Origin of the sequence: Desulfosporosinus sp. FKB (genome assembly GCF_002196705.1) — a bacterium.
Taxonomy (GTDB): Bacteria; Bacillota; Desulfitobacteriia; order Desulfitobacteriales; family Desulfitobacteriaceae; genus Desulfosporosinus.
In genome coordinates, this window is the sequence record NZ_NADJ01000036.1 from 115,344 (window position 1) to 173,014 (window position 57,671).

Annotated in this window: 63 protein-coding genes (2 of these 63 cut by a window edge); 4 read left to right on the plus strand and 59 right to left on the minus strand. The window is 44.4% G+C overall.

Going from position 1 to position 57,671, the window contains the following annotated elements:
* The 3 genes from uvrA to B5Y67_RS14480 form a co-directional block, all read right to left on the minus strand.
* Positions 1–727: the 5' end (the start) of an excinuclease ABC subunit UvrA gene (uvrA, locus tag B5Y67_RS14470; protein WP_088227143.1), read on the minus strand. The gene continues 2,129 nt to the left of window position 1, outside the view; the window shows 727 of its 2,856 coding nt (coding positions 1–727); the start codon lies at positions 725–727; the stop codon falls past the left edge of the window.
* A 49-nt stretch (positions 728–776) separates the two neighbouring features.
* Positions 777–2,825, minus strand: a complete 2,049-nt coding sequence (gene uvrB, locus B5Y67_RS14475; RefSeq protein ID WP_088227144.1) for an excinuclease ABC subunit UvrB — start codon at positions 2,823–2,825, stop codon at positions 777–779.
* 446 nt (positions 2,826–3,271) lie between these two features.
* Positions 3,272–4,666: a substrate-binding domain-containing protein gene (locus tag B5Y67_RS14480; RefSeq protein ID WP_088227145.1), complete on the minus strand. Its 1,395-nt coding sequence runs from the start codon at positions 4,664–4,666 to the stop codon at positions 3,272–3,274.
* A gap of 106 nt (positions 4,667–4,772) precedes the next feature.
* Here B5Y67_RS14480 and B5Y67_RS14485 point away from each other — a divergent pair, with 106 nt between their 5' ends.
* Positions 4,773–5,615, plus strand: coding sequence for an HDOD domain-containing protein (locus tag B5Y67_RS14485; RefSeq protein ID WP_088227146.1), 843 nt, complete (start codon positions 4,773–4,775; stop codon positions 5,613–5,615).
* 4 nt (positions 5,616–5,619) lie between these two features.
* On the opposite strand, the gene B5Y67_RS14490 is transcribed toward B5Y67_RS14485, so the two are convergent.
* The 5 genes from B5Y67_RS14490 to ftsE all read right to left on the minus strand — a co-directional run bounded on the left by B5Y67_RS14490 (position 5,620) and on the right by ftsE (position 10,925).
* On the minus strand, positions 5,620–6,666 hold the full coding sequence (locus tag B5Y67_RS14490) for a hypothetical protein (protein WP_088227147.1): 1,047 nt from the start codon (positions 6,664–6,666) through the stop codon (positions 5,620–5,622).
* A 206-nt stretch (positions 6,667–6,872) separates the two neighbouring features.
* On the minus strand, positions 6,873–8,054 hold the full coding sequence (locus tag B5Y67_RS14495) for a S41 family peptidase (RefSeq protein ID WP_088227148.1): 1,182 nt from the start codon (positions 8,052–8,054) through the stop codon (positions 6,873–6,875).
* Positions 8,055–8,126: 72 nt separating this feature from the next.
* On the minus strand, positions 8,127–9,272 hold the full coding sequence (locus B5Y67_RS14500; protein ID WP_088227149.1) for a M23 family metallopeptidase: 1,146 nt from the start codon (positions 9,270–9,272) through the stop codon (positions 8,127–8,129).
* An 86-nt stretch (positions 9,273–9,358) separates the two neighbouring features.
* Entirely contained in the window at positions 9,359–10,249 is an 891-nt protein-coding gene (ftsX, locus tag B5Y67_RS14505; protein ID WP_088227150.1) for a permease-like cell division protein FtsX, read from the minus strand.
* Positions 10,239–10,925: a cell division ATP-binding protein FtsE gene (ftsE, locus tag B5Y67_RS14510; RefSeq protein ID WP_088227151.1), complete on the minus strand. Its 687-nt coding sequence runs from the start codon at positions 10,923–10,925 to the stop codon at positions 10,239–10,241. Before ftsE ends, ftsX begins: the two co-directional genes overlap by 11 nt.
* A gap of 231 nt (positions 10,926–11,156) precedes the next feature.
* On the opposite strand from ftsE, the gene B5Y67_RS14515 reads away from it, so the two are divergent.
* Positions 11,157–11,531 (plus strand): GntR family transcriptional regulator, encoded by a 375-nt coding sequence (locus B5Y67_RS14515; RefSeq protein ID WP_088227152.1) that lies wholly within the window; start codon positions 11,157–11,159, stop codon positions 11,529–11,531.
* Between the two features lie 49 nt (positions 11,532–11,580).
* Positions 11,581–12,327: an ABC transporter ATP-binding protein gene (locus B5Y67_RS14520; protein WP_088227153.1), complete on the plus strand. Its 747-nt coding sequence runs from the start codon at positions 11,581–11,583 to the stop codon at positions 12,325–12,327.
* Between the two features lie 138 nt (positions 12,328–12,465).
* On the opposite strand, the gene B5Y67_RS14525 is transcribed toward B5Y67_RS14520, so the two are convergent.
* The 14 genes from B5Y67_RS14525 to fabZ all read right to left on the minus strand — a co-directional run bounded on the left by B5Y67_RS14525 (position 12,466) and on the right by fabZ (position 26,214).
* On the minus strand, positions 12,466–13,404 hold the full coding sequence (locus tag B5Y67_RS14525) for a transketolase C-terminal domain-containing protein (RefSeq protein ID WP_088227154.1): 939 nt from the start codon (positions 13,402–13,404) through the stop codon (positions 12,466–12,468).
* Positions 13,394–14,227, minus strand: coding sequence for a transketolase (locus B5Y67_RS14530; RefSeq protein ID WP_088227155.1), 834 nt, complete (start codon positions 14,225–14,227; stop codon positions 13,394–13,396). The genes B5Y67_RS14525 and B5Y67_RS14530 overlap by 11 nt, the downstream gene beginning before the upstream one ends.
* A 79-nt stretch (positions 14,228–14,306) precedes the next feature.
* Positions 14,307–15,411 (minus strand): peptide chain release factor 2 gene (prfB, locus tag B5Y67_RS14535; RefSeq protein ID WP_140419102.1). Its coding sequence is split into 2 segments (ribosomal slippage): positions 14,307–15,341 and positions 15,343–15,411, totalling 1,104 coding nucleotides; the frame shifts between segments, so codons are not numbered across the junction.
* A 49-nt stretch (positions 15,412–15,460) separates the two neighbouring features.
* Complete coding sequence (gene secA, locus B5Y67_RS14540) at positions 15,461–17,974, minus strand: preprotein translocase subunit SecA (RefSeq protein ID WP_088227156.1); 2,514 nt, start codon at positions 17,972–17,974, stop codon at positions 15,461–15,463.
* A gap of 157 nt (positions 17,975–18,131) precedes the next feature.
* On the minus strand, positions 18,132–18,659 hold the full coding sequence (gene raiA / locus B5Y67_RS14545; RefSeq protein WP_088227157.1) for a ribosome-associated translation inhibitor RaiA: 528 nt from the start codon (positions 18,657–18,659) through the stop codon (positions 18,132–18,134).
* A gap of 153 nt (positions 18,660–18,812) precedes the next feature.
* On the minus strand, positions 18,813–19,010 hold the full coding sequence (locus tag B5Y67_RS14550) for a cold-shock protein (RefSeq protein ID WP_088227158.1): 198 nt from the start codon (positions 19,008–19,010) through the stop codon (positions 18,813–18,815).
* A gap of 274 nt (positions 19,011–19,284) precedes the next feature.
* Complete coding sequence (locus tag B5Y67_RS14555) at positions 19,285–20,004, minus strand: amino acid ABC transporter ATP-binding protein (RefSeq protein WP_088227159.1); 720 nt, start codon at positions 20,002–20,004, stop codon at positions 19,285–19,287.
* Complete coding sequence (locus tag B5Y67_RS14560; protein WP_088227160.1) at positions 19,991–20,668, minus strand: amino acid ABC transporter permease; 678 nt, start codon at positions 20,666–20,668, stop codon at positions 19,991–19,993. The genes B5Y67_RS14555 and B5Y67_RS14560 overlap by 14 nt, the downstream gene beginning before the upstream one ends.
* Before the next feature lie 317 nt (positions 20,669–20,985).
* Positions 20,986–21,783, minus strand: a complete 798-nt coding sequence (locus B5Y67_RS14565; RefSeq protein ID WP_088227161.1) for a basic amino acid ABC transporter substrate-binding protein — start codon at positions 21,781–21,783, stop codon at positions 20,986–20,988.
* Between the two features lie 510 nt (positions 21,784–22,293).
* Positions 22,294–22,596: a zinc-ribbon domain containing protein gene (locus tag B5Y67_RS14570; protein WP_014829426.1), complete on the minus strand. Its 303-nt coding sequence runs from the start codon at positions 22,594–22,596 to the stop codon at positions 22,294–22,296.
* Between the two features lie 64 nt (positions 22,597–22,660).
* Positions 22,661–23,401 (minus strand): ComF family protein, encoded by a 741-nt coding sequence (locus tag B5Y67_RS14575; protein ID WP_088227162.1) that lies wholly within the window; start codon positions 23,399–23,401, stop codon positions 22,661–22,663.
* Positions 23,394–25,139: a DEAD/DEAH box helicase family protein gene (locus B5Y67_RS14580; RefSeq protein ID WP_088227163.1), complete on the minus strand. Its 1,746-nt coding sequence runs from the start codon at positions 25,137–25,139 to the stop codon at positions 23,394–23,396. Before B5Y67_RS14580 ends, B5Y67_RS14575 begins: the two co-directional genes overlap by 8 nt.
* Before the next feature lie 33 nt (positions 25,140–25,172).
* Positions 25,173–25,544: a hypothetical protein gene (locus B5Y67_RS14585; RefSeq protein ID WP_088227164.1), complete on the minus strand. Its 372-nt coding sequence runs from the start codon at positions 25,542–25,544 to the stop codon at positions 25,173–25,175.
* A gap of 241 nt (positions 25,545–25,785) precedes the next feature.
* Positions 25,786–26,214 (minus strand): 3-hydroxyacyl-ACP dehydratase FabZ, encoded by a 429-nt coding sequence (gene fabZ / locus B5Y67_RS14590; RefSeq protein WP_088227165.1) that lies wholly within the window; start codon positions 26,212–26,214, stop codon positions 25,786–25,788.
* 165 nt (positions 26,215–26,379) lie between these two features.
* Here fabZ and B5Y67_RS14595 point away from each other — a divergent pair, with 165 nt between their 5' ends.
* A complete protein-coding gene (locus B5Y67_RS14595) occupies positions 26,380–27,483 on the plus strand; it encodes a glycosyltransferase family 4 protein (protein WP_088227253.1) in 1,104 nt (367 codons plus the stop codon).
* On the opposite strand, the gene B5Y67_RS14600 is transcribed toward B5Y67_RS14595, so the two are convergent.
* From B5Y67_RS14600 to B5Y67_RS14780, 37 genes are all read right to left on the minus strand, one after another.
* Positions 27,460–28,182 carry a WecB/TagA/CpsF family glycosyltransferase gene (locus tag B5Y67_RS14600; protein WP_088227166.1) on the minus strand — a complete coding sequence of 241 codons (723 nt, stop codon included), beginning with the start codon at positions 28,180–28,182 and terminating at the stop codon, positions 27,460–27,462. The two genes, B5Y67_RS14595 and B5Y67_RS14600, sit on opposite strands and share 24 nt — an antisense overlap.
* Before the next feature lie 174 nt (positions 28,183–28,356).
* Entirely contained in the window at positions 28,357–29,337 is a 981-nt protein-coding gene (mreB, locus tag B5Y67_RS14605) for a rod shape-determining protein MreB (RefSeq protein WP_088227254.1), read from the minus strand.
* Positions 29,338–29,527: 190 nt separating this feature from the next.
* On the minus strand, positions 29,528–29,776 hold the full coding sequence (gene spoIIID / locus B5Y67_RS14610; RefSeq protein WP_009619498.1) for a sporulation transcriptional regulator SpoIIID: 249 nt from the start codon (positions 29,774–29,776) through the stop codon (positions 29,528–29,530).
* 134 nt (positions 29,777–29,910) lie between these two features.
* The gene (locus tag B5Y67_RS14615) at positions 29,911–30,552 is read right to left on the minus strand and encodes a M23 family metallopeptidase (protein ID WP_242975983.1); all 642 of its coding nucleotides are present in this window, start codon (positions 30,550–30,552) and stop codon (positions 29,911–29,913) included.
* 127 nt (positions 30,553–30,679) lie between these two features.
* A complete protein-coding gene (spoIID, locus tag B5Y67_RS14620) occupies positions 30,680–31,609 on the minus strand; it encodes a stage II sporulation protein D (RefSeq protein ID WP_088227168.1) in 930 nt (309 codons plus the stop codon).
* A 157-nt stretch (positions 31,610–31,766) separates the two neighbouring features.
* Positions 31,767–33,017 carry a UDP-N-acetylglucosamine 1-carboxyvinyltransferase gene (gene murA / locus B5Y67_RS14625; RefSeq protein ID WP_088227169.1) on the minus strand — a complete coding sequence of 417 codons (1,251 nt, stop codon included), beginning with the start codon at positions 33,015–33,017 and terminating at the stop codon, positions 31,767–31,769.
* Positions 33,018–33,127: 110 nt separating this feature from the next.
* Positions 33,128–33,784, minus strand: coding sequence for a YwmB family TATA-box binding protein (locus tag B5Y67_RS14630; RefSeq protein ID WP_088227170.1), 657 nt, complete (start codon positions 33,782–33,784; stop codon positions 33,128–33,130).
* Between the two features lie 346 nt (positions 33,785–34,130).
* Positions 34,131–34,538 (minus strand): F0F1 ATP synthase subunit epsilon, encoded by a 408-nt coding sequence (locus B5Y67_RS14635; RefSeq protein ID WP_088227171.1) that lies wholly within the window; start codon positions 34,536–34,538, stop codon positions 34,131–34,133.
* Between the two features lie 3 nt (positions 34,539–34,541).
* Positions 34,542–35,939 carry a F0F1 ATP synthase subunit beta gene (atpD, locus tag B5Y67_RS14640; RefSeq protein WP_047808899.1) on the minus strand — a complete coding sequence of 466 codons (1,398 nt, stop codon included), beginning with the start codon at positions 35,937–35,939 and terminating at the stop codon, positions 34,542–34,544.
* A 36-nt stretch (positions 35,940–35,975) separates the two neighbouring features.
* Positions 35,976–36,818 (minus strand): ATP synthase F1 subunit gamma, encoded by an 843-nt coding sequence (atpG, locus tag B5Y67_RS14645; RefSeq protein ID WP_088227172.1) that lies wholly within the window; start codon positions 36,816–36,818, stop codon positions 35,976–35,978.
* A gap of 24 nt (positions 36,819–36,842) precedes the next feature.
* Entirely contained in the window at positions 36,843–38,351 is a 1,509-nt protein-coding gene (gene atpA, locus B5Y67_RS14650) for a F0F1 ATP synthase subunit alpha (RefSeq protein WP_088227173.1), read from the minus strand.
* A 4-nt stretch (positions 38,352–38,355) separates the two neighbouring features.
* Entirely contained in the window at positions 38,356–38,922 is a 567-nt protein-coding gene (locus B5Y67_RS14655; RefSeq protein WP_088227174.1) for a F0F1 ATP synthase subunit delta, read from the minus strand.
* On the minus strand, positions 38,919–39,416 hold the full coding sequence (atpF, locus tag B5Y67_RS14660; RefSeq protein ID WP_047808903.1) for a F0F1 ATP synthase subunit B: 498 nt from the start codon (positions 39,414–39,416) through the stop codon (positions 38,919–38,921). The genes B5Y67_RS14655 and atpF overlap by 4 nt, the downstream gene beginning before the upstream one ends.
* 112 nt (positions 39,417–39,528) lie before the next feature.
* Positions 39,529–39,762 carry a F0F1 ATP synthase subunit C gene (atpE, locus tag B5Y67_RS14665; RefSeq protein ID WP_014829445.1) on the minus strand — a complete coding sequence of 78 codons (234 nt, stop codon included), beginning with the start codon at positions 39,760–39,762 and terminating at the stop codon, positions 39,529–39,531.
* Between the two features lie 108 nt (positions 39,763–39,870).
* The gene (atpB, locus tag B5Y67_RS14670) at positions 39,871–40,629 is read right to left on the minus strand and encodes a F0F1 ATP synthase subunit A (protein ID WP_088227175.1); all 759 of its coding nucleotides are present in this window, start codon (positions 40,627–40,629) and stop codon (positions 39,871–39,873) included.
* Positions 40,622–40,990, minus strand: coding sequence for a hypothetical protein (locus B5Y67_RS14675; RefSeq protein ID WP_088227176.1), 369 nt, complete (start codon positions 40,988–40,990; stop codon positions 40,622–40,624). Before B5Y67_RS14675 ends, atpB begins: the two co-directional genes overlap by 8 nt.
* Complete coding sequence (locus tag B5Y67_RS14680) at positions 40,980–41,204, minus strand: AtpZ/AtpI family protein (protein ID WP_088227177.1); 225 nt, start codon at positions 41,202–41,204, stop codon at positions 40,980–40,982. Before B5Y67_RS14680 ends, B5Y67_RS14675 begins: the two co-directional genes overlap by 11 nt.
* Before the next feature lie 226 nt (positions 41,205–41,430).
* The gene (gene wecB, locus B5Y67_RS14685) at positions 41,431–42,552 is read right to left on the minus strand and encodes a UDP-N-acetylglucosamine 2-epimerase (non-hydrolyzing) (RefSeq protein ID WP_282432783.1); all 1,122 of its coding nucleotides are present in this window, start codon (positions 42,550–42,552) and stop codon (positions 41,431–41,433) included.
* Positions 42,553–42,610: 58 nt separating this feature from the next.
* Positions 42,611–43,081, minus strand: coding sequence for a cytidine/deoxycytidylate deaminase family protein (locus B5Y67_RS14690; RefSeq protein ID WP_088227178.1), 471 nt, complete (start codon positions 43,079–43,081; stop codon positions 42,611–42,613).
* On the minus strand, positions 43,081–43,710 hold the full coding sequence (upp, locus tag B5Y67_RS14695) for a uracil phosphoribosyltransferase (protein ID WP_088188717.1): 630 nt from the start codon (positions 43,708–43,710) through the stop codon (positions 43,081–43,083). Before upp ends, B5Y67_RS14690 begins: the two co-directional genes overlap by 1 nt.
* Positions 43,711–43,726: 16 nt before the next feature.
* A complete protein-coding gene (glyA, locus tag B5Y67_RS14700) occupies positions 43,727–44,983 on the minus strand; it encodes a serine hydroxymethyltransferase (RefSeq protein ID WP_088227179.1) in 1,257 nt (418 codons plus the stop codon).
* A 65-nt stretch (positions 44,984–45,048) separates the two neighbouring features.
* Positions 45,049–45,609, minus strand: a complete 561-nt coding sequence (locus tag B5Y67_RS14705; protein ID WP_088227180.1) for a TIGR01440 family protein — start codon at positions 45,607–45,609, stop codon at positions 45,049–45,051.
* Positions 45,610–45,639: 30 nt separating this feature from the next.
* Entirely contained in the window at positions 45,640–46,089 is a 450-nt protein-coding gene (gene rpiB, locus B5Y67_RS14710; protein WP_088227181.1) for a ribose 5-phosphate isomerase B, read from the minus strand.
* A 144-nt stretch (positions 46,090–46,233) separates the two neighbouring features.
* A complete protein-coding gene (locus tag B5Y67_RS14715) occupies positions 46,234–46,686 on the minus strand; it encodes a low molecular weight protein arginine phosphatase (protein WP_088227182.1) in 453 nt (150 codons plus the stop codon).
* Between the two features lie 12 nt (positions 46,687–46,698).
* Positions 46,699–47,283: a manganese efflux pump MntP family protein gene (locus B5Y67_RS14720; protein WP_088227183.1), complete on the minus strand. Its 585-nt coding sequence runs from the start codon at positions 47,281–47,283 to the stop codon at positions 46,699–46,701.
* Between the two features lie 66 nt (positions 47,284–47,349).
* The gene (locus B5Y67_RS14725) at positions 47,350–48,396 is read right to left on the minus strand and encodes an L-threonylcarbamoyladenylate synthase (RefSeq protein ID WP_088227184.1); all 1,047 of its coding nucleotides are present in this window, start codon (positions 48,394–48,396) and stop codon (positions 47,350–47,352) included.
* Positions 48,397–48,402: 6 nt separating this feature from the next.
* Positions 48,403–49,245 (minus strand): peptide chain release factor N(5)-glutamine methyltransferase, encoded by an 843-nt coding sequence (prmC, locus tag B5Y67_RS14730; RefSeq protein WP_088227256.1) that lies wholly within the window; start codon positions 49,243–49,245, stop codon positions 48,403–48,405.
* A 30-nt stretch (positions 49,246–49,275) separates the two neighbouring features.
* A complete protein-coding gene (gene prfA / locus B5Y67_RS14735) occupies positions 49,276–50,346 on the minus strand; it encodes a peptide chain release factor 1 (RefSeq protein WP_088227185.1) in 1,071 nt (356 codons plus the stop codon).
* 18 nt (positions 50,347–50,364) lie between these two features.
* A complete protein-coding gene (locus B5Y67_RS14740) occupies positions 50,365–51,252 on the minus strand; it encodes a DUF1385 domain-containing protein (RefSeq protein ID WP_088227186.1) in 888 nt (295 codons plus the stop codon).
* A 181-nt stretch (positions 51,253–51,433) separates the two neighbouring features.
* Positions 51,434–51,631, minus strand: coding sequence for a 50S ribosomal protein L31 (gene rpmE, locus B5Y67_RS14745; protein ID WP_014829461.1), 198 nt, complete (start codon positions 51,629–51,631; stop codon positions 51,434–51,436).
* A gap of 174 nt (positions 51,632–51,805) precedes the next feature.
* Positions 51,806–52,486, minus strand: coding sequence for a M23 family metallopeptidase (locus tag B5Y67_RS14750; RefSeq protein ID WP_088227187.1), 681 nt, complete (start codon positions 52,484–52,486; stop codon positions 51,806–51,808).
* Positions 52,487–52,558: 72 nt separating this feature from the next.
* The gene (gene glpX / locus B5Y67_RS14755; protein WP_088227188.1) at positions 52,559–53,545 is read right to left on the minus strand and encodes a class II fructose-bisphosphatase; all 987 of its coding nucleotides are present in this window, start codon (positions 53,543–53,545) and stop codon (positions 52,559–52,561) included.
* 273 nt (positions 53,546–53,818) lie between these two features.
* Positions 53,819–54,463: a fructose-6-phosphate aldolase gene (gene fsa / locus B5Y67_RS14760; RefSeq protein ID WP_088227189.1), complete on the minus strand. Its 645-nt coding sequence runs from the start codon at positions 54,461–54,463 to the stop codon at positions 53,819–53,821.
* A gap of 81 nt (positions 54,464–54,544) precedes the next feature.
* A complete protein-coding gene (locus B5Y67_RS14765; RefSeq protein ID WP_088227190.1) occupies positions 54,545–55,231 on the minus strand; it encodes a hypothetical protein in 687 nt (228 codons plus the stop codon).
* 230 nt (positions 55,232–55,461) lie between these two features.
* Positions 55,462–55,824: a response regulator gene (locus B5Y67_RS14770; protein ID WP_088227191.1), complete on the minus strand. Its 363-nt coding sequence runs from the start codon at positions 55,822–55,824 to the stop codon at positions 55,462–55,464.
* A gap of 19 nt (positions 55,825–55,843) precedes the next feature.
* Complete coding sequence (gene alr, locus B5Y67_RS14775) at positions 55,844–57,055, minus strand: alanine racemase (protein WP_088227192.1); 1,212 nt, start codon at positions 57,053–57,055, stop codon at positions 55,844–55,846.
* Between the two features lie 4 nt (positions 57,056–57,059).
* On the minus strand, positions 57,060–57,671 hold the 3' portion of the coding sequence (locus B5Y67_RS14780) for a peptidoglycan bridge formation glycyltransferase FemA/FemB family protein (RefSeq protein WP_088227193.1). The gene runs 471 nt beyond the window's last position; 612 of the gene's 1,083 nt are visible here — the last part of the coding sequence; its start codon lies off the right edge, out of view; it ends in the stop codon at positions 57,060–57,062.

Below are 57,671 nucleotides of genomic sequence, written 5' to 3' on the forward strand. Positions count from 1 at the left end.
CGTTACCCTCTGTGACATCGATAATAACATTTCCTTCTCCAAGCTTAAGTGCCGTCTCTAAAGAATCCGCTAAGCGCTCAGCACTCTCGGGTTTAAGAATTATTCTGTCGATCACAACTTCAAGAGAATGTTTTTTGTTTTTCACTAATTTAATTTCTTCACTCAGGTCATGAATTTCGCCATCAACTCGGACTCGCACATATCCGGCCTTGCGGGCCTCCTCGAAAACTTTAAGATGTTCTCCTTTTTTCCCTTTGACCAGAGGAGCCAAAACTTGAAGTTTTGTACGCTCCGGCAGCTCCAAAATCTGATCTACCATTTGTTGAACAGTTTGCTGTGTAATTTCACGTCCGCATTTTGGACAATGAGGGTGACCTATGCGAGCAAATAACAAACGCAAATAATCCGAAACTTCCGTTGCCGTTCCTACCGTTGAACGAGGATTTCGATTCGTTGTTTTCTGATCGATGGAAATTGCCGGAGAAAGTCCCTCGATGGAATCGACATCCGGCTTGTCCATTTGCCCTAAGAATTGCCGTGCATAGGCAGAAAGGGATTCAACATATCTCCGCTGGCCTTCAGCATAGATCGTATCAAAAGCCAGTGATGATTTTCCGGAACCAGACAAGCCGGTAATTACGACCAGTTTGTCCCGAGGGATATCAATATTAATATTCTTCAAATTATGAGCGCGCGCTCCACGCACACGCAAGTATTCCTGGCTCATGATTAGCCTCCTAAATTGTATATACGGGACAAGAGATCCACTCCCTTGTCTAACTTGTTTTCTTTCTCTTTTTATTATTACTTTTAGCTCGGCTGTAACGGCTTCCGCTTCCACGCTGCTGGCTTGTCATTTTAAACTTATTCTCTTCACCTTTTAATTCTATCAAGGCATCACGTATTTCTGCGGCTCGTTCAAAATCTAAATTTTGAGCAGCGAGACGCATTTCCTGCTCTAAGCTTGCAATAAGAGCAGCCAACTCTTCAGGCGGAAGCTGTGATCCGTATGCTTTTTTTGTTTCAGCCACTTTTGTTGCTTCCGGCGCATCATGAATTATCTTGTGAATCGTTTGCGGGATGATCCCCATCTTCTCATTATAAGCCATTTGAATTGCCCGGCGTCGATTTGTCTCGTCGAGGGCCACTTGCATCGAATGGGTTATCTTATCTCCATACATGATGACCTTTCCTTGGGCATTGCGCGCAGCACGGCCAATGGTCTGGATCAATGAACGATCAGATCTAAGGAAGCCTTCTTTGTCGGCATCAAGAATGGCTACCAAGGAAACTTCAGGCAGATCCAGTCCTTCCCTCAGGAGATTGATGCCAACGACAACGTCAATCATACCCAGGCGCAGCTCGCGCAGGATTTCAACACGTTCTAAGGTCTTAATATCAGAATGAAGGTATTTTACCTTTATTTCCAGGTTTTTTAAATAATCGGTCAGATCTTCAGCCATCTTTTTGGTTAGCGTGGTAATTAGGACTCTTTCACTGCGAGCAATTCTCTCACGAATTTCTCCCAATAAATCGTCAATCTGACCTTGCGTCGGACGGACCACCACTTCCGGATCCAGGAGACCCGTTGGACGGATAATTTGTTCAACAACTGTCGGGCAGTGAGCTAATTCATAAGAACCCGGCGTGGCGCTGACAAAGACCGTTTGGTTAATTTTCCTTTCGAACTCAGCAAAAGTTAAGGGACGATTATCTAAAGCGGAGGGAAGTCTAAAGCCAAAATCTACGAGCGTCGTCTTCCGCGAGCGGTCTCCTTCATACATTCCCCTCACCTGAGGGATCGAAACGTGAGATTCATCGACAAAAAGCAAGAAGTCGTCCGGGAAATAGTGGAGCAAGGTATAAGGCGTCTCCCCTGGTTCACGGAACGTTAAATGGCGGGAGTAATTTTCAATCCCGTTGCAAAAGCCCATTTCTCTGAGCATTTCCAAATCATACCGTGTTCTCTGTTCAAGCCGTTGGGCCTCCAGGAGTTTATTTTGAGATTGCAAAACCTGCAGACGATCAGCTAATTCGAGTTCAATATTCTCCGCAGCCTTCATGACTTTTTCTTGAGCCGTTACATAGTGAGAATTAGGGAAAATTGCGACATGGTTTCTTTCGCCCAAAATCTCCCCCGTTAACACATTGATTTCGTAAATGTGTTCAATTTCATCACCGAACATCTCAACCCGAAGAACTTTTTCACTAGATGATGCCGGGTAAATTTCCACAACGTCACCGCGCACACGGAAAGTTCCCCGAGTAAAAGCAATGTCATTGCGGTCATATTGAATCGAAATCAATTTGCGTAGAATATCATTGCGGTCAATAACTTGTCCCTGTCGCAAAGAAAGCACCAGGTCACGATACTCCTCAGGTGAACCCAAACCATAAATACAGGAAACACTGGCAACAACCAGAACATCCCGACGCTCGAAAAGCGCGGCCGTAGCGGAGTGCCGCAATTTTTCTATCTCGTCGTTAATTGAAGCATCCTTCTCAATAAAGGTATCGCTGGAGGGAACGTAGGCCTCCGGCTGATAATAATCGTAGTAACTTACAAAATACTCTACGGCATTTTCGGGAAAATACTCTTTGAATTCACTGTAGAGCTGAGCCGCCAGTGTTTTATTATGGGCCAGAACGAGGGTCGGCCTTTGGACTTTCGTGATAATGTTTGCCATAGTAAAGGTCTTACCCGAGCCGGTGACCCCAAGCAAAGTCTGGAAACGCCGTCCTTCCTTCACGCCGGCTGCCAAAGAATCGACGGCTTGGGGTTGATCCCCCGAAGATTGGTATGGAGCATGCAAATGAAATTCCATCCTTCGATCCCCTTTATAAAAGCAAGATAATTACAATAAGATAATTCTTACTTACGAATTGGCAAGTTAGTACTTAACTTAATGATGAAGCATATAATTATAATTTTTCTAAGTTTATTTTACCTCTAAGGGGATGTATATTCAACAATTCAGGCCCCCGTAACTTAAACCACCAATAAAGCCTTATTATTCCAAATCTTTACGAAGCCCCCCTCCAACATTGATACCCTTATTTTACTACATGGGGAACAAATTTGGAACTGGTGTTCTGGCAATATTTTGAGACAGCATTCATCTCACTACCTATAGAGGATGGGAGTCTTCTCGCTGCACAATGACAAAAGCCCCTCCTTTTAGTAAATAGTTTTTCACTTTTAAACCGTCTACTAAAAGGGGAGCTAACCAATATGTTCTCCCTGGCTTATTTTTTTGTGTGTGTGTTTCTGTCAACCTCCGCTTCCGCTGTCTCCGCCGCTGCCTTTATCTTGAGATGACTGATCTCCCTGGGCTTGCGACGAACTTTGTGAGGATTGAGCTTTTTGTTCTTGCTGCAACATTTCCGGAGGCACTGTTTTTACTTGTTCGTTTGTTGTTTTTTCAGTCCCTATAACTTTTCCCTGTCCATCTAAATACTCTCGTGTAGTTTCCGTCTTAACCGTTTCCGTAACTTTTTTAACCCCTGGAGGAACATTTCCTGTATTTTGCCCTTGATTATCGCTGCCGCCGGACCCTTGCTGATCCCCTCCCTGGTCTTGGCTGCCTCCTTGATTCTTGCTGTCTCCCTGTGTTTTGCTCTGGCTCTGTGGTTTAGCTTTGGCAGTCTGCTGTTTTTGATCTTGTTGTGCACTCTGCATTGTTTTAACATAACTCTTTTGAATAACAGCCAGATTTTCTGGAGTCACCGTTTTAACCTGAACTATCTTGGCAGGAATTTCTCCTTGTTCACTGGTAATAGAATCACTGATATCAAGAGGCTCCTTGTTAAGAATTTTTTGAGCCCACTGAAAGGCGTTAGCGCCTTGGAGATAGGGGTTGGTATCCACATCGCTCATCTGACTTCCGCCCGCCATCCGTTCCAGAGAAGGGATAGTTGCCTGTCCTCCAATCAGTAAAACCTTCTTATCCAATTGCAATTGTTTTAAAGCATCGGCGGCAACCTCCTCCAATTTTGCCGTATGGGCCAAAACAGCCTGAACTTTGCCAGGATTTTTTTGCAAATAATCCGCCAGGCTTTGCTTCGCTGTTGATTCCGATCCCGGAGGACTGGCAAACGTTTGCAGGGATATTTTGGGGTACTTGCTAAGCACCGATTTATTCCCGGCCAGAAGTTCTTGTGAACCTGTCTCGCTGGGGTCACCCTGCAAAATAACGACTTGTCCCTCTGAAACTTTGCTTACCAGGGATTGAGCCATAAGTTCACCCGTTTTTTCTTGATCCGGCGTCACTATTCCCGTAAGATTAATGCCGGCCGGTACTTGACTAAGAGCCAGGACCGGTACTTTATCTGTCTGAGCATTTTTCAGAAGATTGGCGTTTCCTGCCTGATAAATTAATACTTTAGCCCCATCTAAGGCAGAATTGTCTCCGGATGTGCTGGAATCAAGATAGTTGACTTTAATGTCCTCTTTCTTGGCCAAATCATCAATACCTTTTGTAATCAGTAATTTATTAGGATCATTATCATTTAACGAAACTGCTATAGTTGAAGTTTTCGATGTGCCGGCTGAAGAAGTTTTGTTTTTGTTGCCTAAAAGGGCTTGAAGACCACAGCCACTTGTGGTTAAACTAAGACATAAACAAAAACTAAAAAAACTAACTAGGGTTCGTTTTCTTTTTGTCATGGAAACGCTCCTTTCGAACTCCTAATTTTGTCGTTAGTCTTCCCTTGTCCTCTAAAAAAATGCAGTTTGTTCGACCGCTGGTCACTATCTTAAAGGAGGGCTGAAATTGCCTGTCAAATTGGAACATATTCTTAATCGTGTTAATGCTCTTCCTCCTCTGCCTACTGCTGCCGTACGAATCGTTACCTTAACAAAAAATCCTTCAACTACAGTAAAAGAACTGGAAGCTGTTATTGGGCAGGACCCCGCTCTTGCTGCCGGAATGCTAAAACAGGCCAACTCTGCCTACTATGGCTACGCCCGCCGTATCTCCTCATTGCAAGAAGCCATTGTTATGTTAGGTTTTCAGTCAATACAAGGATTGGCCATGGCCTCAGCCGTAGCCCCAATGCTTAAAGCCGGTCTCATCGGCTACGAAATTGAACAAGAAGGTCTCTGGAAACATTCCATGCTCACAGCTATGGCGGCAAAGCGATTGTGTCAATATTTAAAACTGCCTTTTACTGAAGTTGCCTTTACTACCGGCTTGCTTCATGACATTGGGAAATTAGTTATTTCCATCTATATTCAGGAAGTTAATACCGTTTTGCTTAAGAAAGTTCAAGAAGCCGCCCTTTCTTATGTTGAACTTGAAGAAAAAGTTATTGGCTATGACCATGCAACGGTCGGCGGATACTTAGCCATCAACTGGAACCTGCCGGAAGATCTCGTGGAAGGAATCTCCTGTCATCATTCTCCCTTAAAGGCCCAAAACTACATCGATTTAGCATCAGTCATCCATATTGCCAATGGCCTGGCGAGCTTACTCGGTACCGGCGGTGGTGTGGACAGCTTCTTCAACCCCCTGCAGCAAGAAATTCTAGACCGCTTTAACCTCAAGGAAAAAGATCTAGAACGTCTTATTGCGGAAGTTGGCGAGTACCTGGTTGATCCTTCTATTTTTGGCTAGACAGTCAGACCCGCTTTAAATCCCCCATTAATTTTAGGTCTCCCAAAATGTTATTGAGTATGGTTTCCCTGTAACCATCGAGCCTTTCAAAATCTACGGTTTCGGTATAATAGGCTTTAAGCCGTGATCTGTGGGTTTGCCAAGCCGCTAATGTTTCAATAAGTTTTTCCCCAAAAGGCCGTTCTAAACCCTGGTCGGATAAGTTATCCGGATTACCTTGCCAAATAGCTAAATGACGTTCCGGAAATACAATTCCTATGACTTCATCTGGATTAAGAGGATGTAAGACAATTTCAATTAATTGTCCAAGCTGCTGGGCTTCACTTAAAACCCAATCTAAGGCATCTAACGTTTCGTCTCCTTCAAGACATATCTGATCGAAGTCCATGAGAAAATAAGGTGCAAGATTAAGCCAGCCTTCTGTCGTCAAACCATGTAAAAAATATGGATTAATACTGCTCTTTTGCAGTAGTTTCACAGCATTCTCTGCCAGCGGCCAAGGACCGGTATTTTCTTTCTTAACCTTTAAGCGAGCGGAATTACCCAAAATCCAAGACATATCTTCACCTTTATGCTTTCTTGCCGCACTTCTCTCAATTAAAGAACTTAATTCAACCGCCAATTCCTCTTCGACGCTCTGTTGAAGCAGCTGGAGTTGAGTTTCAAGCTTTAGAATATGTAACCGCTGCTTCTCAAGCTTTTGCTCATCGCAAAAATGGTTGAAGTCTATGAACGTTTCCACTACTCCCGGCGCACGCCAGCGCAGCGGTGAGATTTCCATCATATCCAGCATCACCAGTCCCAGGCGCGGCACAATAAAACCTGCCATGGAATCGGGGTCTCGAGCTGAACGCATAAAATCAATCTCGTATCCGCGATCTAATAATTCCAAACCAATTACTTTAATTAGGGTCGATTTACCTGTTCCGGCCCCCCCTAATAGTACATAGACTCTTTGCCAATTAGGCATCATATTGGGCAGCAGGGAAATATACCCTCGTGTCGTTATTCCTTCACCAAAGTAATGTCTCACCCCTGTTTTATTTCCCATCCTCAACCAACCCCCGTTGTTTTTTATATCAGCGTAGTCTATGCAATTGGGACTGCGGGGGTGAATTCATTGATAAAAAACGAGGCTGCGCAAACATGCCGGTTTGCTGCAGCCTCGTTTAGTTTAGTTTAATTTTATTCAGTCGTAAGACTCCCGCTCCTAACAAGTGGGAATGGTTCCCGATGTTCAGCTTTACCTGAACGAGATCACTTTAATTTTCCTTGTAACGTTTGAACCGCTTTTAAAAGCTGAGGATCAAAATTAGTATCTGTCGGCGAAAGAGTGGCCTGCTGGCCTTTACTCAGTTCTGCCTTCACGTCGGGCTCAATTCCAATTTTATGGATGGAGATCTTTTTAGGAGTGAGATATTTCGCTGTCGTTAGTTTAACGCTCGTCCCTGCATCAAGAGGAAAAATTGTTTGAACTATCCCTTTGCCGAAAGTTTTCACGCCTACTAACGTTCCAGTCTTATCGTCTTTAATGGCACCAGAGACAATCTCTGCAGCTGAAGCACTCTCTTCATTGACAAGGACGACTAAGGGCATTCCTAAATACGTCCCGGCAGCCATTTTAGTATCCACGTTCCCTTGTTTATCGACTATATACACCACAGGACCTGATGGAACAAAATAACTCGCAACCTGAACTGCAGCATTAAGCTCGCCGCCATGATTATATCTCAGATCCAAGATGATTCCTTTGTATTTTTTAATATTCATCGTGTTTAATGTGTCTTTCAATTCATCACCGGTATCTGAGGCAAACTGGGTGATATTAATATAAGCCATATCGGGATGCCCCGGCAATGTTTCTCCATCGACGGTGGGGACAGTAATATCTTCCCTCGTCAAGCTCACCGTATAATTTTTGTTTGTGCTCGCTCGATATAAGCCTAAGACAACGTTTGTTCCGGGGTCACCGCGCATCAAGTTCACGGCTTTATCCTGGTCCATTCCCGTTGTATCGGTGTTATTAATTTTATTCACAACATCCCCCGGCAGAATTCCCGCTTTACTTGCCGGGGAATTTTTGATAGGACGCAAAACCACAAGTTTTTTGGGGTCCTTGAGACTTAGTACGATACCCACGCCACCAAACTTACCTTCAAGTACTTGAAACAGTTCCTGATTCTCCTGAGCATTCATATAGGTAGAATAGGGATCCCCTAAAATGTCAACAATTCCCTTCGTAGCTCCCTCAACCAATTGAGCATTCGAAACATTCTCCAGATAATCGCTGTGAATAAGTTGTACAACATGAACCAAACGCCCGATATTATCGACGTTGGCGATCACAATTCCGCCTACGGTGGCGGTTACCAACACACAAACTATAAGTAAGACAACGCCAATAGGTTTTAATGTTCTTTTCAAATTCCACTCCTGCACTCAAAGTCAAACCCTTTCCTCAAGTCTTGCTCTATTATATGCTTATCCCCCTGCAGAAATACTGCTTATCCCTTAGTGGGGAAAAAATTGCAGCGGATCCGTTGGGTTTCCACTAACTCTTACCTCAAAATGCAAATGCGGACCAGTGCTCCAGCCAGTGGAACCAACGTAGCCAATCACTTGATTCGCTTCCACGGTTTGCCCTTCGGTAACATTCAGTCTTGATTGGTGTCCATAAAGTGAGGAAATCCCGTGGCCATGATCGATGATGACCATGTTGCCATAGGCCACATTCCAACCGGCCATGATAACTACCCCACTTCCAGCAGCGTGAATCTCGGTACCCATGGGAGCCATTATATCCGTCCCCGTATGTAAGCTTTGCTGGTGGGTAATAGGATGAGTCCGCCAACCATAAGGATCACTGATCTCATAATGCCCCGGCAAGGGCCAAGTTGAGATAGTACCGTCTCCTTTGTTTTTTCCGGCTTGTGCGGCCTGGAGTTTGCGAATCTTATCATTGAGGGCATTTGCCTCAGTTTGCAGGCGTTCTACTTCGTCATAAGATGCTTGTACTGCTTTCTGATTTTCCGCCAAGGCTGTTTGCTGCTGAGCTTTTTTGCCATCAAGATCCTCTTTGGCCTTTGCCGCCTGAACTTGCAGCTGAGCCGCTTGATCCCTCTTTTTTTGCAATTCTTGTGTCTTTTGAGTAATTTTTTCTTTTTGATCCTTAATGTCTGTTAATAACTTGTGATCATTGGCTATCAATTTATTGAAATATTCCAGTCGCGTTATAAAGTCACCCAGATTGGCGGACTGAAAGAGCAGTTCAAAATAGCTAATTTGCCCATTCTCATAAATCCCTCTTGCTCGTTTCCCGAGGGCGACTCTGCGATCGTCTAACTCTTGTTGTTTCTGTTCCAATTCTTGCTGTGCAGCCTGAACTTGCGTTTGGGCCTGGGTAAAAGCAAGCTGCTTTTGTGCCAGCAGCGACTGAGCATCAGAAATTTGGGTATCCAACTGAGCAAGCTGAGCTTTCAATTTATCTGCAGAATAGGTCAATTGGTGTAATTGGTTCTGCGCTTGATTCTTTTGACTGGAGATTGATTGCTGCTGTTCTACTGCGTCGTTAAGCTCACTGGCCTGAGAGGACACCCTTGAGGTCATAAGCAGCACAAGACATAGTGTCACGATTAGGCTCACTTTTTTCTTGAACATACACTCCCCCCTGAGACTCACAGATTCAAAAACGTGCCAAGGAATGCGTTATTACGCATCATCCTTAGCACACAACTCATTTTCGGTCAGGAATGCAGGAATTTCTGCAAAGAAACCCCGCTGCCAACAGCACCCATAGCCATACCGGCAAGTAAAAGCCCTCCCAATACTTGACGAAAGAGGACAATATTGCGCACAACCGGCAAAAAGGTAAGGGTTGACTGAACATACATCGTTATCCAATTGTAGCCCATTCCGACAGTCAGCGCTGCCAGCCCGCCTCCCAGAAGGCCTAAGGTCAGTCCTTCAATAAGAAACGGCCAGCGTATAAATCCATTGCTCGCCCCCACTAATTTCATGATCTGAATCTCCCGGCGTTTGGAAAAAACATTCATTTTAACATTAATAGAAATAAGCACCACCGACGCAACAGTAAAGGCACCAACAACACCAAAGCCGATCCACCTCAGCCATTTGGTAAATTGCAAAAGCTTATCCACATATCCTTGTCCATAACGAACAATATCAATTTCCGGTAAGGCCTGGATGGCAGAGGCAAGGTTTTCAACATCTTGAGGATTGGTTGCTTTAATCGTTAACTTATCCGGGAAAGGATTGGTCCCTCCCAGATCTGTCACAAGATTACTTTGCGAACCTCCCATAGTTTTCCCGAAATTAGCCAGGGCTTGTTCCTTGGTTACAATAGTCACAGAAGAAACTCCCGTCATTCCTTGAATTCGACTCTGAAGAGTCTGAACTTGGTCCGCGGTTGCATCGTCTTTGACAAAGGCAGCAATTTCAAGCTGAGATTCAAAAGATTGGGCCACATTGGTAGCGTTGGCTAAAAAGAAGATGGAAAAACCTAAGATAATGAGGGACACCATAACCGTCAGAACGGAGGCAATACTTAGCCAAGGATTTCGTTTCATGGAATGGCCGGTTTCACGCAGAATATAGCGAGGAAAATTAAACGTCATAACCGTATCCTCCCATTTCCTCATCTCGTGCAACTCGACCATTTTCAATAGCAATGACTCGTTTTTGCATTTTATTAACGATAGCCCGAGCATGAGTAGCCATAACGACCGTTGTTCCACGTTTGTTAATGTTAAAAAGCAAGTCCATAATCCCCCATGCAGTCTCAGGATCAAGATTCCCTGTCGGCTCATCCGCCACTAATAAAGCAGGGTTGTTAATTATAGCCCGTGCCACACAAACACGCTGCTGTTCCCCGCCTGACAACTCAGTGGGAAAGGCATTTTCCTTACCCGCCAGTCCAACAAGTTCCAACATATTGCTGGTACGGGTTCGAACCTCTTTCCTAGAGACACCAATTACCTCAAGGGCAAAGGCCACATTTTCCTGAACAGTTTTATTGGGCAATAATTTAAAATCCTGGAAGATTACCCCAATGCTGCGCCGCAGATAGGGAACTTCCCTTTCTTTCATCCGAACTAAATTTTTTCCGTTGATTTGAACCTGTCCCCGAGTCGGAGTTTCATCACGGTAGAACAATTTTATCAGAGTCGATTTGCCGGCTCCGCTTGGACCTACCAAAAATACAAACTCCCCTTTGTCAATTTTTAGATTGACATCTACGAGGGCTCTGGCACCATTCGGATAAATCTTGGATACATTTCTTAACTGAATCATACAGTCCTCCTTGATTTTCGTGAGCCGCGCCCTTTTACCATAACTATTATTTATTCGACACCCCTCGCGATTTTCCTGTTCGTAAATTTAGCCAATTTCTTTTTAGATCTCAAGATTTTGTTAAACCTTTCTTACGACACCCTTGACAATTCTGCACATACTGTATATATTGTCTATATACAGCATGTGCAGTCTGAACACTTTATCTTGGAAGGAAGTGAATGCCTGGCTATGAACATCATTATTTCTAATTCTTCTCCAGAGCCTATCTACCAACAAATCGTTAACCAATTAAAACGTCTTATTCTCAACGGAGAACTCTCCGAAGCCGAAGCGCTCCCTTCCATTCGCTCTCTGGCGAAGGAATTGCAAATTAGTGTCATTACTTCTAAGAGGGCCTATGAAGACTTGGAAAGAGATGGGTATATAGAAACTGTCCCTGGAAAAGGTTCTTTTGTAGCAGCTCAGAACAAAGAACTCTTACGGGAAAAACGCTTACGTGTTGTGGAGGAAAAGGTTTCCGAAGCTATTGCAGTGGCCAAAATCGCCGGCTTAAGCCAACAAGAACTTCTGGAAATGTTTACGTTGCTTTATGAAGACAACTAAACCTTGCCCACAAGGATCCGCAAATTGTATTTTCTAAGGAGGAAACGGTATGACTTCAACAGATACTATCCTTTCGGTGCGGAATTTGACAAAACGTTTTCAAGATTTTACCTTACAATCGGTCAGTTTTAATTTGCCCCGCGGCTATGTCATGGGATTCATCGGTCCTAATGGCTCCGGTAAAACTACGACTCTTAAGCTGATTATGAATTTGATGCGTAAAGACAGCGGAGAGATTAATGTTTTCGGTCTGGAGCATCAAACCCAAGCCCGAGAGATTAGAGAGCGAATTGGCTTTGTCTTCGATGAAAACCACTACTATGATGAACTAACCCTGCGGGACATGAGTAGAATTGTTGCTCCTTTTTATAAGTACTGGGATCCTAAGGTATTTGCCCACTATTTAAAGGACTTCGACCTCAATCCTAAACAGAAGATCAAGCAGCTGTCCAAAGGAATGAAAATGAAGTTCTCCCTTGCTGTTGCTCTCTCCCATCAAGCAGATCTCTTAATTATGGATGAACCAACGGCAGGCCTGGATCCGCTGATTCGCTCTGAACTGTTGGAAATCCTGACCGCTCTGCTCCAAGACGAGCGAAAATCGGTCTTCTTCTCAACCCACATCACCTCTGACCTTGATAAGATTGCCGATTTTGTGACCTTTCTAAACAATGGGCAAATTGTTTTAAGTTCGCCTAAGGATGACATTTTAGATAATTACGGAATTGTTAAAGGAGCACAAGAACTGCTAACCCCTGAAACAAAACGTCTATTTGTTGGTCTAAAAACAATGTGAACCATGGCTCCGCTCTCCTACGCAATCTTCGTGGGCTTTACCGCCTCTCCATACAATGAATACAAAAAATATCCCGTGGGGAACAAAACTTAGAGTTTTGTTCCCCACGGGATTATTTATAGTCCGATAGATTTAAGTTTATTTTTTCGCCAGAGCTTCGCGAACGGCTTTCACGAGACCTTCTTTTCCCAATCCATATTTCTCAAGAAGTTCGTAAGGGCGTCCGGACTCTCCAAAGGAATCCTTGAGGCCGACCCGTACCATGGGTGTCGGCAGCTTTTCTCCCAAAATCTCGGCAATGGCACTGCCCAAACCGCCGATAATGTTGTGCTCTTCTGCAGTTACAACGGCTCTTGTCTCTTTAGCCACACGCAGGATTGTCTCTTCGTCAAGAGGTTTTACTGAAGAAACATTAACAACACTGACGCTGATCCCTTCACCGGCTAATAGTTCAGCAGCTTCCAGCGCGGCAGCTACCATCAGGCCGTTGGCCATAATAGCAACATCGGTTCCTTCTTTGAGAACCTTTGCCTTCCCGATTTCAAAGTGATAGTCCTCACCAAAGAGCACAGGCACTTCTAAGCGTCCCATGCGAATGTAAACAGGACCTTCGTACTCTGCAGCCGCCAAAACCATCTGGCGAGTTTCTTCCCCGTCTGCAGGTACCAGAACCACCATATTCGGGAGCGCACGCATAATGGCCACATCTTCTATAGCTTGATGTGAGCCGCCGTCTTCACCGACAGAGATCCCTGCATGAGTTGCAGCAATCTTAACATTCAGTTTCGGATAGGCAATAGAATTGCGAATCTGCTCAAATGCCCTGCCGGTAGCAAAAATAGCGAAACTACTAGCAAAAGGGACTTTTCCGGCGGCAGCTAAACCTGCTGCCGTTCCCAACAAATTCCCTTCAGCGATGCCCATATTAAAGAAACGTTCAGGATAGTTCTTGCCAAATTCCGCAGTCTTCGTCGACTTCGACAAATCCGCATCTAAAACAACGACATTAGGATTTTCTTTCCCCAGGATAAGAAGAGCTTTGCCGTATGCGTCTCGTGTTGCAACTTTATTCGCCAAGGGATAGTCCCTCCTCTCGTAATTCCTTGAGGGCCTGTTCAGCCTGTTCGGCATTCGGTGCACTGCCGTGCCAACCTACTTGGTTTTCCATAAAGGAAACCCCCTTGCCCTTTACTGTTTTAGCGATGAGAATTGTTGGTTTTCCTTTAACCTGTTTCGCTTCAGCAAAGGCCTTTTCTAAAGCCTCAATATCGTGCCCATCAACTTCAATCACATGCCAGCAAAATGCGCGCCATTTGTCTGCCAAAGGTGCTGATGACATGACACTATCTGTTGGTCCGTCAATTTGCAAGCCGTTATAATCTAAGATAGCTGTAAGATTATCCAGTTTATAATGTGCCGCAGCCATCGCCGCTTCCCAAACCTGTCCTTCAGCCACTTCTCCGTCACCGAGCAATACGTAAACTTGATAGTCTTTCTTATCAAGCTTCCCGGCCAAAGCCATGCCATTGGCTACGGAAAGGCCTTGTCCCAGAGAGCCTGAAGACATATCGACACCAGGTGTCCTTTTCATATCGGGATGTCCTTGGAGCATTCGACCCGTTTGTCGCAGGCCCAGAAGTTCATCCTTGGGAAAATAGCCTTTTTCAGCAAGAGCAGCATAGAGAACTGGGGCGGCATGTCCTTTGGAAAGAACAAAACGATCTCGATCAGCCCAATTCGGGTTTTGTGGATTTATTCTCATTTCTTTAAAGTAAAGAGTTGTCACAATATCGGCAGCCGATAGACTTCCCCCGGGATGTCCCGCCTTTGCGGGCACCAGCATGGAAATAATATCTTGCCGAATGAGATTCGCTTTGCGTTTTAAATCAACAGTGCTCAAGAGATTCCCTCCTTTAGATCCTTTTTCCGAGTGAGGTTTTCCTTTCAATACTCATACCAAGATGATTTTACCGCTAAAATTAACGGACTGTTTTCGTTTTTTGCAAGTACGCTGCAATAAAAGAGTCAAGTTCACCGTCCATCACGGCAGACACGTTTCCGGTTTCAACATTCGTGCGATGGTCTTTCACCATACTGTAGGGATGAAAGACATAGGAGCGAATTTGACTTCCCCAAGCAATCTCTTGTTGTTCACCCCGAAGTTCTGAGATCTCATTTTCTTGTTCTTTGCGTTTTAGCTCCAGCAACTTAGCCTGCAAAACCCTCATAGCGGCGGCTCGATTTTGAATCTGGGAACGTTCACTTTGGCATTGAACAACAACTCCAGTTGGCAAGTGAGTAATCCGAATAGCCGAATCAGTCTTGTTCACGTGCTGACCTCCCGCTCCTCCCGAGCGGTAAGTGTCCACCCTCAAATCTTCTGGATCAATTGTAATTTCGCTGTCATCAGCAACTTCCGGAATAACATCAACGGACGCAAAGGAAGTATGACGACGACCCGATGCATCAAAGGGGGAAATCCGTACCAGTCGATGGACTCCCTTTTCCGACTTAGCGTATCCATAAGCATTTTCACCGCTAAAAGACAGCGTGGCACTTTTTATACCCGCTTCCTCACCGGGTAAGAAATCCAAAGTTTCCACTTTAAATCCGTGTTGTTCTCCCCATCTGGTATACATTCGACAGAGCATTTGTACCCAGTCCTGAGCCTCAGTGCCCCCCGCGCCGGCATGAAGCGTGACAATGGCATTATTCCTGTCATAGGGCCCAGACAAAAGAAGTTCCAGTTCCAAGGCTTCAAATTTAGTTAACAGTGCTTTAACTCCCTGCTCGACGTCCGGCTCAAGAGTTACATCATCTTCTTCTATCGCTAACTGCCAAAGAGTTTCCGTTTCTTCCAGATCCTTTTTTAACTCCTCATAGAGTTTAACCTTTCCCTGGTGAAACGCTAAGTCTTGCATAATCCTTTGAGCGAGAACAGGATCATCCCATAAATCCGGGCGATGAAATTCAGTCTCCAGAGCACTTATCTTTTCTATTCTTTGGGGGACGTCAAAGGGAAACCCTCAAATCTGCCAAGCGTGCATTTAAAGTTTCCAGATCCTTTTTCCAATCAGAAAGCACTGTCAATTCACCCTTCCAAACCTATTTTTAAAAGCATAACCTTTTGGTTCTATTTTGATTTCACGTTGTCTTCTGCTCCACAGCACTTCTTATACTTTTTCCCGCTTCCACAAGGACAGAGATCATTCCGACCAATCTGATCCCCTGTATGCACCGGGGCGCTCGGTTCTCCTTCATAGCGGTTCTCGGTGATGTTTCGAGGCTGCTCTGAAGTTTCTTCCCGAACTTGAGGAGTCACTCGGAGAACATAACGAATAATATCATCTTGAATAGAATCGATCATAGCCTGGAACATTTCAAATCCTTCACGCCGATATTCAACTAAAGGATCTTTTTGTCCGTAGGCTCGCAGCCCAATTCCTTCACGCAGCATGTCCATAGCGTCAAGATGATCCATCCATTTGCTGTCTACCACTTGCAGCATAACTGCACGTTCAATTTCCCGCATTAGTTCTGAACCAAACTCGTCTTCCCGTTTTTGATACAGTTCTTTCGCTTTTTCCAATAAGAATTCTTCAACTTCTTCATTGGAAAGGTCTCCTAACTTTTCAGGGTCCACATGGGTCCCCGGCAAATAGAAGTTTTCTACATAACCAACTAAACCTTCCAAATCCCATTCTTCCGGGAAAGGACTTTCCCCACTAAACATAGCAATGCTGTCTTTAACGGTTTTTTCAAGCATCTCGAGAATATTATCTTTGAGATTTTCGCCCATTAATACAGCACGACGCTGAGCATAAATAACCTCACGTTGTTGATTCATGACATCATCATAATCAAGGACGTGTTTCCGAATATCAAAGTTGCGATTCTCGACGCGGCGCTGAGCAGACTCTATGGAGCGGGAAATCATACGGGAAGCAATCGGCACAGAATCGTCCATTCCCAATTTATCCATAATCCCCATAATATTTTCCGCGCCAAACATCCGCATTAAATCGTCTTCCAGAGAAATAAAGAACTGTGTTGAACCCGGGTCTCCCTGACGTCCTGCCCGGCCTCGCAATTGATTATCAATCCGACGGGATTCATGTCGTTCTGTACCAATAATGTGCAGTCCCCCGAGTTCGTCGACACCCTCGCCGAGGATAATATCGGTTCCACGGCCAGCCATATTCGTCGCGATTGTAACCATGCCGAGCTGCCCTGCCTGGGCGACAATCTCAGCCTCTTTTTCGTGATATTTGGCGTTGAGGACTTGATGGGGAATTCCTCGCCGCTCTAACATAGCACTAAGATGTTCAGATTTTTCCACAGAAACTGTTCCGACAAGAACAGGCTGGCCCTTAGAATGACGTTCAATAATGCTTTCCACAACCGCTAAGAATTTACCTTTTTCCGTCCGATAGATGACATCTGACTCATCTTTCCTGATCGCAGGCTTATTGGTGGGGATTTCTACAACATCAAGTTTATAGATTTTTCGGAACTCCGGTTCCTCGGTCATAGCTGTTCCCGTCATACCGGAAAGTTTTTTAAACATCCTAAAGTAATTTTGAAAGGTAATTGTCGCTAAGGTTTGTGACTCTTTTTCGACTTTTACGCCTTCTTTGGCCTCGATAGCTTGGTGCAGCCCTTCACTGTAACGACGGCCAAACATTAACCGTCCGGTAAATTCGTCGACAATGATAACTTCACCATCTTTTACTACATAGTCGCGATCACGTTTAAAAAGAGTATGGGCTTTTAAGGCCTGATTAACGTGATGGGCTAACTCTGTATGGATATCTTCATAGAGATTTTCCACGCCCAACATACTCTCGACGCGGCTTACCCCTTGTTCTGTCAGAGTGACAACACGCTCTTTTTCCACGACCTTGTAATCTTCTTCCGTCTTTAAACGGGGAATAATCATAGCAACCCTAAAATATAATTCCGTTGGCTTGTCCGCTTCACCGGAAATAATTAAAGGAGTCCTGGCTTCGTCAATGAGAATTGAGTCCACTTCGTCAACGATGGCATAATTGAGTTCCCGTTGAACAAGGCTATCCGGACGTGTAACCATATTGTCCCGCAAATAGTCAAAGCCGAATTCATTGTTAGTTCCATAGGTAATATCCGCAGCATAACTGGTGCGACGCTCCTCATAGCTTAGGCCATGAACGATAAGACCTACATTTAGACCCAGAAAACGGTGAATTTGTCCCATCCATTCACTATCGCGGCGGGCCAAATAATCATTAACGGTTACGACATGGACACCTTGTCCAGTCAGTGCATTCAAATAGGAGGGCAATGTCGCTACAAGAGTTTTTCCTTCCCCAGTACGCATCTCGGCAATCCGGCCATCATGTAAAACCATACCTCCGATAAGCTGCACGTCATAGTGACGTTGTCCAATAACCCGGCGACTGGCTTCACGAACAACGGCAAAGGCTTCCGGCAATAAGCTATCCAAACTTTCCCCTTGATCTAAGCGTTCTTTGAATTCAATAGTCTTCCCTTTCAGTTCATCATCACTCAAGGCTTGGATCTTCGGTTCAAGGCTGTTAATCACATCAACACGTTTTTGGTACTTCCTGATTTCCCGGGCATTATCATCAAATAAATTTAAAAGCCCCATTATATCCACCCTTCTTCAATCTTGTGTCTTCATAATTTTAACATTCCAGACAGCCCTCTGCAACTGAAGCAGGGGATTTGTCAATGGGATAATTTTCCTTCACATTAAAAGGCCCGCAAAAGCGGGCCTGCGCTTGAAGCATAATTATTTTGACACCTTAAAATTGGGGCTGAAGCAAACCATAATCCCCATTATTACGCAGATATACTACATTCATTTCTTGCGTTTCGGAATTCGTAAATACAAAGAAGGTGTGTCCAATGAGGTTCATTTGCATAATAGCCTCCTCGACGGACATGGGTTTCACAGGGAATTTCTTATGCCGCACAACTTCCTCACGCAGTTCCTCGACGGTTGAAGCCGGCTGCACATCATGATCTTTCATAACTTTTGAGCGCATGCGCTTATTAATTCTTGTCCGGTATTTATCAATTTGGCGTTCCAGCTTTTCTACAACCATATCAATTGAAGAATACATATCTTCAGTTTCTTCTTCACCGCGAAGAATCATTCCATGAATCGGTGCAGTTACCTCAACACGATGGCGGTCTCTCTCAACAAGTAATGTTACTTGTACATCCATAAACTCATCCGAAAATTTTTCAAGTTTTCCTACCCGTTTTGTAACATATTCTTTCAATGCGTCTGTTAGTTCAATATGTTTACCACGAATAATGATATTCATATTTCAACCCCCTTTATAGCTGGTATATGTAACATTCCCGATTTCTTGAAAAAATCCTGCTGATTTTTAACTTTCCCCAAGATATTTTTGTTTAAACCTAAAGAGAGAATCGTTTCAAAAAACGATTCTTTCTTCAGGCAGTCTAAACCCTTCTCAGCGAACCATTACATTAGAAGCCTGTTCCCCTCGCGGGCCTTGAACAATATCAAACTCTACATTTTGGCCTTCCTCGAGGGTACGAAAGCCTTCTCCGACAACCGATTGAAAATGGACAAAGACATCCTGTCCATTTTCCTGCTCGATGAAGCCATAGCCCTTCTGTTTGTTAAACCATTTGACTTTACCTACCACAAAAAATACACCTTCCTTGATTATTATAGCTCAAAGGATAATTCCTTGAACCAATACTTACCTTTAGGAGGATAACCAAGTTTGGGGAAGTCTAAACGTTAGCGGGACTTGTATGACACATCGTTCCGTGTCAGGGGCGTGTCAGGGGGACGGTCCTTGTGACACGCGGAGGTTGCGTGTCGCCAGGACCGTCCCCCTGACACGCGCGGAGTTATCATCAGACACAGAAAAGCGCGCCTTTAGCTTATAGCCTCGGCGCGCTTAAAAAGGTCCTTTATAATATCTTGCTCAAAAATGCCTGTGTTCTAGCATTCTTAGGATTTGAGAACACCTCATTGGGTTCTCCTTCTTCCATGATAATTCCCTCATCCATAAAAATCACTCGATCCCCGACCTCACGAGCAAAGCCCATCTCATGGGTTACCGCCACCATAGTCATACCTTCCCGAGCCAGGTCTTTCATAACTGCGAGAACTTCACCAACCATCTCTGGATCTAAGGCCGATGTTGTCTCGTCAAAGAGCATGACTTTCGGTTTCATGGCCAATGCCCGGGCGATGGCTACCCGTTGCTGTTGTCCGCCTGAGAGGTGATCCGGATATTCGTGGGCTTTGTCGGAAAGCCCAACTTTGGCAAGAAGCTCCATGGCAACTTTTTCAGCTTCCGCTTTATTCATATTTCTTACGATTACCGGAGCCAAGGTTATATTCTGAATAGCTGTCATATGCGGAAACAAATTGAAGCGTTGGAAAACCATTCCGACTTCGCGGCGAATGGCATTAACATTTACCTCAGAATTAAGAGGGATGCCGTCAATAATTATTTCTCCTTTAGTTGGCTCTTCCAACTTATTGAGGCAGCGCAAAAAGGTGCTTTTTCCGGAGCCGCTGGGTCCGATCACCACGACAACCTCTTTTTCACGAATATGGCAGTCAATCCCTTTAAGCACTTCCAGCTTTCCATAGGATTTATGCAAATTCTTAACGTATATCATTTTTGCCCAGCCTCCTCTCCATATACGCAACCCACCGGGAAATTAATTGAGTCATTACTAAATAGTACAATGCAGCTGCAATATACATGGGTATCGGTTGGAAGGTTCGCCCTGCAATAATTTTGGAACTGTAAAAAAGCTCTTCAATAGCAATAATCGACAATAAGGATGAATCTTTCAGTAAGGCAATGAACTCATTTCCTAATGGCGGGATGACACGCTTGAAGGCTTGCGGAAGAATAACATGGCGCATGGCCTGAGAATGTGTCATACCTAAGGAACGAGCAGCCTCGGTTTGTCCCCGGTCAATTGATTGAATCCCTGCCCTGAAAATCTCCGCAATATATGCTCCTGAATTAAGCCCCATGGCAACAATACCTGCAATATATTGATAGTTGTCAGGAAGCTCCTGCCAATGGAGAAGTTTAGGTATTAAAAAATAAACTAAAAAGATTTGAACCAATAAAGGAGTGCCTCGAAAAAAATCTATATACGTAATAGCAGCTCCGCGCAAAATTGTTATTTTCGACAGCCGTCCTAAGGCCATAATAAGTCCAATCACAACCCCAATGGCCACTGCACCGGCTGTTAACTCCAGTGTAAGTAGAGCCGCACGATTTAAGACAGGGATGCTTTCAATGGCTGCATTCCAGTTCAATCCCACGAAAAATCCTCCTCATTTTCATTTTGTTTAAACAAACCAATAACGGGTAACAGAAATTTATAATTTCCGTGATCGCTGTCTAAAATTATACCTATTAGCTTAAATTTATACAAGCTTAAATACCCACATAAACCATGAATACAATTTTACACCACAAAAAATTAATTTTGGATGGATCATTTAGATGCAAAAGAGAAGGCATTAAGTTACCTTCTCTTTTACTAATTTATTTATTTTTCAAAGATGTTTTTCCTGGCATAACTTTCATTCTGGAATTTTAAAGAACGAAATCATTCGCCTTATTTAAATTCTTAGCTCTATAATTTGGGAGCATCTTTCTTAAACCATTTTTTGTAAAGATCGCCGTATGTTCCATTATCTATCAGCTTTTTCAAGGAAGCATTGACCTTAGTGGACAATTCTGTATCTCCTTGCTTCATAGCAATTCCATAATACTCGGGATCAACGTTTGCCGGAACCGATACAATTTGAGCCGTCGGATTTTGAGCTTGGAACCACAGAACAACCGGTGAATCTGCAACAACAGCATCTACCCCGCCATTGAGCAAGTCGTTAAGAGCGTCGGGAGTAGTATCATATTTTTTAGGGGTAATTCCTTTAGCTTCACAATCAAATTGGCCGGTAGTATTAAGTTGAACCCCGACTTTTTTCCCTTTTAAATCTTCAAGAGTTTTAAAGTTTGAACCTTTTTTCATAGCGATATACTGCATAGATTTAAAGTACTTGTCACTAAAGGTTACGCTCTTCTCACGATCAGGGGTAATTGTCATGGCAGAAATGACGGCATTGTACTTACCAGCTTGCAAAGCAGTGATCAAACCATCAAAGGAACATGTTTCAATACTGACTTTGTATCCAATATCTTTTCCGATAGCTTGAATAAGTTCCATATCAAATCCAGTTGGTTGTTGTTTGTCATCCATAAATTCGAAGGGCGCATAGGTGATATCAGAACCGACTTTCAGAACCTTCTCGCTGGACGACGATGCTGGAGTTGAAGTTGATGAGGTACTTGTGCTTCCGCATCCTGCGAGAGCAAATAAACTGAGACTAAGCAATCCCGCCAAAATCACACGAAACTTTGGTTTGAACATTTTAATTTTCCTCCCTTTTAACGCACTGTCCTTGAATAGATCCTAAAATGAGGTATCCATTCAGGCAGCTTATCCTTGTGGTTACAATTATACATATAGGTGCATAATCATTCAATACCTATTTTTTTCCTTCTTTAATTTCCTTTGTCCAAATTATTCGAAGCAAAGTCTGGAAACCGCTCCCACTTTAAATACTTGTTTTAAAGATAATACTATTCAATGCAGTTTTTAACTCTATTCTTGTGACTGAAGAAATTTTCTTGATAAAAAAATAGCTGCTTACCTTCGAATTTATGAAAAGAATGGCTCTTATAAAAGTTATCCCTTGAAAGTTACACACAACCAATTGTGGATAATGTGGATAAGTGTCAAAAATGCGCTTTTTCTCCCAGAAACGTTGTGGGTAACTTTGTCGATGAAAATATGTCCAGGCATATAAGAAGAAAAGCATTGGCCGACATAGTCAACCAATGCTTGTTAAATCTCAATTAATCAATATAATGCTTTAAATTAATATTGTTCACGAGCTGGACGATGGTGTTGATAGCACTCGCGGCAATATACCGGGCGATCAGATGTCGGTTGGAAAGGAACTTGTGTTTCCACTCCGCAATCCGCACAAACTACAGTAAACATTTCACGTGATCTGCCCTCTTGTGCATTACGACTGGCTTTACGTGCGTTACGGCACTCGCGGCAACGTTGTGGTTCATTTTCGAACCCTTTTTCAGCGTAGAATTCTTGTTCTCCGGCGGTGAAAATGAATGTTGCTCCGCAGTCCTTACATACTAGTTCTTTGTCTTCAAAGGCCATGAAAGATATTCCCCTTACGTAAAAAAATGTAACAGGCTCTGCCCATCCACTTGTTATTATAACTCTAATCAAACCCGGGCACAAGTACTTTTTCGAAGCCGGCAGCCAAACACAAACCATAAACCTCTTTTGCTCCGCCTTTATACAGAACTTCTGCCACAGCATCTAAGGTTGATCCTGTGGTTGTGACGTCATCGATAAGCCATACACTGCGTCCCTGAAAAAGCTCTTTGCTCTGCAAAGCAAAAGCATTTTTTAAGTTCTGCAGCCGTTCCTGGCGGGAGAGGGAAACTTGAGGCGGCGTTGCTTTAACCCGTTTAACTCCTTGAAGAATCGGCAGTCCTAGCTCCCAATGTATTAGTGATGCAATAAGCTCGGCCTGGTTAAATCCCCGCTCCGCCAAGCGTGTTGAATGCATCGGCACTGCCAAAATGCCGTCAACAGGAGGCAGCTCTCTAATGGCCCAATCCGCTAACGGCCGACTGATCTGCATCATGCGCATGGGGTTTGCCCCAAATTTGACGTTTTGGATAAATTCTTTTAAGCAGCCAGTATAATGCCCCCAGGCAATTACCTTTTTTAAATACTTGGGGCCCTTTCCCTCTGTGCAATCCTTACAAAGAGTCCTTTCTTGAACAATCAATTTCCCACATCTCAGGCAGCGGCCTAATTCGGGATGAAGGAGCTCTCTGGTACAGATGGGACAAATTGGGCTCGGATGTCCTCCGCAGAAAACACAGCCGGATCTTTCTAAATACCATAAGGCGCGAATACGTTTAAATCCTTCCTTAATGAACTCATTCATTTGAAATCCCCTTTAAGTCTTCGCCAATAAGTCCCTTCTCAAGCGCCATTCGGTTTTGATCTTCAATCCAGTGGATTGCCTTTTTTATAGCCGTTGTCTCCAAATGGGCCATAAATAAAACGTAACCGCCAGGATCTTTCCGGGTCCTTCCAACTCTGCCTGCCATTTGGACCAGAGCTCGTTCATCAAATACCGGATGATCTGCTCCTAAAACAACAACCTGTATCCCTTCTAAGGTTATTCCCCGTTCTAAAATTGTCGTACTTAAAAAAAGATCAAATTTGCCTTGACGTAACTTTTCAAGTTTTACTGATCGCTCACTATCTGAACTGTAGCTCCCGTCAATCTTCCACTCAGGAAAGCATTGGCGAAATCGATTAATCCACGGCTGAATCCAAGATATTTTCGGGACAAAAACTAAAATTCGTCCTTTATGCCGTAATGATTCAAAACGGTCTCTTCTAAGAGACGGCGGATTCCGTTCAGGATCAAACCTCTGAGAAAATCTCTCGATAATCGGAACCGGCAAAGGAAAGCGGTGATGCCGTGCCGGAAGACGAATTAGGCGCATCTTTCCGCGGTGAACTTCTTTTAAACCTTCAGGTGAAGGTGTGGCTGTTAGATAAAGCAACTTGCCATTCGAGCGTAAGGCATGTTTCAGGCCCCACTCCAAAGCCCCGTTTCCCTGATACGGAAAAGCATCCATCTCGTCGAGAACTATTAAGTCAAAAGCCTGCCAAAATCTCAGGACTTGGTGGGTTGTTGCCAAAACCACCCTTCCCCTTTGAAATTTAACAGGCGCGTTACCTGTCAGAACTTGGATAGCAACTCCAGGAAAGTCTCGTTTCAGTCTTGGGGCTACGTCATTAATAACATCTTGACGGGGGGCTGCGAATAAAACTGACTTTCCTTGTTCGAGAGCCCAAGCTGCAGAAGGAAAACAAACTTCTGTTTTCCCGCTGCCACATGCCGCCCATAAAAGAGCTTTTGTCTCGGAAGAATCCTTTAAGAAATCCAGGATTTCCTCGGCAGCGACACCCTGAGCCTCTGTTAATTTCCAATGCGGGCGAAAATCAACCTTTTCCGTGTCCTCAGGCAAGGGACGATAGTCGCGGTAAAACGCTTTCAGTGAAGTGCTTGATCCCAAGGACATGCAGCTGAGACAAGTTCCCGCCCTACCGTAAAAACTGGGCCACTCTTTGATATCTTTCGCACCGCATCGCTGACATTGCCAACCCTCCCCTTGGCGTAACACAGCAGGGATCCACTCTGCCTTCTTTGCTGCAACATTTATCTGGGCAAACTGTAAAATGGTCTCCTCATAGCACTTTAACTCGTGAGCCAAATTTCTTAAGTCTTCCCATGAAAGTTGTCTTCCCCGAACAAGCCAATCAAAGGATTGAAACAGAAGCTCCTTGTCATCTCCTTTGCCGGCTGTTGAGGCGGGCGTTTCACTCCTTAAACTTACAAAATCCTTTTCCCAAGTAAGTTTTGGGACATCCCAGTCACGGTTATTTAATACCTTGAATAGTTCAGATCTTATCCTTTCATGATAATTTCCCTTTAATCGAAAATGCCTTTGCTTTTTGAATTTTGTCATTTGAGTTTGAACAGACTGAATAACCCCCAAGGGCAAAGGGATCTTAAGACAGCTGACCTTGGAGGGTAACCTGTCCATCCCTTGATTAAAAGTATAACCGACGTCACCGTCTTCATTTAACGTCAGATAAAAGTCCATAATGAACCTCTTATTCTATCTATGTTCGAGTCATTAACCTAACTCCCCATACTTTTGTTGACCCGCTGAAATTTCTATATCCGGAAACCTTCGCTGAAGACATACTAAGTACTTTTTTCTTGGTTCTAAGGACATTGTTTGATCCACAAGAACTTCAATCCAAACAGGGCAATGATCGATATTATACAAACGAGGAAATTCTTTATGGAGATCTCTTATTCCTTTCTCCAGTTCATCTTCCCTTAATTGCTTTCGATCATAGACTATTCGTTTTGTCTTACGTTGCAACGTTTCTTTTTTCGCCTGAATAAACGTCTGTAATTTCAGGGAAACTCTCCATTCCCAATGGGAATTCGTATTCCACAGTAAAATGATCAGCGTTATAATAAAAGACCACAATAACATTCTCTCACCTCCTGCTTACAACTTATGTTTTAACCAGGAGTTGAGTGAATCTCTTGCAGCTTCTGGCAAATGCGGCAGGTTAGCTGCACTGATCGTACAAAAAAGCCAGGAGACGTACAGAGCTGCTCCTGGCTTTGCTGACTTATTGTCTTGTTACTGCAGTGAACTCGTTCAGCTAAAGCTGAACATCGGGCTGGCTTCCACTTGTAGAAGTGAGAGTCTTACGCTTGGGTCAAGTGTCTTAGCGCCTCTCTAAAAAGAATTTGAGAACGCCTTCAACAGCAAGTTCATTTCCCACATAGGCCTTGCCTTTGGCAACTCCGAAAGTCTTTCGAAGTTTTAACACCTCAACTTCTAAACGCAATTGGTCTCCAGGGGTAACTTGCCTTCTAATTTTCACTTCATCCAAGCCGGCAAACAGCCCTATGGATCCGGCATATTCGGGCATTTTCAAAATGACTACCGCCCCAACTTGAGCTAAAGCCTCAAGAATTAAAACCCCCGGCATAATGGGATGGCCCGGAAAATGCCCTTGAAAAAAAGGTTCATTTATCGATACATTTTTAATTCCTACACCCCGTTTTCCTTCCTCTAACTCAATAATACGGTCCACCAATAAAAAAGGATATCGGTGAGGAATAATCTCCTGTATCTCTTGACTAGTTAGCACGAAAACTCCTCCTTGAATCTTGCCAAATACTTGCAGACATGTCCACCTTTATCTTATGATGAGAATCAGATACTCTTCATAACGTTGACATCCATATCTTAATTCATGATAATTCTTATACCTAGTATACCTAAGTTTCAAGTTGAAGGGAAGATGACAAGCCTTATGAAAGCCTTCAAAATTTTACATATCATAGGGGGAGGAGAAATTGGAGGAGCCGAACAGCATGTTCTTACCCTTCTTCAAAATCTAGACCGATCACATTTCCTCCCCTCATTAGTCTGTTTGACCCAGGGGCCTTTTGCAGCGCTGGCAGAACAGATCGTTCCTACTCAGACCTTCTCTATGCGCCACCCTCTGGATCTCTCCCTCCTTCCCAGCCTTATGAGCTGGATTCGCCAACAAAACATTGATCTTGTCCATACCCATGGTTCGCGCGCCAATCTACTTGGCAGAATTGGCGCAGCTCTGCTTAAACTCCCCAATGTAACAACTGTCCACAGTTCACTTGCTCATGATTATTTGTCTCCTTGGTCAGCACGCCTGGCAATTGGCCTCGATCGGCTCACCCTCCCGTTGACCTCATCTATAATTACTGTCTCCCGCTATCTTGCTAACGAAGTATCTTCCCGAGGAGGTAAGCACCTCACAACAATCTATAACGGGCAGGCTCCTGTTCCACTTGTCGATGCATCAATGCTGAGGGATCAATTTCGAAAGCAATGGGGAATTCCAAATGATGCTCTTGTTCTAGGAACGATCGGCCGTTTGCATCCTACCAAAGGTCATGTTTATTTATGCCGTGCTGCCAGTGAACTAAATCGCCAATTCCCAAAGCTTCATCTTTTGATCATTGGTGATGGGCCTCTGCATCCAATTTTAGAATCAGAGCTGCAAAAAACTTCGTTGTCCTATACTTTAGCCGGATATCTTCCGCAAGCATATAGGGCTCTCCCAGCCATGGATATTTTTGTGCTGCCTTCCGTAAGTGAAGGCATGGGCTTAGTTCTTCTCGAAGCCATGCAAATTGGAATTCCCATTGTAGCCAGTGACGTTGGTGGAATTCCCGAGATTGTTCGCCCTGGGAAAGAGGCTTTATTAATACCTCCCGAAAATGTCCCTGAACTTATTAAAGCCTGTACTCTGCTTCTTGACAATCCTGAGCTGGCCCATTCCCTAGTTTCTTCGGGGCATAGACGCTGGCCTTTATTTTCCATCGAAGAGATGGTTCGAGCAACCGAGGGCCTATATAGAACGCTGCTTGCTTAGCCACAACACCTTGAAAAGAAATCGGGGCAAAACGGTTTGACGCTTCCACCGCCAAGGTTCTTTCAGCAAGCGGTAAAGCCACTCAACATGAAGATCCTGAATCTTCTTAGGTGCACGTTGGACAGTCCCGGCAAGCGCGTCAAAACTACCTCCTACACCAATACCCGCATATGCTAAACCCGGATGCTCCTTTAGCCAAAATTCCTGACGCGGAGCCCCTAAACCGACCAGCAGAACATCCGGTTGGAAATCAGTAATTTTTTTTAAGATGTCTGCCTCCTCCTCTGAGCTAAAATAGCCATGGCTAAAACTGAACGTTATTGCGGGATAGTCAGAAGAAACTTTTTTCACCGCCTGCTCTGCAACTCCCGGTCTTCCACCTAAAAAATAAATACGCCATTTCTCAGTATTAGCAATCGGGAAAAGTGATTGCACTAAGTCAATCCCTGTCACTCGCTCCTTAATTTGAGCTCCTAACTGACGTACTGCCCAGACGACTCCAATTCCATCTGCGGTAATTATGTCGGCCGAATTTAATACGTCCTTTAGATCAGGATTATACTGAGAAGCATATATCATTTCAGGGTTTGCCGTTACAATTCGAATCGCTGTCCGACCCCGAACCGCTAGTTTAATTTTCTCCACGGTTTCAGCCATGGAATATGTATCTACAGTAACCCCCAAGACGGTTACTCGCATAAGAATCTTTCCTTTCGCTCAGGGAATCACGTCCAGGTTAACAAAGTTTCTTTAAAGGTGAATCCTGATAATGAAAAAATCCAAGGAAGGCCTAAAATCGAGCGGAAGGCTCCATCCGTTAGGGCACTCACCTTGGACAATATCGTGGGGTATAAAGAGTTATGATCTGAAGTCCTAAAATCCATTGAGTACTTTGCCCGTGCCTAAGGCTACACAGGAAATAGGATCTTCTGCCAAACTAACCGGCAATCCTGTTTCGCGGGAAATACGCGTATCAAAACCATAGATTAAAGAACCTCCGCCAGTCATAATTATTCCTTTATCCAGAATATCCGAAGAAAGTTCTGGCGGAGTTCTCTCTAAAACTTCCTTGACACCTGCGACAATGGCTTCAATAGATTCTTCCAAGGCCACGTAACACTCTTGTGAATTGACCTTTACTGTCTTAGGCAGCCCTGTGATAAGATCCCGTCCGCGTACTTCAATATCTGCAGATGGTCTGCCCTCAGGTATTGCAGCTCCGACGGCAATTTTTATTTCCTCAGCCGTTCTCTCACCAATCATTAAATTATGTTCTCTGCGAATATATCGGCTGATGGCCTCATCAAATTTATCGCCGCCAACTCGAAGACTGCGTTTCGCTACAATACCGTTGAGAGAAAGAACGGCTATATCTGTTGTCCCTCCGCCAATATCAACAACCATGCTGCCTGTTGGTCCGGAAATGTCCAGGCCTGCACCTAAGGCTGCTGCGTAGGGTTCTTCAACGACTTTGACGTCTTTAGCGCCAGCCTGATAGGCTGCTTGTTTCACCGCCCTCTGCTCTACTTCAGTTACCCCAGAGGGAATGCAGACAACCACACGAGTCCTAAAAAAGGGCAAGCGTTTTGCTCCCGCCTTTTCCAAAAAATATTTCAACATTAATTCAGTTGTCTGATAATCTGCAATTACGCCATCACGCATAGGCCGCACGGCAACAATATTTCCCGGCGTCCGTCCTATCATTAAGCGCGCTTCTTCTCCTACTGCTATACGTTTGCTGGAATTACGGTCAATAGCAATTACTGAAGGCTCGTGTAATACGATCCCTTTCCCTTTGGCATAAACTAAAACGCTTGCCGTACCTAAATCTATCCCTAAGTCTATTCCAAACATTCCCGGAAATACCCCTTTCGTTATCAATAGCTTGTCCAAATTCAATTCCAAATATAGCATCAAATAGCATAATCTCCCTTACGGGAGATTTGCTTTCTTCTAAGGTATCAATTCGTGATATAATTTCTAAATCCTTTATGATTCTTAACTTTTTTACACATTCTCTTTAATTTCTGGTCCATAATTTTGGCTAATTTTCTTGATATTTTTTTCTTGTAGCCTCTCCTCCCCGAATATGACGCTCTGCCTTATTCGTTTCTAGGATGTGCTTGACTTCCATAGATAGTTTTTCATTAACCAAAGGCAGTCTTTCTGTCACATCTTTATGTACAGTACTCTTTGATACACCAAAAACATCTGCTGTTTGCCTAACTGTTGCACTCGATTCCAAAATATACGTCCCTATATCGAGTACCCTTTTACGAATATACTCTTGCACGCAGAGTCCTCCTTTCGTCCACATGTGTAGTACATTTATATGCATTCTCATTGAAAAAAGACATCCATAAATGGATGTCCTCACATGGTAAATACTGTGTTCTCATTAAACATATTCCTTTAAATCTTTAAACGTTATATTTTTGAGCCACCTGTATCAATGTTTTGGATGGTATTACCATGCCAAACCTCATAATGCAGCTGGGGCTGACCATTAATTCCTTCCGCACCTGGTTTGAAACCAACTTGACCCAGCAGCCCTTGTTTCTCCACATTCTGTCCGGTCTTAACCCAAAGATTTTCCAAGCAGCCATAGGTTACTATCCATCCTTGACCGCAATCTAAAACTACTTTCTCTCCCAGAAGCGGATCATGACCTGCAAAAATGACTTTTCCCTGATGAGTTGCACGAATAACTGTCCCTTCAGGTTCCGAAAAATCTTCGCCCGGATGAAACATGTAACTTTCTACGGCCTCAATGTAACAGTTTCCAGTCCCTCGGAGAATGTTTCCTTGAACCGGACTTGGAAAATCCTTGGATGTTAAGGTTGCCCTACTTGGTACTTTTTCTGTCTGAGCTTGGGGCTCTAAGGCTGGATCTGTTTTCGAACTATGCTGTGTTGATAATAGCTCTTGTTTGGCTGTTGCTTGTGTCGCGTGTTCTATTTGTAACGACTCCCGTTGCTGGAAGTGTTTTATCGAATTATTAAAATAGCCAAAACATAGAATAGCAACCCCTACTAAGAGTGAACAACTCCATACTAAAATCCAACTCAAGGATACTCTCCAGTGGATCATCGCACTCACCTCAAGTAGTATCGTTGCCGATTCTTCTTTCTTTTAGTCCTCCATCAGACATCAGGTTTTAAGAGTCCTGGGGAAGGATCTTATCTACGGGCTCTCCCTAGTTAACTGATATCTGCATAATTTTAGCACCCGGATAAAAATGAGTTAATATTTCCTGCGCTTTTATATTGCGGAGAGCCATATCATTTGCTCCCCACTGGGACATACCAACTGCATGTCCTTTGCCATAGGCCGTAATTACTAACTGGTCTCCCTGAACAACCCCTTCTATGTCCGTAGAAGGCAATCCAAGCAATACTCTAAGCTGAGTGGTTTCAAAGACTTTACCCAGTACCTTTACCGTCTTCGCCCTTCCTGCAGTGGTCTTACTTAAGATTTGAAAATTTAATTGCTGGGACAAGTAGGAAATCCCCAGTTTCTTGGTTAAATCCTCTCGACTGAAGCTTATCCTCTGAACATACCGTTCAGGATTTGTCTCTTCAGAACTTACATTTTTTAAATATGAACGAGAAGAAGCCCATACATCCTCAGATCGTTCTGTTGGCTTTCTTCCGCTGCTGCTATGGTAAAATGCATCAATATAATCACCATTGGCAACCAGTACCATCCCTCGTGTCTCTTTTACAGCCTTTTCTAATTTTCCCCGATATCGCCAATAATTTACTAGGCCCCATTTATTCCTGATTTGAGCATTTGACAGCCATGCCTGTGTCTTAACTGTTGTGTCGACATCATAGCCTTTATCAGTTAATTTTTTTGTACTGTACTGTTTAACAGCATAGGTTCTGGCAGCTATTGTTTGGGCCTTTAACGCTTCGAGTTGAAATTCTGCTGGCATTTCCGCCGCCACAACTCCTATAAGATAGTCCTCAAGAGGCATTGAAGACACTTTCCCATTGGTCATAAGTACCCTAATTACTATGTCTTTAGTATCAACGTTCTGCCTTTGCCAGCGCAGCACACTCCAGGGAATTAATAATCCTATACATATCGAAATGACAATAAGCCACATCCACTCTTTCTTCATTGTATCCCCCCCAAAGTCCAAGCCTTCTCTTCAATCTATGCAGACTGGCTTTCGAATATGGCAAGAGATATAAAAAGAACCCTAAAACAAAGATGGGGTGATAACAATCAGCAAGTTTGTTATCACCCCATCTTTGAATTTAAAACCAAGCGATGAATTACTCTGAACGGATAATATTGCCTCCAATACGAGAAAGTTTTTCTTCGACTTTCTCATACCCTCGATCTATATGCTGAATTCCCCGTATTTCAGACGTTCCTTCAGCCGTTAAAGCAGCTAATATTAGGGCAGCACCGGCTCTTAAATCAGTCGCCGTCACAGGTGCTCCATTGAGACGCTGAATCCCCTGAACAACGGCACTTCGCCCTTCGATCTTAATTTCTGCTCTCATGCGTTTAAGTTCATCGACATGCATAAAACGATTTTCAAAGACAGTTTCTGTTATTAACCCCGTACCTTTTGCTCTGGTCAGGAAAGCCATAAAAGGTGCCTGTAAATCCGTCGGAAACCCGGGGTGCACTTGAGTTTTAATATCAACGGAAGTATAGTTCCCGTCGCCAACGACCCGGATTCCATCACCTTCTTCGCTGATACCAATTCCTGACTCTTCCATTTTTGCAATTAAGGGTTTAAGATGATCCGCGATGACATTCTGTACTAAAACATTTCCGCCTGTCGCGGCAGCCATCAGCATATAACTTCCTGCTTCTATGCGGTCAGGTATCACCGTATGCGTAGTACCATGTAGTTCCCGAACCCCTTCAATATGAATTATACTCGTTCCGGCACCACGAACTTTTCCGCCCATTTCATTGATAAATGTAGCTAAATCAACAATTTCCGGTTCTTGAGCTGCATTCTCAATCAGCGTTGTTCCCTGAGCCAACACCGCCGCCATCATAATATTTTCTGTTGCGCCTACACTGGGATAATCCAAATAAATCCTAGCGCCTCTGAGCTCGTTCGCAGTAACATCGAGAAACCCGTGATCCATCTTAACCTCTGCGCCTAAGGCTTCCAAACCTTTCAGATGCCAGTTTATGGGACGGGAACCTATGGCGCACCCCCCAGGATGGGATATTCGCACACGGCCTTGACGAGCTAAAACCGGGCCCATGGTAACAATCGACGCTCTCATCTGAGAAACGAGTTCATATGGGGCCTCAATGCAATCTATCGAACTTGCCTGTATTTCCAGTGTTGAACCCTTCCGGACAACCTTTGCGCCCAAAGCGGAAATCACCTGATTCATGATATTTACATCGAGTAAATCCGGAGCATCCTCGAGTCGTATAGGTTCAGCACAAAGCAAACTTGCAGCTATGATAGGCAGTACAGCATTTTTGGCTCCGCTTACAGTAATTGTCCCTTCAAGCTGTTTACCGCCGGTAATAATAAGCTTACTCAAATTATGAAGACACCCCCTATTCTAGGTTAATGATTAGCACAGCTAACTAATATTCTCTCTACCTAGTATTTTCTCCTGCTTGATTTCGACGAATTTCCTCTCTAATTGATCTAAAATTCCTCTAATAACACAGGAATAGCTAAAACTGTTTCACCTTTTCCTGCTGTTCCCCGACTAAGCACTTGTAGATTTAGGGAATCTTTGCCAACCTTCACGCTCGGGTTAAGGTGCTGTTCATAGGCTGCAATGGATATTAAATTATTCGATAGGGTCCACTGAACCGGCTGAGCTTGTATGTAGTTTAAATAGGCAGATATATCAAGACCTTCCGGAATACGCTCATCGAAGTATATCCTTCCGCCTTCTTTAGCAATTTTCGGCACCATTATAGTATACCACGTATACACTTGAAGTTCTTGTATTTTATTTACGATTCCTTCCCCTGAAATTGTCAACGCTTGATTACCATTTCCTGCTTGAGAGTATTTCGAAGACCAGATCCAATTCTCCAAAGGAGGCTTAGCTAGGTGATCAATTGAAAGCTTAGGATTATCAAACCAAATGATCACTTTAACCGTCGCGAGGTTACTTGCTGCAAATTTTGAATTCAATAGTAACGGTATTGTCTCATTAGGTCTGCATTCCGTAGTTCTTTGACTATTTGCCATTAAAGTGTTCGCTTTCATACTTATAAGCAAAAGACAAATAATTATTATGCCGATGAACCGGCTATGATTTTCAAATTGTTTTAGAACTCTGTCTTTCAAAATTCAAACCTCTCTAACCTTTAACTTACATTTAGTTTTGCCAAATCAAACAAAAGCTAACGATATTATTGGCACTCTTCCAAATAATTTTTTCTGCTTTTTATATAAGCTGGTCTCAAAGGTAACTCGTTCAAATCTTTTACAATCATCAGTCTTTTTCCCGTTTCTAATTCTGTTCCCAAAGGTTATGCCCTGATGATAACGTTAAATATCTTGCAGAAACTATTCGTGACTGGTTTGGATATTCCGGCCAAAAGAAAAAGGACCCCAAAGGGTCCCTTTAAATTTAAAACCATATATTCTTCCAGAGGGATCGTGAAATCCGTTAAGAAATCATATCCTGATTTTACTTTTTGTTTTCAGATGCGTTAATACGAGCTAAAGCTTTACGCAGAGCAAACTCTGCCCGTTTCACATCAATTTCACTGGTTTGTGATGACAAACGCTTGGTAGCACGTTCCTTCGCAGCAATAGCACGCTGAAGATCTATAGCTTCACTTAGCTCTGCCGTATCTGCCAAAATAGTCGCAGAATTGTCAACAACTTCAACAAAACCTCCTGCTACTGCTACACGTTTAACTGTGCCATTGCTTGTAATACGAGCGACACCGACATCAAGTCCTGCAATCAGCGGCGCATGGTTAGGCAAAATACCGAGTTCACCGGCTCCGCCGGGCAGAACAATGAACTCAACGTCTTCCTTCAGAACATTCCCTTCAGGAGAGACAATGTTTAGAGTGAATGTACTTGCCATGGCTTACGCCTCCATTTTCTTGGCTCGTTCAACCACTTCTTCAATGGGTCCCGCCATTAGGAAGGCTGCCTCTGAAATGTGATCGTATTTACCTTCCGCAATTTCTTTAAAGCCGCGAATTGTGTCTTTCAAGGGCACATACTTTCCAGGTGAACCCGTAAAGTTTTCAGCAACGAAGAATGGCTGCGACAAGAAACGTTGAATCTTACGAGCCCGAGCAACGATAAGTTTTTCTTCTTCAGATAACTCATCCATACCCAGAATTGCGATAATATCTTGCAGTTCCTTGTATTTTTGCAGAATTTGCTGAACTTGTCGGGCAACCGCATAATGCTCTTCACCGAGTACTTGCGGCGAAAGAATCCGTGATGTTGAATCCAGCGGGTCCACTGCAGGGTAAATCCCGATTTCAGCAATAGCACGGGACAAAACGGTTTTAGCATCCAAGTGAGCAAATGCTGTTGCCGGAGCCGGGTCTGTTAAGTCATCGGCCGGCACATAAATAGCTTGTACCGATGTAATAGAACCTGTACGAGTAGACGTAATCCGCTCTTGCAATTGACCCATCTCAGTTGCTAAGGTTGGCTGGTAACCAACGGCGGAAGGCATCCGGCCAAGCAGAGCCGAAACCTCAGATCCAGCTTGGGTAAAGCGGAAAATGTTGTCGATGAAGAGCAACACGTCTTGACCTTGTTCATCACGGAAGTACTCAGCCATGGTCAGTCCGGTTAATCCTACACGCAGACGTGCTCCAGGCGGTTCGTTCATTTGTCCGAACACCATGGCAGTCTTATCAATAACGCCGGATTCTTTCATTTCGTGATAAAGGTCATTTCCTTCACGAGTCCGCTCACCAACACCGGCAAATACTGAGATACCACCGTGTTGCTTAGCGATGTTATTAATGAGTTCCATAATTAATACTGTCTTACCAACACCGGCACCACCAAAGAGTCCAATCTTTCCACCCTTTGAGTAGGGGGCCAGTAAGTCAATAACTTTAATTCCGGTTTCCAAAATACGGGTTGATGGTTCTTGATCTTCAAACGCCGGAGCCGGACGGTGGATCGGATAAGTATGCTCATTACTGATCTCACCAACGTTATCGATTTGTTCTCCTAAGACATTAACCATCCGTCCAAGGGTCGCGGGTCCGACAGGAATCGTAATCGGCGCACCGGTGTTTATAGCCTCAATGCCTCTTTGTAAACCATCGGTTGAGGACATAGCTACACAGCGTACAGTGTCGTTACCAAGATGTTGAGCCGCTTCTAAGGTTAGATCAATGTTCTTTTCGGGAACCTTGATCTTGATAGCAGTATATATTTCCGGCAGTTCATCGGGTGCAAATGCAACGTCAACTACCGGTCCCATGACTTGCAATACCTTGCCGTTCTTCACAGGCGCATAACCTCCTTATTAGGTATTTCCGGCAGCTTATTCTAATGCTGCTGCTCCACCGACAATTTCAGATATTTCCTTGGTAATTGCCGCCTGTCGAGCTCTATTCATCGCCAGCGACAGCCGATCAATCATATCCGTAGCATTATCTGTTGCCGAACTCATAGCCGTCATCCTGGCACCTTGCTCACTAGCTTTTCCCTCAAGGATTGAGCGGAAGATCTGTGTTTCCACATACTTCGGCAATAAGCTTGCGAGGATTTCGTCAGGAGACGGTTCAAAAATATATTGTTTTCCGTGTTTTCCTTCAGGTTTTTCGATGGGAAGTAATTTGACTTGGGAAGGTCTTTGTGTGATAGCACTCACGAACTCAGTATACAATAAATACACTTCATCCGCTTCACCTTGCTCATAGAGCCGTATTACTTCGTTAGCTATTTCTTTTGCTTGATTAAAACTTGGATCATCACCAAGCGCTACAAACTCAGCCAAAAACTCAATTTTACCGCGGCGGAAGAAATCCCGACCTTTGCGGCCTACCGTCACCAACTTAACTTCTTGCGGCGTTTCGGCAATCAAACCGGTCGTCTTCCGAATCAGGTTAGCATTATACCCTCCGCAGAGACCACGGTCCGATGTAATCAATACATAAACCACCTTTTGCACAGGCCGCTTGACTAAGAGCGGATGAATAGTATCCCCAGCCTGTGATAGGCGCTCCAAGACCCCTTGCAATTGGTTGGCATACGGGCGGGCAGCGATAAGTTTTTGTTGGGCTTTTCTGAGTTTGGCCGCGGAAACCATTTTCATCGCCTTCGTGATCTGCTGCATATTGCGTACGCTGCGGATCCGGCGACGAATATCGCGTACTCCTGCCACCTCATTCACCTACTCCTTTTTAATCTAGGCCACAAACCCCTGTTTGAATTCGTTAATCGCTTTTTCCAGTTCGGCGATCATTTCATTGGAGAGCGCCTTTTCGGTGCGGATTTTAGTCAACAGGTCAGCCTTAACGGAGCGCATGAAACGCAGGTACTCTTGCTCAAATTTCCCAATCTTCTCAACGTCAATATCATCGGTAAATCCTTTAACCGCAGCGTAAATTACGACAACTTCTTCTTCGACAGGTAAGGTTGCATACTGAGCCTGTTTAAGAATTTCCATTGTCACTTTACCGCGGTTAAGGCGCATTTGGGTGACTTTATCCAAATCAGAACCAAATTGGGCAAATGCCGCTAATTCACGATAGCTGGCAAGGTCCAAACGGAGCTGACCGGCTACTTGTTTCATGGCTTTAATTTGCGCGCTGCCGCCTACCCGGGAAACGGAGAGACCAACATTAATGGCCGGACGGAAACCGGAGTAAAAGAGGTCTGATTCCAAAAAGATCTGACCGTCTGTAATGGAAATAACATTTGTAGGAATATAGGCTGAAACGTCACCGGCCTGAGTCTCGATAATAGGGAGTGCTGTCATTGAACCGGCACCTAACTCGTCAGAAAGTTTAGCAGCCCGCTCCAAGAGACGGGAGTGAAGGTAGAAAACATCCCCAGGATATGCTTCACGGCCTGGCGGACGCTTCAGAAGCAGTGAAAGTTCACGATAAGCAACCGCTTGTTTCGAAAGATCATCATAAATGATCAAGACATGCTTGCCGTTATACATGAATTCTTCACCCATGGCAGCACCGGAATAAGGCGCAATATAAACCATTGGTGCTGATTCAGAAGCTGTGGCAGCAACGACAATCGTGTATTTCATAGCATCGTTTTCTTCTAATTTTTGAACGACGCTGGCCACGGTCGAAGCTTTTTGTCCAACAGCTACATAGATACAAATCATATCCTGGCCTTTTTGGTTAATAATCGTATCGATTGCCACAGCAGTTTTACCCGTTTCACGGTCACCGATGATTAACTCCCGCTGACCGCGGCCAATGGGAACCATAGCATCAATTGATTTAAGACCGGTTTGTACAGGTTCATGTACCGATTTCCTGGAAATAACACCGGATGCTCGGTTTTCAATGGGACGGAATTTATCCGTTACAATTTCCCCTTTGCCGTCAATAGGCTGACCAAGAGCATTAACAACGCGGCCAATCAAAGCCTCGCCGACAGGGACCTCCACGATCCGACCTGTTCTCTTAACCTGATCGCCCTCTTTGATCCCTGCGAAGGGTCCAAGAATAACGCAGCCAATATTGTCTTCTTCAAGGTTCATGGCCATGCCATATACTTTACCGGGAAACTCTAAAAGTTCACCGGCCATGGCTTTCTCTAAACCGTAAACACGGGCAATTCCGTCTCCAACCTGGATAACTGTCCCGACGTCTACAGTATCGACAGCCGATTCATAGCGTTCAATTTGCTGTCTGATAATAGAACTAATTTCTTCTGGACGCAAGTTCATCCTTTTATTTCACCCCTACTTCCTGAGGTTTATCTGTGCTTTTACGTAAATCCTCACGCATTTTTGCCAAAGCGTGTGCAATGGTTCCATCCATCACGCGGTCTCCGATTTGAATAAGAACTCCCCCAATGAGTTCTTCTCGTACTTCGCTGATTAGACGGACATCTTTCCCCGTCATACGGCCTATAGCCTTTTTGAGATCGTCGAATTGAGAAGCGCTTAAGGCAATGGCGCTAGCCACTTTTGCTTCCACAACTCTTCGTGCCTCATCCGCCAACCGAGTAAACTCACGTTGAATGAACGGCAAGAGATTTTCTCTTTTGCGGTCAATCAAAAGATAAAGGAAATGACGGACAGTTTCGCTGAAGTCATCTCTGAGAATTTTTGCCATCACCGACTTCTTTTCGCTAAGCGAAATATGTGGGTGAAGCAGAACCTTTTTGACCTCATCATTTTCCTCAACTAATTGAGTAAGTTCACGTAAGTCGGCATCAATTGAATCAAGGGATGTCTCCGAGGCAATTTCAAACAAGGCTTGAGAGTATCTGCGAGCAAGTGATCCATTTATCATTGCATTTCCCCTACTTCTTGAATGAATTGTTCAATGAGATCCCCTTGACCTTTCAGATCAAGCTTTTGACGAATAATCTTTTCAGCCACTAGAACTGACAGATCCGCAACTTGTGCCTTAACTTCAGAAATTGCGCGGTCCCGTTCTCTTTCAATATCTACAAGGGCAGATTTCTTGATTTTTTCAGCTTCCTCGTGGGATTCAGCCAAGATTTCAGCGGCACGTTGTTCACTCACCTTTGTGGCCTTGGCAATCACCTCTTGAGCTTCCTGACGAGCTTTACGCATTTCTTCTTGGTATTCACGTTTTATTTGTTCAGCCTGTAATCGTTCATTTTCCGCCTGGGACAGCATGGATTCAATATGAGTCCGCCGTTCTTCCATTACTTTCATTAACGGGCCCCATGCTTTCGCCTTCAGCAGCCAAACGAGCAGCAGGAATGATATAATTGTAGCTACTAATGTCCAGTCGAATTGAATAGGATTCCCACCCAATGGTCTACCCCCCTCTCGAGTCTGATTGTCGTCGGGATGATTTTTTTCAAGGGGGAACTTACGTCCCCCCTTGATTAAGATAGGCGCAATCCGTTTAGCCCATCATTCGAACTTACTTCACTGTAAACATCAACAACAGTCCAACGACCCAGCTAAGGAGTGGCAGAGCCTCAACCAAGCCTACACCGATAAACATGGTTGATTGTAATGTCGCTTTAGCCTCTGGTTGACGAGCGATACCCTCAATCGTTTTGCTAATAACATTACCATTACCGAGTGATGCTCCAAAGGCCGCTAAACCAGCAGCGATCCCTGCACCGAGTGCAGCTGCAGCATGCGCATCCATTAAATTTCCTCCCTTCTTAATTTCCAAAAATTATTAAAAATTATTCCCTCAGTGAACTTCAAAACTTCACTGAAAACTAACCCAAGAATGGTGACAAAAACGGTTAAATTAGTGCTCAGAGGGCGTAACCGCCTGAGATATATACGCGGTAGTCAGTACCGTGAATACATATGCCTGGATGGCACCGATAAAGATACTAAAGGCCAGCCAAACAACCTGCGGCAATACTCCTGGAAGAACACTAATTCCTGGAAGCATCCAAATAACCTTGACAAGAATCTCACCAGCGAAGATATTTCCAAATAGACGAAAGGCGAGCGTCAATGGCTTAGCCAATAAGTCAATAAGGTGAATAATCGCAAATACCGGATTGGGTTCTACAAAATGATGGAAATAGTGCGCCCCTTTAGTCTTAATGCCCAGGCTTACTACTAAGATAATTGTTAATAATGCTAAAGCCATGGTAACATTAATATCTGAAGTGGGTGCCGCTGAAAAATACTCTTGACGTGCAAAAATCTCATTTAAATGGGCAAAGTCTATGTGAAAATTCTCGAAAAGGCCAAATGTTAGGTTTGGGATCACACTGACCATATTAGAAAAGAAAACAAACATAATCAACGTCAATAAATAACCTAAGAGCGGGCGTCCTTGTTCGTAGTTCATATTATCGGATACCAGGGTCTTAACAAAGTCGACAATCCATTCCATAACGTTTTGCATTTTACCTGGCTTGCCGCTTGTTAAATTACGAACCCCTATTAAGCAAAAAATTAAAATAGCAGCCATTACCAGCCAAGTGTTAATTAATGTCCTTGCGTGAAAGGTCATGTTTCCCAAGTGCCATAATACGGTTTCGTCAGCCATTCTTTTCCTCCCCCCTTTCTAAACGATTTCTTTGTATTGCAACGGTGATAAAAGAAATTATCAACCCCACAGCAATCCCCAATGCTAAACCCGGAAGCCAGCCTCTTTGGAAACGTCCCACAGCGGCGACAATTAAGGTAACTACTCCTAACCGGGAAAAAAAATTTCGGCGCACGTGTTTTATTGCGTTATGTATATCCAGCTCTGAACTGATTAGCGTATCACGGTGGACCCAAATAGTATAACCAAAACCGGTCCAATACCCTACTAAACTTCCCAAAAAACCTTGATAACCTGTAACTGCAAATCCCAGCAATAAACATGCTGTTACGCCCCAGAAGGCAACGCGGCTACTTCTCATCGGCCATCCACTCTTTTAATGTAATTACAAGATAGCTCGCTCCAAATGCCAGCCCAACCAACATCAGGCCAATGGTGAATAAAGGCTGCGTTCCCCAACGAGCATCCAGATATCGCCCCAAGAAAAATCCCCCACCGACGAGTCCCGCCAATATGGACGCAATACTTGAACCTATTGCTAGTGCCTTTTGCCATCCTATAAGACTACTCGCCATATTCCCTCGTCCTTTGCTATGTGCTAGTAAATACTTTCGCGTAACGAATGTAAAAATCCTTCCTTTTTATCCTCGATAGAAAGAGTATTCAAAAGATTATTTTTAATAATATCTTCTGCATTTTTATTCTGCGTTTTCCCTTTGTCCGTTATTTCTAAATCCTATTGTAACATACTATACCATAACTTTGTGCTTTTTTATACATAGTATATTTCTATTGCCGAATTCAATTTTTAATGATAATTTGCGCTATTCGTTCGGCGGCATGGCCATCTCCATACGGATTACTTGCCATTGCCATCTTTTGGTAAGCTTCGTCATCATAAAGCAAGCGTCTAAGCTCTGCTAACACGCAGTCATACCCCGTCCCAACAAGGGAAACTGTTCCAGCCTCCACTGCCTCAGGCCTTTCTGTCGTATCTCTGACGACTAACACCGGCTTACCGAGGGAAGGGGCTTCCTCTTGAATCCCTCCTGAATCTGTCAATATTAAATACGCCCGTGCCATCAGATTTACAAATGGTTCATAATCCATCGGTTCAATTAGAAAGACACGAGGGTGTTTTCCTAAGACTTCTTCGACAACATTGCGAACCTTTGGATTCTTATGAACCGGGAATACCACATAAGTATCCGGGAATAGTTCCAACATCTTGCTTAGGGCCTGGTATATTTGCCGCATCGGTTCACCAAGATTTTCCCGGCGATGAGTGGTAACCAAAATCATACGAGATGCATTACCTTGTTTAAGGATAGCTTGGATTTCGGGTTCCAGAAAAGAATAATCAGCTTTTACCGTCGCCAGCAAGGCATCAATCACAGTATTGCCAGTAACAAATACGTTTTCCGGCGCAACCCCTTCGCGCAGAAGATTTTCTCTTGCTCTTTCCGTGGGGGCAAAATGCAGATCTGTTAGGACTCCAGCCAGTCTGCGATTCATTTCTTCCGGATAGGGAGAATATTTATTCCCCGTACGCAATCCCGCTTCAACGTGCCCGATAGGTATTTGGGCATAGAAGGCAGCCAGGGCAGCTACAAAGGTGGTCGTTGTATCTCCGTGAACCAGTACAAGATCAGGTGATTCCTGCTGGAATACTTCCCGAAGTCCATTAAGAGCGCGTGTTGTTATATCTGTCAGAGTTTGACCTTGTTTCATAAGATTAAGATCAAAATCAGGAGTTAACTTAAACAATTCCAGAACCTGATCTAACATCTCGCGATGCTGGGCCGTCACGGTGATCTGACAGTGAATTGATTCTTGCTGCCTAAGGGCTTGGATGACAGGGGCCATCTTAATTGCCTCTGGGCGAGTGCCGAACACCACCATCACTTTTTTTCGTCTGATCACAGGCTTACTCCCTTCGATTGAGTCACCTCTCAATTGAGATGGAGAGGTGACCAAACTATCACAATTTTGGGATGTCTTCCTCAACGTGAATCAACTGAAGTCCTGCTTCTTTAGCCATGTCCAAGGACAGTTGATCCGGATAGGGATTATGATAGAAAACACGTATAATCCCGACATTAATAAGCAATTTCATGCAGAGCACACAGGGCTGATGGGTCACATAAAGATCCGCCCCTGATATTGCCACTCCATGCTTGGCTGCCTGTACTAAAGCATTTTGTTCCGCATGCACAGCACGGCAGATCTCTTGGCGCTCCCCTGAAGGAACGCCTAAGCTCTGCCGCAGACACCCAATTTGTTCACAATGTTGGAGTCCCGAAGGACTCCCATTATAGCCTGTCGTTAAGATTTGTTTATCCTTAACAATTACAGCTCCAACTTGACGCCGCAGACAGGTAGAACGACCTGCTACAACATGTGCCAACTGCATGAAATAACTATCCCAACTTGGGCGTCTTTCCCGCTTCATCATTTTGTCCCAAACAAGCGGTCCCCGGCATCACCGAGCCCCGGGATTATATAGCCATGATCGTTTAGACGTTCATCAACAGCAGCAACAAAAATATCAACATCAGCATGTGCGCTTTGTACAGCTTTTATACCTTCCGGTGCTGCAATGAGACACATCAATTTTATATTTTTAGCCCCACGATCTTTTAAAAATGTAATGGCAGCAGAGGCTGAGCCTCCTGTTGCCAGCATGGGATCGATAACAATCAGATCCCGCTCGGCAATATCGCTGGGCAGTTTGCAATAGTACTCTACCGGAGAGAGAGTCTCCGGGTCCCGATACAAGCCTACATGTCCAACCTTTGCCGCAGGAATCAGCCGCAGCATGCCGTCAACCATACCTAACCCCGCTCGAAGAATAGGAACTAACCCAACTTTTCGACCAGCAATTACTTTGGTTCTAGCCAAACCTACCGGGGTTTGAACTTCGACTTCTTGAAGGGGAAAATCCCGGGTTACCTCATAAGCCATCAACATTGCGACTTCCTCTACGAGCTCCCGAAATTCTTTGGAACCTGTTTTTTCATCGCGAATCAAGGATAACTTATGTTGAATGAGAGGGTGGTCAAGAACTTGAAGTTTTGCCATATTATGGTCTCAACTCCTAATTTAAATTAGCGTATAGGGGATATTCAGCACATAGGGCGCTGACAATTCCCCGCGCCTTCGCTAGTTTATCAGGTTCATGGTGAGAGGTCAAGGCAAGGTCAATGGCTTCGGCAATTTGCACCATAGCCTGAGGATTCATCCCCCGAGTAGTAACGGCAGGCGTGCCAATACGAATGCCGCTGGTAACAAAAGGACTTTCCGTTTCAAAAGGAATAGTGTTTTTATTGACAGTAATCCCGACTTCGTGGAGAATATGTTCGGCTTCTTTTCCTGTCAGCCCTTTCGTCTTTACATCCACAAGCATAAGATGATTGTCCGTTCCTCCGGAAACGAGCCGGAACCCTTTTTCTACAAGGCTCTGGGCCAGTGCTTGAGCGTTTTCCACAATTCGTTTTTGATACTCTTTAAATTCCGGCTGCAGAGCTTCGCCAAAGGCAACCGCTTTGGCAGCGATGACATGCATCAGAGGTCCTCCCTGAATCCCTGGGAAGATGGCTTTGTCAATAGCCTGGGCATATTCTTGCTTACAGAGTATTAATCCTCCCCGCGGTCCCCTTAAAGTCTTATGTGTAGTTGACGTCACAAAGTGAGCATAGGGTACTGGAGATGGATGAAGACCTGCCGCCACCAAACCGGCGAAATGTGCCATATCAACCATAAATAAAGAATTTGCTTCATCGGCTATTTCCCGCATTTTAGCAAAATCAATAATCCGTGGATAGGCACTGGCTCCGGCAACAATTAATTTTGGCTTATGCTCAAGTGCCAATTTGCGTACCATTTCATAATCAATGCGTTCTGTTTCCTTATCGACTCCATAAGAGACAAAGTTAAAATAAGTTCCGGAGATATTCACTTGACTGCCGTGGGTTAAATGCCCTCCATGAGATAAATTCATTCCTAATACAGTATCCCCGGGTTTTAACATCGCGAAATATACTGCCATATTGGCTTGAGATCCTGAATGTGGCTGAACATTGGCATGTTCGGCTCCAAAGATTTTTTTAATCCGTTCCCGGGCCAAATTTTCTGCCACATCAACGTATTCGCATCCCCCATAGTAGCGTTTACCCGGATAACCTTCGGCATATTTGTTGGTTAAAACTGAACCTTGAGCCGCTAAGACAGCTCTGCTTACAAAGTTCTCAGAAGCAATAAGTTCAATGGTCTGCCTCTGTCGATTTTCCTCTTGTTCCATCGCTTCAGCGACTTCCGGATCCTGTGGTTTAACCCATTGATTAATATAATCCATGTTATTCGCTCCTATTCTGTAGTTTGGGTCTGAATTTCTTTGCTTTTTCTCAACTCACTCTAAGATTAATCGTATCTGGCCCTTGGCCCTCCGATAAGGCGCGGGCGAGTGCGGGCCAGGGTAAGATGAGCTTCACCTAATTCTTTAACGTGAATGCGGACAGGAATGACGACCGGGCGCAGGTGCATGCCGATGAAAGTATCTCCAACATCTATGCCGGCATGGCCTTGAATGGTTTCAACCATGACCGGTGACATGAAGGAATCCCAGGCTTTAACAGTCATAGCTCCTCCGGCATGGAGCGCAGGAAGTACTGTAACGATCTCTAAGCCATAATGTTCTGCGCAATCCTCTTCGACAACTAAAGCACGATTAATGTGTTCACATCCCTGAACAGCCAAATAAATCCCTTTCTGTCGAACTCGCTTCAACAAGGGCGGCAATAATATCTCAGCAACATCTAAACTGCTTCCTTGCCCTATTCGATGTCCAACGACCTCACTGGTGCTGCATCCCAGGACAAGAATCTGCTGAGAACGCAGCGTCACCTGCTGGAAGAAGCCGTCAAGAATTCCTTCCCACTCTTGCTTTAATTCTTGAAGTTTTTGCGAAGCATCGTTTTCCACGTACAAGGCCCCTCCTTCCACGGTCTAATATCAGACGTTCTTACCAAGTTCAAAGTCAGTAATCAAATTTATCCGCCGTTCATGTCTCCCCCCTGAAAACTCCGTTTTCAGAAAGATATCGACGATGTCAAGGGCCAGTCCTACACCCACAACTCTGCCGCCTAAAGCTAAAACATTGGCGTTATTATGTTCTCGAGCCATCCTTGCCGAAAAGGTTTCCGTACATACGACAGAGCGAATTCCCGGAAGTTTATTAGCGGCTATCGATATTCCCTGTCCCGTGCCGCACACCGCAATCCCCAAATCGGCTTCACCCTTTAGGATGGCATTACCTACTGCAAAACCATACATAGGATAATCTACTGAATCTGTCGAATGAGTTCCTACATCGAGAACCTTATATCCTTGTGACTCTAAATGCCCGCGAATGGCCTCCTTGAGTTCGTATCCGCCGTGGTCTGCTCCAAGAACAACTCTCACTTTAATTCCTCCATTTCTATGTAATCATTCAGTTCTACAAATACTTACAAAATCCCTGCAAACTATGAAAACTTGGCAATCCCAAAAAAAATAGCGACAACGTCGCTAGTGTAATCATCTTCATTTCATCTTATGCCTTATCTGTCATTTCTCAATATCCTCAGCAAGATGTTCTTTGAGAAAATGCAATAACTCCTCAATTTCTGAAGCAGCCTGCCGATACTCGTCAACTGAACCCATCCAAGGATCGCGAATATCTCGTCCCCGCTCTCCCCATCCGCCTAAACAGCGAATTTTAGAGGCGAATTCAGGAAAACGATATTTGAGGCGTTCTTCCTGAGCTTGTGTCATTGGAATAATCCAATCCGCCTGGCTCATTAGTTCTGAGCTGATTCTCCTTGCCCGGTGATCGGAAAGATCCAAATTCTTTTCTTTAAGAACTTCCAAGGCCTGAAGGCTTGCCTTCTCACCTTCCCAAGCTTCTATTCCGGCCGAAGTGACTTGAACCTCTTTGCCAAAAAGCTGCCGGGCCAGCCTTTCTGCCATCGGACTTCGGCAGGTATTACCCGTGCATATAAACAGCAGTTTTAACGCCATAACTACACCCCATCAGAATAGTAATTTCAGGCCAATTAAAAACAAAGCGACGCCACCCAATAATTCTGCCTTATCGCCCAAACGTGTACCGATTACGCGTCCTAAGAGCAAACCCATTCCTGTCATCAATCCTGCAATAAACCCCATTGCTATAACGCTGATCAAGATATTGAAGCCAAAAGTCCCCAGAGAAAAGCCTACGCTCAAAGCATCCAGGCTGACACTAGCCGCCAAGACATAGAGGCCCCATCCCTTATAGGAAATGTCCATAAACAGCTTTTTCTGCAGCAAGGCTGTCTTAGCCTCCGCAAAGGAAAATCGTTCTGTCGTAGGATGGTATACTTTATAAAATATATGCCCCCCCAAACCTATCAATATCAAAGCCCCAATCCAACTTGCCAATTGTCCTAAAATAGCTCCTAAAGCCTGACCTAAGACCATTCCGCCTAAAGGCATCAGCACATGGAAAGCTGCTACGACTAAGATAAATTTCAACATTAAGCCTTTCCTAATTCCGGACAAGCCAATCGCCAATGATAAGGAGAATGCATCTGTGCCTAAAGCAATTGCTACGGCAACAATCCACGCTAAATTCAATACCCTTCCCTCCGTTCTCCCTATGTATATGCGCAGGGAAGGGTCTCTTAGACGCGAGGTTAAATCCTATATAAATTCTACTCTTTGCCCGGCCGCTTTCTGCAAGCGGTTCATAATTGCACTTCCTAAACCAGCCTCTTCGATTCCTTCTGCTAAAATTAAATCCATGCCTCTTTCATCACAAACCCGGAGTCCTTCAAACAAGCTCGCAGCAATTTCTTCAGGCCGATTTTGGGAGCCCAATACAAAAAGAAGATCCGGAAGAAGATGGTGTAAAAACGGAGCGCTTTCCAGAGTGCAAAGGATCCCGACCTTTTTTAAGCGCGCATGGCCACGCTGGATTTCCAATCCCATGCGCTGTACAACGCGTTGTGAAGAGCCCACCAATAAAATCATTTCACCCTGAGGAGCATAGTGACGATACTTCATTCCCGGCGCTTTAGGAGCTTGGTTCTCATGGGGAACATCGATCTGAACCTCTCCCAGAACTTCTTCTAATTTTTCCTTAGTGATTCCGCCTGGGCGCAAAATCGTAGGCACCTTCCCGCTTAAATCAAGTACTGTCGATTCCAGCCCCACCGGACATGCCCCGGCATCAAGAATCAAGGGAATTTTCCCCTTCATATCACGCCATACATGGCTGCCGTTAGTGGGACTAGGCTTTCCCGATAGATTGGCGCTTGGTGCCGCGATAGGAAGACCTGATTCTTCGATTAAACGCAAGGCAACAGGATGGCTCGGCATCCTGAGAGCTATGTTAGGCAATCCAGCCGTGACGTTATCCGGTATCAGCGGCTTCTTTTTAAGTACCAACGTTAATGGTCCAGGCCAAAAATGATGAGCACATAGTTCCGCTTCGGCTGACCACCCGTCCACATACCGGTCGGCCATGGCCCGATTACAAACATGGACGATCAGAGGGTTGTCCTGGGGTCTGCCTTTGGCTGCAAAAATTTTAGCACATGCAGAAGAACTAAGGGCATTAGCCCCCAAGCCATAAACCGTTTCTGTCGGAAATGCCACAAGTTCTCCTGCCCGAAGCCAATTCGCCCCTTCAGAAATTAATTCAGGTTCTGGAGATACTCCATCAATATATACTCGTTTTGTCTGCACCGATGCTCACCTCGCTAAGATCACCCGGTCTCGGCCTGCCAAATCCGGGAACACTTGAGTCATAAAACCCTTCTTTTGAAAAATGCCGCAAACGGCTTCTCCCTGATCCCAACCAATTTCCAATAAAATTTTCCCTTCCGGCTTTAAGAGCGTTCTCGCCTCTTCCGCCAGTCGGCGATAAAAATCCAAACCATCTTGTCCGCCTAAAAAAGCCATGAAAGGCTCACGAAATATCTCAGGAGCACACTGAACGTAGTCAGCCATAGCCACATAGGGAGGATTAGAGATAATCCAATCCCACCATTCCCCCCTAATGGGAGCTGCGAAATCGCCTTCCCGCCAGTTCACCGGAACTCCTAAATTGCCAGCATTCACGCGAGCCACCTCGAGAGCGTCTGAGGAAAGATCAGAGCCCACAACTTCAGCCTTTGGATAATAATAGGCCAGGGAAATGGCAAGAACTCCACTTCCCGTACAAAGATCGGCCACCTTTATCCTTTCTCGCCCTTGCTTTTCTTCCTGTCGAACTAATTCCAGCCAGGTCTCAACTAATGTCTCACTATCTGAACGGGGTATAAGCACCCGCTCATCGACATAAAAAGGAAGCCCCATAAACTCCTGGGATTTTAGAATATACTGAAGCGGTTCATGCCCTGAACGCCGGACAACCCATTGTTTAAAAGCATTTTCTTCGTCACTGCTTAATTCCCGATCCCGCTCAAAATAAAGTTTGTCTCTTGAAACTTTGAGAACTTCAGCAAGCAGCATATCTGCATCAAAGCGGGCGTTATCAATCTTCTTATCCAGAAGCTGCGCCTCACCCCAGCGCATCCCTTCCAGTACGTTCAAAGCCAAATTAACCTCCTGAATCAATGTCTCCTAAGCTATCTCGTTCTTCAATCGCTCGGCTTGATCCGACGTGATTAAGGCTTGGATGATTTCTTCCATGTCTCCCGCCAGAATGGTCTCGAGACGATGAAGTGTTAGTCCTATACGATGGTCAGTTACCCTTCCCTGAGGAAAATTATAGGTCCGTATACGCTCACTCCGGTCCCCCGTGCCAACTTGGCTTCGGCGTTCGGAAGCTTGTTCGCCTATAGCCTCTTCTTGAGCTTTTTCTAAAATACGTGCACGCAAAACACGCAAAGCCTTCTCTTTGTTTTTCAGTTGAGATTTCTCATCCTGACACGTTGCAATTATTCCTGTCGGCAAATGCGTAATTCTTACAGCTGATTGGGTAGTATTTACACATTGGCCTCCCGGCCCGCTCGAACAGAAAATATCTATTCTCAAATCATTGGGATTGATGGAAACTTCCACTTCCTCCGCTTCAGGCAGGACTGCAACAGTAGCCGTTGAGGTATGAATTCTTCCCCCTGATTCTGTAGTTGGAATCCGTTGAACCCGATGGACACCACTTTCAAACTTCAGCTTACTGTAAGCCCCATAACCTTCAACAATAAAAATTATTTCTTTATATCCGCCAATATCAGTGTAACTGGCACTCAGGACTTCTGTCCTCCAGCTCTGTTCCTCAGCATAACGAGTATACATCTTATAGAGATCCCCCGCAAACAGAGCTGCCTCTTCGCCGCCGGCTCCTGCCCGAATTTCCATGATGACATTTTTTTCATCATTAGGATCTTTGGGTAAAAGTAAGATTTTCATAGACTCTTCAATATTCCGAGACCGGCTTGCCAAGTCGTCCCGCTCTTGTTCGGCCATCTCCAGCATTTCCGGATCAAGCTTTTCTTGCAGAAGCTTCTCTGTTTCTTCCAGTTGGTGTTTCACCTCTTGGTATTCGCGAAAAGCTGTAACAAGATTTGTCATGCCTGCTTGAGTTTTAGCATATTTTTGCCATTCTGTCTGATTAGAAATAATCTCAGGATCGCTTAGAAGCTCTGTAAGCTCATCATATTTACGTTCTATTTCATAAAGTTTCTCTAGCATTATTCACACCCCAAAAAATTAGGTTAGTTCTTGACCCGAATCCAAAACACCCTTCAAGGCAGCTAAAGCAACTTCAAGCTGCGAATCATCCGGTTCACGTGTTGTTAATTTCTGCAGCAACAAGCCTGGAACAATAAGCCAGCGAAACCATGGTGATTCCAAATGCCGTGCGGAGAATTTCAGGATCTCATAAGCAAGGCCGGCTACTAACGGCATCAGTAATACACGAGATACAATACGCCACCATAAAGGATGTAAACCGACAAAGGCGAAAACGAAGATGCTCACCACAACTACAATTAACAAAAAACTTGTTCCGCAGCGTGGGTGGAGTCTGGAAAAGGAACGTGCATTTTCTACAGTTAAGTCTTTTCCAGCTTCATAAGTGAAAATTGCCTTATGCTCAGCGCCATGGTACTGGAATACCCTCTGAACATCCTTTAGCCGTGAAATAATCACAATGTAGATAAAAAATACCGTTAAACGTATCGCTCCCTCTAAAAGATTTTGCCAGAGAGTCCCTGTCACGCTTTTTTGAAACAAATGCGCCACCCCGGTGGGCAAACCAACAAAAAACAATAAACCTAAACCAAAGGCCAAGCCAATGGTTAAAGCCAATTCCCAGAAACCAAGTTCTTCGCTCTCTTCACCGTCTTCTTCTCCGAGCGAACGATTAGCCGAAAATGTTAAGGCCCGTGTCCCAACGATTAAAGAATCTATCAGTGCCACAAACCCACGAATCAATGGCAATTTCAAAATTGGTTTTTTGGCCCAAGGATGGATTTCGATACAGGTTACCTCGATTTCACCGTTAGGAAGCCTGACCGCAATAGCACTTTCCCGCGGACCGCGCATCATAACCCCTTCTATGACGGCCTGACCGCCATATTGGACTGGTCTATCCATCCACCGCTCTCCTTACGTTTATTTTTCTTAAGGGCATAATAAATTATGCTTCTCAAAAGCAACACGTGCCACCCTCATGATGCCGAAGCTATAAAGAAAACTCGGCTTTGTGCCGAGCATATGCCGCGAAGAGCAGAGCTTGCGCTCTGCTCTTCCTTCAGCAACGACCGCAGGCCGTTGTTTACATCCCATATTTCTTCTTAAAGCGATCAACCCGTCCGCCAGCATCGACAAAACGCTGTACCCCGGTGTAAAAGGGATGGCATTTCGAACAAATTTCCACTTTGATATCCTTTTTAGTACTCGCTGTATGAATAACCTCGCCGCAAGCACATGTCACCGTGGTCTGTTCGTATTTCGGGTGAATTTTTTCTTTCATATCTTCACCTTCTTTCCCATTTGGATCGAGGCGCTTTTTTGTCGCACCCGTTGATGACACGATTCCAGTCAACTCTTACTATTTTAGCACAAAAACTATTCTATGGTCAAGATCTTAGTTATCCAGTCTTTTATTACAACGTAAATGTTGTAAACCTCAAGAGACTTAATCAGGTCAAGGCAAAAAGTTTTTGGGATTAACAGCTTTGCCATCCATCCGAATCTCAAAATGCAGATGAGGCCCTGTTGAGTTTCCGGTGTTCCCGGAAAGAGATATAGTCTCCCCTTTCTGAACATTATCTCCAGTTTTAACTAAGATTTTACTGTTATGTCCATAAAGTGTCTCAACACCGTCTTCATGCTTCACAACCACTGCCAAACCGTAAACTCCGTACCAACCTGTCTTTATCACTTCACCCGAACCAGCCGCTTTAATAGGAGTGCCGATGGAGGCAGCAATATCCAGACCATGATGAAAATCTCCATCATCGCGAGGACCATATCCCGAGGTTACCAGTCCATTTGTCGGCCATATATAGGATATGTCCTTTCCCCTTGAAAGTTTTTTGGCACTCTTAAAATTATCATTCAAAGTTATACTCAAGCAGTTTCCTGATAATTCAGCAGGATTCTGTTTCGTTAGTGCCGAAACTGTCGTCTGATACCTTTCGGCAAGATCCTTCATCTCCGCCTTGGATTCCAGACTGAAAACCGAATAGCAAACGATATGGTCTGAGGCTGCCTGAGCATTGACAGGCGAAGCCTCCAGGAAAAGACCACTGAGACCCATGAAGAAAGCGACGCTTCCTGTAACTATTGCAATGCGCCGCTTTCCTTCATCTTGAAAACAATCCATGGAAACGGAACCACCTCGAAGCGCAATTATTTACCAGACACACCGAGGTATCTTACCCATGATTGAGATTAATTATACTGGAGCATCAAGACAACCTTTCATAGCATATTGCGGCTTCTTATCAAAACGATGCCGGGCTTCAATAAAGCGAACAGTTCCTGACTTTCCTCGAATTACAACAGTATGGGTTAAGGCTCCTTTTGAGGTAAAGGTTACCCCCCGCAAAAGAGCACCTTCTGTAATTCCCGTTGCTGCAAAAAAGACATCGTCACTGCTTACTAAATCATCCATGGTCAATAACTTATTGACATCTTTAATTCCTAAAGCCTGGGCCCGAGCAACATCCACTTCATTTTCCGGCCACAAGCGTCCTTGCATCTCTCCCCCCATACAACGAAGAGCAGCTGCAGCAAGAACCCCTTCCGGTGCTCCGCCAACTCCCATCATCATATCTACTCCTGTATCTTCAAAGGCGCAGGCTACAGCAGGAGAAACATCTCCGTCTGTAATAAGACGAACTCTTGCACCGCAATTACGTACTTCCTGAATCAATTTATGATGGCGGGGACGATCCAAAATCACAACGGTCATATCACAGATACTTTTTCCCAATGCCTTAGCAACATTAGACACATTCTCCGCTACAGGTGCATCTAAATTAATTTTTCCTGCCGCTGCAGGACCGACTGCGATTTTGTCCATGTACATATCCGGTGCATGCAATAAACAACCTTTTTTGGCAATAGCCACAACAGCAATGGCTCCTGCTATCCCTTTGGCAACAATATTTGTGCCCTCCAAAGGGTCTACGGCAACATCTAATTCAGGGCTTTCGCCATTACCCACTCGCTCTCCAATATAGAGCATAGGGGCTTCATCCATTTCCCCTTCGCCGATAACCACCGTTCCATCCATATGAATCGTATCAAATACTGCACGCATCGCTTCAACAGCTGCGTTGTCAGCAGCCTCTTTATCTCCTAATCCTACCCACCGCGCCGATGCCAGAGCCGCGGCTTCAGTTACCCGAGCAAATTCCATGGTAAGTTCACGTTCCAATTTAGAACAACCCCCTTCTATTTATCCTCATTATCTGTTTAGTTATTCACATTCGAGGATTGATACACGTTCAAAAACTCCCAAATATGTATCACATTTCTTCTCTTCCGTTTTATTGTGACATACTTTTAGGGGCTTTTCAACCACTACATACTAGAAGATTAAGCCTATTTTTTACAAAAATGTTGGCATCAGCCAATCCTTTCTCAGATTAGCTGATGCCAGTTAACCATTCGTAGTTGAAAAAATATCAAATAAATCCCAATCATTGGGTTATGATTTTAACGTTTTCCAATCTGCCAGGAACTTGTCAATCCCTGCATCCGTCAAGGGATGCCGGAATAGTTGCCGCAAAACGGAAAAAGGCACGGTTGCATAATCAGCACCTAACTTTGCCGCTTCAGTAACATGAACAGGATTACGAATACTGGCGGCAATAACCTTGGCAGCAATATTATGAACTTGAAATATTTCACACAGATCAGCAACCAAGTTAAGCCCGTTTTCACCGATATCATCGAGACGCCCAAGAAAAGGACTTACATAAGCAGCTCCGGCTCTCGCTGCTAATAAAGCCTGGTTTGCAGAAAAAATAAGTGTAACGTTCGTTTTAATGTTCTCAGAGCTCAGAGTTTTAACAGTTTTAAGGCCTTCCTCGGTCATAGGTATTTTCACGACAATATTAGGATGGATTCCTGCGAGATCGCGAGCTTCCCGAAGCATACCCTCGTAATCAAGGGCGATAACCTCAGCGCTAATGGGGCCATCGATAATTCCCGTAACCGTCTTAAGCAGTTCATGAAAATCTTTTCCTTCTTTGGCCACTAAACTCGGGTTAGTAGTGAGTCCGGCAATCACACCCATATCCCAAGCCTTCTTTATCTCTTCAAGATTCGCTGAATCTAAGAAAAATTGCATATCATCGCCTACTTTCCATGTTAAACTTTCCCTTTGCCGTTAACGACTTTTAGGCGCCTTATCTCATAACTGCCCAAGGAACTAGCGCCATTTTTCTTCCTCCTTATCTGTTTTCGAGAGGGGCTGACCACGTAAAGGACTATTAATTCTCCAAGTTTTATTTTCTTCTAAATACATCGAGTTTATCCCTTCAACTTGACGAACATTATCCGTGCTGTCTGCATAAATAACTCCCACAGCTTCACAGCAATCGCAATATAATTCGATTCGATCCGGCAATAACTCAAAGGATAATTGATGATTGCCGCAAGCGCAGCCCAAATCTCCTTGCTTGGCCAGAGCATGAAGATGATCCAAAATCCGAAGCATTACTTCCGGGTTTTCAAACTCCTCTTGATAGCCCAGCTCCACAGCCAATTCCCCAATGGATTTTTCGCGTTCATGACATGCCTGGGTAACTTTCTGCTTGGGACCAATATATCCTACGGAAGATTCTACGGCAGGACAGGTAAGAGGCAGGGCCTCTTTGCCCCAAATGGCACGCCGATTTAACCTTAAATAATGGGTCTGCCCACAGTAAGCACAAGCATAACTGATATTGAACTGCTGACGGTTCCGGCTGGCAACGGATACTAATTGTAAGCCACAACCACAATGCAGATTCTTACGTCCTTGTTGAGAAAATGCAAAGAGAGAGAGGGCATGAAATTCTAGCTCCCCGCATTGGGGACATTGAATTGCTATAGTCGTGTTTGTCGTTAGAATCATATTTCCCACCTCTTCCTACAGCTTATACTTCGTCATATAAAAAGATTTTCCTGCCATAGCCTCAATAAAAAGTATTAGGCGAGAGTACTCATACTCCCGCCTAAAATGCAATAAATAGTGTTAAAAATAAAAATTATTATAAATAAAGACCCAAACTAGTGAATAAAAAAATAAACTTTTCCCTTCTGAAAAAACAATTTAACCCTATTTCGCTTTACTCATACCATGAATTATATAGCCTTCAAGATTGCTCGAACACGCTCTCTCAATTCAAATAAATCGAAGGGCTTTCCCATATAGCAAAGAATCCCCAAGTCCTTTGCTTGTTCCATATTTTGGATATCACCATAGGCTGTCATCATAATAACTCCTACCTGGCGATTTAAGGCACGTATCTGTTCCAATGTTTCTAAACCGTTCATCCCGGGCATTTTCATATCCATTAAGATAAGATCAGGTCCAAAGGATTCAAACAAACGAAGGGCTTCTACTCCATTTGCAGCCATTTCAACCTCATGTTGATCCTCCCGAAAGGTCTCGAACAGCAGTCGCCTGACCCCGAGCTGATCATCGACAATAAGAATTTTAGCCACATGCTACATCCCTTTCCCGTCAAGTTTCTGTCATGGAGGAATATTCTGTATATAGCGGTAAAACTCCTTCTTTTATAACGCGTTTTGACAATATTTGTTCGCCTTGTCGATATATTCGCAGGGTTCGAGGGTTTGCCAAGGTACGTCGCAAGGGAAATTCCACCTCATCACCTAAAGCACATTTCAGGTTTCCAATGTCCAATACCGTCAACTGCATGCCGATTTTCCCGGCAATACGCACAGACTGACCTTTCAGCACCACCCGTTCCTGACCGAGAGTTATGCCAAATAAAGCTGCTAAATTCTTAATAATAATCTTAAAAAAGTCAATGATTCCTTGGGGCACAAAGTGAGGGGCCACTCCAAAGCCATCTGCGTACCCCACAGGAATGACGGCTAACTGCGTCTCTGCTTTTGTTCGATAAATGCTTTGATATCCCACGTATGTCCCTTTAGGAACTCTGCGCAATTGAACAATTTGACTTTTCGCCGTCCAAGGATCTTGCAGTTTAATGCTCCCGGCAAAACCTGCCCCAGGATAATGCCCAACCAACAAAGTCCCAATGCGCACGAAATTATGATGCCACTCAGGGTAATCTAAAAACGCCGCACTGTTACATACATGCTGCCAAAGCGGGTCAATTCCTAAGCCCTTCAGACGAGCCAAAGAATCCTGAAAGCGATTATACTGTTCTAAAGTATAGCGCTTGTCCCTTTGCGCGGCCCGGGCAAAATGAGTATAGGCGCCCGCAACCTGGATATGAGAAGCTGCAAGCAAAGCCCTTGCCAACGGTTCCAGTTCCGAAGGCCAAAATCCCGTTCGCCCCATACCTGTCTCTAACTTGAGATGAACCTTAACCTGCGGAAAGCCCTCCGTTTCCAGCTGCCTGCTCACTTCGTTCAAGTCATTAATCCAAGAAATTTCCGAAAGGGTCAAATGCAAATCCGCTTTAACAGCCTGATACCATTCTTCTTTAGTCGTCGGCCCTAATATTAAAATAATTCCCTTAATCCCTTGCTCCCGCAGAATCAATCCTTCTTCAACTTTCGTAACAGCAAAGGCTTCACATCCAGCCTGCTCTAAGGCTTGGGCCACTTCCGCCGCACCCAGGCCATAAGCATCTGCCTTAACAACAGCCATACATTTTGCCCCCGGTTGAAGCTGTTTGGTAATTTCGCGATAATTTGCCACGACAGCATCAAGATTGACCTCGATCCAAGTTCCCGTCATGTCATCATCCCCTCCGCGCTCGCCGCAGCTTGCTGATAATCCCTTTAACCACGTCAGAATAAATAGGCTCTAAATGATTCCACAAGAAATAGACAAAGGGACGATAAACCAAGTCCCATTCCCCAATAAATTCAGTATACTCACCATTAAAACCCTTTTTGAAACGATAAAGCCCATAGAGCGGATTATCTTCCGTCAAGTGTCCCGGAACCCCTCGAAAATCATAGAGCGTACATCCCAAAGATTTTACCCAGCGAATCATTTCCCATTGAATTAAGTAATTAGGCATAACATTGCGGTAGGAGTTAGACGATGCCCCATAAATATACCAAGCCTTATCCCCAATGACAAAAGCCAATGTTCCGGCAATAACCTTCCCTTCAAATTCTCCGACAAATAATTCTCCCAATCCCGCCGGAACTAAAGAATCATAAAGATCTTCAAAATAAGAATAAGCACGTACCAAAAATTGGTCGCGCTCGGTTGTCTCTTTTAAAACACGATAAAACTCCGGCAAATCCTCTCGTGTTCCCCGCCGAATCTGAACTCCCTTTTTCTGAGCCAGGCGAATATTGTAGCGCGTTTTTTGCTGCATATTAGCTAATAACGCCTCCTC

Coding starts and splice junctions, on each gene's coding strand:
- uvrB (WP_088227144.1), bottom strand. CDS start 2,825: ATGGAATTTCATTTGCATGCTCCATACCAATCTTCGGGGGATCAACCC.
- B5Y67_RS14480 (WP_088227145.1), bottom strand. CDS start 4,666: ATGACAAAAAGAAAACGAACCCTAGTTAGTTTTTTTAGTTTTTGTTTA.
- B5Y67_RS14490 (WP_088227147.1), bottom strand. CDS start 6,666: ATGGGAAATAAAACAGGGGTGAGACATTACTTTGGTGAAGGAATAACG.
- B5Y67_RS14500 (WP_088227149.1), bottom strand. CDS start 9,272: ATGTTCAAGAAAAAAGTGAGCCTAATCGTGACACTATGTCTTGTGCTG.
- ftsX (WP_088227150.1), bottom strand. CDS start 10,249: ATGACGTTTAATTTTCCTCGCTATATTCTGCGTGAAACCGGCCATTCC.
- ftsE (WP_088227151.1), bottom strand. CDS start 10,925: ATGATTCAGTTAAGAAATGTATCCAAGATTTATCCGAATGGTGCCAGA.
- B5Y67_RS14515 (WP_088227152.1), top strand. CDS start 11,157: ATGAACATCATTATTTCTAATTCTTCTCCAGAGCCTATCTACCAACAA.
- B5Y67_RS14520 (WP_088227153.1), top strand. CDS start 11,581: ATGACTTCAACAGATACTATCCTTTCGGTGCGGAATTTGACAAAACGT.
- secA (WP_088227156.1), bottom strand. CDS start 17,974: ATGGGGCTTTTAAATTTATTTGATGATAATGCCCGGGAAATCAGGAAG.
- raiA (WP_088227157.1), bottom strand. CDS start 18,659: ATGAATATCATTATTCGTGGTAAACATATTGAACTAACAGACGCATTG.
- B5Y67_RS14555 (WP_088227159.1), bottom strand. CDS start 20,004: ATGATATACGTTAAGAATTTGCATAAATCCTATGGAAAGCTGGAAGTG.
- B5Y67_RS14565 (WP_088227161.1), bottom strand. CDS start 21,783: ATGTTCAAACCAAAGTTTCGTGTGATTTTGGCGGGATTGCTTAGTCTC.
- B5Y67_RS14570 (WP_014829426.1), bottom strand. CDS start 22,596: ATGGCCTTTGAAGACAAAGAACTAGTATGTAAGGACTGCGGAGCAACA.
- B5Y67_RS14575 (WP_088227162.1), bottom strand. CDS start 23,401: ATGAATGAGTTCATTAAGGAAGGATTTAAACGTATTCGCGCCTTATGG.
- B5Y67_RS14580 (WP_088227163.1), bottom strand. CDS start 25,139: ATGGACTTTTATCTGACGTTAAATGAAGACGGTGACGTCGGTTATACT.
- B5Y67_RS14585 (WP_088227164.1), bottom strand. CDS start 25,544: ATGTTATTGTGGTCTTTTATTATAACGCTGATCATTTTACTGTGGAAT.
- B5Y67_RS14595 (WP_088227253.1), top strand. CDS start 26,380: ATGAAAGCCTTCAAAATTTTACATATCATAGGGGGAGGAGAAATTGGA.
- B5Y67_RS14600 (WP_088227166.1), bottom strand. CDS start 28,182: ATGCGAGTAACCGTCTTGGGGGTTACTGTAGATACATATTCCATGGCT.
- mreB (WP_088227254.1), bottom strand. CDS start 29,337: ATGTTTGGAATAGACTTAGGGATAGATTTAGGTACGGCAAGCGTTTTA.
- spoIID (WP_088227168.1), bottom strand. CDS start 31,609: ATGAAGAAAGAGTGGATGTGGCTTATTGTCATTTCGATATGTATAGGA.
- B5Y67_RS14635 (WP_088227171.1), bottom strand. CDS start 34,538: ATGGCAAGTACATTCACTCTAAACATTGTCTCTCCTGAAGGGAATGTT.
- atpA (WP_088227173.1), bottom strand. CDS start 38,351: ATGAACTTGCGTCCAGAAGAAATTAGTTCTATTATCAGACAGCAAATT.
- B5Y67_RS14655 (WP_088227174.1), bottom strand. CDS start 38,922: ATGATAAATGGATCACTTGCTCGCAGATACTCTCAAGCCTTGTTTGAA.
- atpE (WP_014829445.1), bottom strand. CDS start 39,762: ATGGATGCGCATGCTGCAGCTGCACTCGGTGCAGGGATCGCTGCTGGT.
- atpB (WP_088227175.1), bottom strand. CDS start 40,629: ATGGCTGACGAAACCGTATTATGGCACTTGGGAAACATGACCTTTCAC.
- B5Y67_RS14675 (WP_088227176.1), bottom strand. CDS start 40,990: ATGAGAAGTAGCCGCGTTGCCTTCTGGGGCGTAACAGCATGTTTATTG.
- B5Y67_RS14680 (WP_088227177.1), bottom strand. CDS start 41,204: ATGGCGAGTAGTCTTATAGGATGGCAAAAGGCACTAGCAATAGGTTCA.
- B5Y67_RS14690 (WP_088227178.1), bottom strand. CDS start 43,081: ATGAAGCGGGAAAGACGCCCAAGTTGGGATAGTTATTTCATGCAGTTG.
- upp (WP_088188717.1), bottom strand. CDS start 43,710: ATGGCAAAACTTCAAGTTCTTGACCACCCTCTCATTCAACATAAGTTA.
- glyA (WP_088227179.1), bottom strand. CDS start 44,983: ATGGATTATATTAATCAATGGGTTAAACCACAGGATCCGGAAGTCGCT.
- B5Y67_RS14715 (WP_088227182.1), bottom strand. CDS start 46,686: ATGGCGTTAAAACTGCTGTTTATATGCACGGGTAATACCTGCCGAAGT.
- prfA (WP_088227185.1), bottom strand. CDS start 50,346: ATGCTAGAGAAACTTTATGAAATAGAACGTAAATATGATGAGCTTACA.
- B5Y67_RS14740 (WP_088227186.1), bottom strand. CDS start 51,252: ATGGATAGACCAGTCCAATATGGCGGTCAGGCCGTCATAGAAGGGGTT.
- rpmE (WP_014829461.1), bottom strand. CDS start 51,631: ATGAAAGAAAAAATTCACCCGAAATACGAACAGACCACGGTGACATGT.
- B5Y67_RS14750 (WP_088227187.1), bottom strand. CDS start 52,486: ATGGATTGTTTTCAAGATGAAGGAAAGCGGCGCATTGCAATAGTTACA.
- fsa (WP_088227189.1), bottom strand. CDS start 54,463: ATGCAATTTTTCTTAGATTCAGCGAATCTTGAAGAGATAAAGAAGGCT.
- B5Y67_RS14765 (WP_088227190.1), bottom strand. CDS start 55,231: ATGATTCTAACGACAAACACGACTATAGCAATTCAATGTCCCCAATGC.
- alr (WP_088227192.1), bottom strand. CDS start 57,055: ATGACGGGAACTTGGATCGAGGTCAATCTTGATGCTGTCGTGGCAAAT.